This window comes from Enterobacter sp. KB-280D8 (genome assembly GCF_041399405.1).
GTDB classification, from domain to species: Bacteria; Pseudomonadota; Gammaproteobacteria; order Enterobacterales; family Enterobacteriaceae; genus Enterobacter; species Enterobacter cloacae_N.
In genome coordinates this window covers 1-56,612 of record NZ_JBGKEC010000011.1, presented here as the reverse complement: position 1 = coordinate 56,612, position 56,612 = coordinate 1, and the positions used below count along the sequence as shown (strand labels likewise).

55 protein-coding genes (1 of these 55 running past the window's edge) are annotated in these 56,612 nt (G+C 57.2%); 21 read left to right on the top strand and 34 right to left on the bottom strand.

Annotated features, from left to right (window positions below; genetic code table 11):
• The 4 genes from tyrB to AB8818_RS20350 all read left to right on the top strand — a co-directional run.
• Positions 1–958, top strand: the 3' portion of a protein-coding gene (gene tyrB, locus AB8818_RS20365) for an aromatic amino acid transaminase (protein ID WP_116343842.1). Its footprint begins 236 nt before the window's first position; 958 of the gene's 1,194 nt are visible here — the last part of the coding sequence; its start codon lies beyond the left edge, outside the window; the stop codon is at positions 956–958.
• A 213-nt stretch (positions 959–1,171) separates the two neighbouring features.
• Positions 1,172–1,885 (top strand): acid phosphatase AphA, encoded by a 714-nt coding sequence (aphA, locus tag AB8818_RS20360; protein WP_116343843.1) that lies wholly within the window; start codon positions 1,172–1,174, stop codon positions 1,883–1,885.
• Positions 1,886–1,997: 112 nt separating this feature from the next.
• The gene (locus AB8818_RS20355) at positions 1,998–2,414 is read left to right on the top strand and encodes a secondary thiamine-phosphate synthase enzyme YjbQ (RefSeq protein ID WP_116343844.1); all 417 of its coding nucleotides are present in this window, start codon (positions 1,998–2,000) and stop codon (positions 2,412–2,414) included.
• 2 nt (positions 2,415–2,416) lie between these two features.
• Entirely contained in the window at positions 2,417–2,770 is a 354-nt protein-coding gene (locus AB8818_RS20350) for an MmcQ/YjbR family DNA-binding protein (protein ID WP_116343845.1), read from the top strand.
• A gap of 2 nt (positions 2,771–2,772) precedes the next feature.
• Here the strand turns inward: AB8818_RS20350 and uvrA are convergent, their stop codons facing one another.
• Positions 2,773–5,595 carry an excinuclease ABC subunit UvrA gene (uvrA, locus tag AB8818_RS20345; protein WP_116343846.1) on the bottom strand — a complete coding sequence of 941 codons (2,823 nt, stop codon included), beginning with the start codon at positions 5,593–5,595 and terminating at the stop codon, positions 2,773–2,775.
• A gap of 250 nt (positions 5,596–5,845) precedes the next feature.
• Between uvrA and ssb1 the strand changes: the two genes are divergently transcribed.
• Entirely contained in the window at positions 5,846–6,370 is a 525-nt protein-coding gene (ssb1, locus tag AB8818_RS20340; RefSeq protein WP_008503384.1) for a single-stranded DNA-binding protein SSB1, read from the top strand.
• Between the two features lie 59 nt (positions 6,371–6,429).
• Here the strand turns inward: ssb1 and AB8818_RS20335 are convergent, their stop codons facing one another.
• Positions 6,430–6,711, bottom strand: a complete 282-nt coding sequence (locus AB8818_RS20335; protein ID WP_048957473.1) for a YjcB family protein — start codon at positions 6,709–6,711, stop codon at positions 6,430–6,432.
• Positions 6,712–6,774: 63 nt separating this feature from the next.
• Here AB8818_RS20335 and AB8818_RS20330 point away from each other — a divergent pair, with 63 nt between their 5' ends.
• Both AB8818_RS20330 and AB8818_RS20325 read left to right on the top strand, forming a co-directional pair.
• Positions 6,775–7,026 carry a hypothetical protein gene (locus tag AB8818_RS20330; protein ID WP_131728597.1) on the top strand — a complete coding sequence of 84 codons (252 nt, stop codon included), beginning with the start codon at positions 6,775–6,777 and terminating at the stop codon, positions 7,024–7,026.
• 339 nt (positions 7,027–7,365) lie between these two features.
• Positions 7,366–8,931 (top strand): EAL domain-containing protein, encoded by a 1,566-nt coding sequence (locus AB8818_RS20325; protein WP_166712659.1) that lies wholly within the window; start codon positions 7,366–7,368, stop codon positions 8,929–8,931.
• 5 nt (positions 8,932–8,936) lie between these two features.
• Here AB8818_RS20325 and soxS read toward each other — a convergent pair whose 3' ends face one another.
• Positions 8,937–9,263 (bottom strand): superoxide response transcriptional regulator SoxS, encoded by a 327-nt coding sequence (gene soxS, locus AB8818_RS20320; RefSeq protein WP_008503387.1) that lies wholly within the window; start codon positions 9,261–9,263, stop codon positions 8,937–8,939.
• A gap of 98 nt (positions 9,264–9,361) precedes the next feature.
• On the opposite strand from soxS, the gene soxR reads away from it, so the two are divergent.
• The 4 genes from soxR (at position 9,362) to AB8818_RS20300 (ending at position 14,302) form a co-directional block, all read left to right on the top strand.
• Positions 9,362–9,820, top strand: coding sequence for a redox-sensitive transcriptional activator SoxR (gene soxR / locus AB8818_RS20315; RefSeq protein WP_023331806.1), 459 nt, complete (start codon positions 9,362–9,364; stop codon positions 9,818–9,820).
• A 367-nt stretch (positions 9,821–10,187) separates the two neighbouring features.
• Entirely contained in the window at positions 10,188–10,859 is a 672-nt protein-coding gene (locus AB8818_RS20310; RefSeq protein ID WP_116343848.1) for a glutathione S-transferase family protein, read from the top strand.
• Between the two features lie 296 nt (positions 10,860–11,155).
• Positions 11,156–12,505: a guanine/hypoxanthine transporter GhxP gene (ghxP, locus tag AB8818_RS20305; RefSeq protein ID WP_028015179.1), complete on the top strand. Its 1,350-nt coding sequence runs from the start codon at positions 11,156–11,158 to the stop codon at positions 12,503–12,505.
• 150 nt (positions 12,506–12,655) lie between these two features.
• A complete protein-coding gene (locus tag AB8818_RS20300) occupies positions 12,656–14,302 on the top strand; it encodes a Na+/H+ antiporter (RefSeq protein WP_116343849.1) in 1,647 nt (548 codons plus the stop codon).
• Positions 14,303–14,368: 66 nt separating this feature from the next.
• Here AB8818_RS20300 and AB8818_RS20295 read toward each other — a convergent pair whose 3' ends face one another.
• Positions 14,369–15,271, bottom strand: a complete 903-nt coding sequence (locus AB8818_RS20295) for a LysR family transcriptional regulator (protein ID WP_166709802.1) — start codon at positions 15,269–15,271, stop codon at positions 14,369–14,371.
• A gap of 102 nt (positions 15,272–15,373) precedes the next feature.
• Between AB8818_RS20295 and AB8818_RS20290 the strand changes: the two genes are divergently transcribed.
• On the top strand, positions 15,374–15,784 hold the full coding sequence (locus AB8818_RS20290) for a CidA/LrgA family protein (RefSeq protein ID WP_116343851.1): 411 nt from the start codon (positions 15,374–15,376) through the stop codon (positions 15,782–15,784).
• On the top strand, positions 15,777–16,466 hold the full coding sequence (locus AB8818_RS20285) for an LrgB family protein (protein WP_192984308.1): 690 nt from the start codon (positions 15,777–15,779) through the stop codon (positions 16,464–16,466). Before AB8818_RS20290 ends, AB8818_RS20285 begins: the two co-directional genes overlap by 8 nt.
• 32 nt (positions 16,467–16,498) lie before the next feature.
• Here the strand turns inward: AB8818_RS20285 and actP are convergent, their stop codons facing one another.
• The 3 genes from actP to acs all read right to left on the bottom strand — a co-directional run bounded on the left by actP (position 16,499) and on the right by acs (position 20,547).
• Positions 16,499–18,148, bottom strand: coding sequence for a cation/acetate symporter ActP (actP, locus tag AB8818_RS20280; RefSeq protein ID WP_116343853.1), 1,650 nt, complete (start codon positions 18,146–18,148; stop codon positions 16,499–16,501).
• Complete coding sequence (locus AB8818_RS20275) at positions 18,145–18,459, bottom strand: DUF485 domain-containing protein (RefSeq protein WP_116343854.1); 315 nt, start codon at positions 18,457–18,459, stop codon at positions 18,145–18,147. The genes actP and AB8818_RS20275 overlap by 4 nt, the downstream gene beginning before the upstream one ends.
• Positions 18,460–18,588: 129 nt before the next feature.
• Entirely contained in the window at positions 18,589–20,547 is a 1,959-nt protein-coding gene (gene acs, locus AB8818_RS20270; RefSeq protein ID WP_166709804.1) for an acetate--CoA ligase, read from the bottom strand.
• A 423-nt stretch (positions 20,548–20,970) separates the two neighbouring features.
• Between acs and gltP the strand changes: the two genes are divergently transcribed.
• Positions 20,971–22,284: a glutamate/aspartate:proton symporter GltP gene (gltP, locus tag AB8818_RS20265; protein WP_116343856.1), complete on the top strand. Its 1,314-nt coding sequence runs from the start codon at positions 20,971–20,973 to the stop codon at positions 22,282–22,284.
• A 53-nt stretch (positions 22,285–22,337) separates the two neighbouring features.
• Here gltP and AB8818_RS20260 read toward each other — a convergent pair whose 3' ends face one another.
• From AB8818_RS20260 to fdhF, 3 genes are all read right to left on the bottom strand, one after another.
• A complete protein-coding gene (locus AB8818_RS20260) occupies positions 22,338–23,012 on the bottom strand; it encodes a tetratricopeptide repeat protein (protein ID WP_116343857.1) in 675 nt (224 codons plus the stop codon).
• A gap of 121 nt (positions 23,013–23,133) precedes the next feature.
• Positions 23,134–23,286: a Hok/Gef family protein gene (locus AB8818_RS20255; protein ID WP_116343858.1), complete on the bottom strand. Its 153-nt coding sequence runs from the start codon at positions 23,284–23,286 to the stop codon at positions 23,134–23,136.
• 322 nt (positions 23,287–23,608) lie between these two features.
• A complete protein-coding gene (gene fdhF, locus AB8818_RS20250; protein ID WP_116343859.1) occupies positions 23,609–25,756 on the bottom strand; it encodes a formate dehydrogenase subunit alpha in 2,148 nt (715 codons plus the stop codon).
• 258 nt (positions 25,757–26,014) lie between these two features.
• On the opposite strand from fdhF, the gene AB8818_RS20245 reads away from it, so the two are divergent.
• Positions 26,015–26,746: a response regulator gene (locus AB8818_RS20245; RefSeq protein WP_116343887.1), complete on the top strand. Its 732-nt coding sequence runs from the start codon at positions 26,015–26,017 to the stop codon at positions 26,744–26,746.
• On the opposite strand, the gene AB8818_RS20240 is transcribed toward AB8818_RS20245, so the two are convergent.
• From AB8818_RS20240 to AB8818_RS20215, 6 genes are all read right to left on the bottom strand, one after another.
• Entirely contained in the window at positions 26,743–27,750 is a 1,008-nt protein-coding gene (locus tag AB8818_RS20240) for a carbohydrate kinase family protein (RefSeq protein ID WP_116343860.1), read from the bottom strand. The two genes, AB8818_RS20245 and AB8818_RS20240, sit on opposite strands and share 4 nt — an antisense overlap.
• The gene (locus AB8818_RS20235; RefSeq protein ID WP_116343861.1) at positions 27,747–28,607 is read right to left on the bottom strand and encodes a ketose 1,6-bisphosphate aldolase; all 861 of its coding nucleotides are present in this window, start codon (positions 28,605–28,607) and stop codon (positions 27,747–27,749) included. The genes AB8818_RS20240 and AB8818_RS20235 overlap by 4 nt, the downstream gene beginning before the upstream one ends.
• Before the next feature lie 10 nt (positions 28,608–28,617).
• Complete coding sequence (locus AB8818_RS20230) at positions 28,618–29,304, bottom strand: D-lyxose/D-mannose family sugar isomerase (RefSeq protein WP_116343862.1); 687 nt, start codon at positions 29,302–29,304, stop codon at positions 28,618–28,620.
• 113 nt (positions 29,305–29,417) lie between these two features.
• The gene (locus AB8818_RS20225) at positions 29,418–30,359 is read right to left on the bottom strand and encodes an ABC transporter substrate-binding protein (protein WP_045261060.1); all 942 of its coding nucleotides are present in this window, start codon (positions 30,357–30,359) and stop codon (positions 29,418–29,420) included.
• Between the two features lie 30 nt (positions 30,360–30,389).
• A complete protein-coding gene (locus AB8818_RS20220; RefSeq protein WP_371200003.1) occupies positions 30,390–31,385 on the bottom strand; it encodes a ribose ABC transporter permease in 996 nt (331 codons plus the stop codon).
• A gap of 2 nt (positions 31,386–31,387) precedes the next feature.
• Positions 31,388–32,902: a sugar ABC transporter ATP-binding protein gene (locus AB8818_RS20215; protein ID WP_192984311.1), complete on the bottom strand. Its 1,515-nt coding sequence runs from the start codon at positions 32,900–32,902 to the stop codon at positions 31,388–31,390.
• 125 nt (positions 32,903–33,027) lie between these two features.
• Here AB8818_RS20215 and AB8818_RS20210 point away from each other — a divergent pair, with 125 nt between their 5' ends.
• The 3 genes from AB8818_RS20210 (at position 33,028) to yjdP (ending at position 36,451) form a co-directional block, all read left to right on the top strand.
• A complete protein-coding gene (locus AB8818_RS20210) occupies positions 33,028–35,304 on the top strand; it encodes a hybrid sensor histidine kinase/response regulator (protein ID WP_192984314.1) in 2,277 nt (758 codons plus the stop codon).
• 121 nt (positions 35,305–35,425) lie between these two features.
• Positions 35,426–36,052 carry a GNAT family N-acetyltransferase gene (locus AB8818_RS20205; protein ID WP_192984317.1) on the top strand — a complete coding sequence of 209 codons (627 nt, stop codon included), beginning with the start codon at positions 35,426–35,428 and terminating at the stop codon, positions 36,050–36,052.
• Positions 36,053–36,127: 75 nt separating this feature from the next.
• Entirely contained in the window at positions 36,128–36,451 is a 324-nt protein-coding gene (gene yjdP / locus AB8818_RS20200) for a DDRRRQL repeat protein YjdP (RefSeq protein ID WP_192984320.1), read from the top strand.
• A gap of 52 nt (positions 36,452–36,503) precedes the next feature.
• Here the strand turns inward: yjdP and phnP are convergent, their stop codons facing one another.
• From phnP to AB8818_RS20120, 16 genes are all read right to left on the bottom strand, one after another.
• Positions 36,504–37,262: a phosphonate metabolism protein PhnP gene (phnP, locus tag AB8818_RS20195; RefSeq protein ID WP_116343868.1), complete on the bottom strand. Its 759-nt coding sequence runs from the start codon at positions 37,260–37,262 to the stop codon at positions 36,504–36,506.
• A 9-nt stretch (positions 37,263–37,271) separates the two neighbouring features.
• Positions 37,272–37,706, bottom strand: a complete 435-nt coding sequence (gene phnO, locus AB8818_RS20190; protein ID WP_192984323.1) for an aminoalkylphosphonate N-acetyltransferase — start codon at positions 37,704–37,706, stop codon at positions 37,272–37,274.
• Complete coding sequence (gene phnN, locus AB8818_RS20185) at positions 37,699–38,250, bottom strand: ribose 1,5-bisphosphokinase (protein ID WP_192984339.1); 552 nt, start codon at positions 38,248–38,250, stop codon at positions 37,699–37,701. Before phnN ends, phnO begins: the two co-directional genes overlap by 8 nt.
• Entirely contained in the window at positions 38,247–39,383 is a 1,137-nt protein-coding gene (gene phnM / locus AB8818_RS20180) for an alpha-D-ribose 1-methylphosphonate 5-triphosphate diphosphatase (protein ID WP_163331068.1), read from the bottom strand. The genes phnN and phnM overlap by 4 nt, the downstream gene beginning before the upstream one ends.
• Complete coding sequence (gene phnL, locus AB8818_RS20175) at positions 39,380–40,060, bottom strand: phosphonate C-P lyase system protein PhnL (RefSeq protein ID WP_192984326.1); 681 nt, start codon at positions 40,058–40,060, stop codon at positions 39,380–39,382. Before phnL ends, phnM begins: the two co-directional genes overlap by 4 nt.
• A gap of 108 nt (positions 40,061–40,168) precedes the next feature.
• Positions 40,169–40,924, bottom strand: a complete 756-nt coding sequence (phnK, locus tag AB8818_RS20170; protein WP_116343872.1) for a phosphonate C-P lyase system protein PhnK — start codon at positions 40,922–40,924, stop codon at positions 40,169–40,171.
• Positions 40,921–41,766: an alpha-D-ribose 1-methylphosphonate 5-phosphate C-P-lyase PhnJ gene (gene phnJ / locus AB8818_RS20165; protein ID WP_166709817.1), complete on the bottom strand. Its 846-nt coding sequence runs from the start codon at positions 41,764–41,766 to the stop codon at positions 40,921–40,923. The genes phnK and phnJ overlap by 4 nt, the downstream gene beginning before the upstream one ends.
• Positions 41,759–42,823 (bottom strand): carbon-phosphorus lyase complex subunit PhnI, encoded by a 1,065-nt coding sequence (locus tag AB8818_RS20160; protein WP_166709819.1) that lies wholly within the window; start codon positions 42,821–42,823, stop codon positions 41,759–41,761. The genes phnJ and AB8818_RS20160 overlap by 8 nt, the downstream gene beginning before the upstream one ends.
• Complete coding sequence (gene phnH / locus AB8818_RS20155; RefSeq protein WP_192984329.1) at positions 42,823–43,407, bottom strand: phosphonate C-P lyase system protein PhnH; 585 nt, start codon at positions 43,405–43,407, stop codon at positions 42,823–42,825. Before phnH ends, AB8818_RS20160 begins: the two co-directional genes overlap by 1 nt.
• Positions 43,404–43,856 (bottom strand): phosphonate C-P lyase system protein PhnG, encoded by a 453-nt coding sequence (gene phnG, locus AB8818_RS20150; RefSeq protein ID WP_163331071.1) that lies wholly within the window; start codon positions 43,854–43,856, stop codon positions 43,404–43,406. Before phnG ends, phnH begins: the two co-directional genes overlap by 4 nt.
• Positions 43,857–44,582, bottom strand: a complete 726-nt coding sequence (gene phnF, locus AB8818_RS20145; RefSeq protein ID WP_163331072.1) for a phosphonate metabolism transcriptional regulator PhnF — start codon at positions 44,580–44,582, stop codon at positions 43,857–43,859.
• A 20-nt stretch (positions 44,583–44,602) separates the two neighbouring features.
• Positions 44,603–45,382, bottom strand: a complete 780-nt coding sequence (phnE, locus tag AB8818_RS20140; protein ID WP_116343878.1) for a phosphonate ABC transporter, permease protein PhnE — start codon at positions 45,380–45,382, stop codon at positions 44,603–44,605.
• Positions 45,383–45,434: 52 nt separating this feature from the next.
• Positions 45,435–46,451, bottom strand: a complete 1,017-nt coding sequence (gene phnD / locus AB8818_RS20135) for a phosphonate ABC transporter substrate-binding protein (protein ID WP_163331073.1) — start codon at positions 46,449–46,451, stop codon at positions 45,435–45,437.
• A 23-nt stretch (positions 46,452–46,474) separates the two neighbouring features.
• Positions 46,475–47,263, bottom strand: coding sequence for a phosphonate ABC transporter ATP-binding protein (gene phnC / locus AB8818_RS20130; RefSeq protein ID WP_192984332.1), 789 nt, complete (start codon positions 47,261–47,263; stop codon positions 46,475–46,477).
• Positions 47,264–47,399: 136 nt separating this feature from the next.
• Complete coding sequence (yjdN, locus tag AB8818_RS20125; RefSeq protein ID WP_116343881.1) at positions 47,400–47,837, bottom strand: VOC family metalloprotein YjdN; 438 nt, start codon at positions 47,835–47,837, stop codon at positions 47,400–47,402.
• An 80-nt stretch (positions 47,838–47,917) separates the two neighbouring features.
• On the bottom strand, positions 47,918–48,253 hold the full coding sequence (locus AB8818_RS20120; RefSeq protein ID WP_028015217.1) for a zinc ribbon domain-containing protein YjdM: 336 nt from the start codon (positions 48,251–48,253) through the stop codon (positions 47,918–47,920).
• Between the two features lie 593 nt (positions 48,254–48,846).
• Between AB8818_RS20120 and crfC the strand changes: the two genes are divergently transcribed.
• A complete protein-coding gene (crfC, locus tag AB8818_RS20115) occupies positions 48,847–51,201 on the top strand; it encodes a clamp-binding protein CrfC (protein ID WP_192984335.1) in 2,355 nt (784 codons plus the stop codon).
• Positions 51,198–52,073: a diguanylate cyclase regulator RdcB family protein gene (locus AB8818_RS20110; protein WP_116343883.1), complete on the top strand. Its 876-nt coding sequence runs from the start codon at positions 51,198–51,200 to the stop codon at positions 52,071–52,073. Before crfC ends, AB8818_RS20110 begins: the two co-directional genes overlap by 4 nt.
• Before the next feature lie 54 nt (positions 52,074–52,127).
• Here AB8818_RS20110 and kdgT read toward each other — a convergent pair whose 3' ends face one another.
• Positions 52,128–53,120, bottom strand: a complete 993-nt coding sequence (gene kdgT / locus AB8818_RS20105) for a 2-keto-3-deoxygluconate transporter (protein WP_163331076.1) — start codon at positions 53,118–53,120, stop codon at positions 52,128–52,130.
• Between the two features lie 652 nt (positions 53,121–53,772).
• Between kdgT and proP the strand changes: the two genes are divergently transcribed.
• On the top strand, positions 53,773–55,275 hold the full coding sequence (proP, locus tag AB8818_RS20100; RefSeq protein WP_041911505.1) for a glycine betaine/L-proline transporter ProP: 1,503 nt from the start codon (positions 53,773–53,775) through the stop codon (positions 55,273–55,275).
• Between the two features lie 34 nt (positions 55,276–55,309).
• Here the strand turns inward: proP and AB8818_RS20095 are convergent, their stop codons facing one another.
• On the bottom strand, positions 55,310–56,263 hold the full coding sequence (locus AB8818_RS20095) for a nickel/cobalt transporter (protein WP_192984337.1): 954 nt from the start codon (positions 56,261–56,263) through the stop codon (positions 55,310–55,312).
• Positions 56,264–56,612: the final 349 nt, after the last annotated feature.

The following is a 56,612-nucleotide window of genomic DNA, read 5'->3' as shown; positions in this document are numbered from 1 at the left end:
CGCGCCTCTGCTGTTTGGGGCCGATCACGCGGTACTCTCGCAGAAACGCGTGGCGACCATCCAGACGCTGGGCGGCTCAGGGGCGCTGAAAGTGGGTGCAGATTTCCTTAAAAAGTACTTCCCGGATTCCGGCGTGTGGGTCAGCGACCCGACGTGGGAAAACCACGTTGCGATCTTCGAGGGGGCAGGCTTTAAGGTCGAGACCTATCCGTGGTTCGACAGCGAAACCAACGGTGTGCGCGTCGAAGCGTTGCTGGAAAAACTGAACACGCTGCCGGAGCGCAGTATCGTATTGCTGCATCCATGCTGCCATAACCCGACCGGTGCGGACCTCACCAATGCTCAGTGGGATGCGGTGATAGAGGTGCTGAAGGCCCGTAATTTGATCCCGTTCCTCGATATCGCCTACCAGGGCTTTGGCGCGGGCATGGAAGAAGATGCTTACGCCATCCGCGCCGTTGCCAGCGCCGGGCTGCCAGCGCTGGTCAGCAACTCCTTCTCAAAAATCTTCTCACTTTACGGCGAGCGCGTTGGCGGTCTGTCCGTGGTGTGTGAAGACGCCGAAGCGGCGGGCCGCGTGCTGGGTCAACTGAAGGCGACGGTGCGCCGCATTTACTCCAGCCCGCCAAACTTTGGTGCGCAGGTGGTGGCGACGGTACTCGGTGACGAACAGCTGAAAGCGTCCTGGCTTGCCGAAGTGGAAGCGATGCGTAAGCGCATCCTGTCCATGCGTCAGGAGCTGGTTAACGTCCTGAAAGAGGCTGTACCGGGGCATAACTTTGATTATCTGCTCAAGCAGCGCGGGATGTTCAGCTACACCGGACTGAGCGCGGCTCAGGTCGATCGCCTGCGCGAAGAGTTCGGCGTCTACCTGATCGCCAGCGGCCGTATGTGCGTGGCGGGTTTGAATGCCAGCAACGTTCATCGCGTGGCGCAGGCGTTTGCTGCTGTAATGTAAGTACTTACCAACCCTCTCCCCGTGGGAGAGGGTTGGGGTGAGGGCATCAGGCCGCTCAAAAAGGTTGTCCGGCCTTTTGTGATCCTCTTCTTTTTATTCCGCTTCATAAGCAAAAACTCCTTTCCTTCACCTCCCGCTGGGGTTATGGTCGGATAGTTTTTTGACCATCCACTCAAAATAAAACGATAACAAACTGAATATTCAGGGGAAAACATGCGCAAGATCACACTGGCGCTCAGCGCCGCCTGCTTATTGTTCTCGCTTAATAGTGCTGTTGTGGCGCGAGCTTCTGCACCGACGCCGCTCTACACCGGCACCACCGCCGCCATGCTGGCCGAACAGGCCCCCATTCACTGGGTTTCCGTGGCACAAATCGAAAACAGCCTGGTGGGCCGTCCGCCAATGGCCGTGGGCTTCGACATTGACGATACCGTTCTCTTCTCCAGCCCGGGGTTCTGGCGTGGCAAGAAAATGTATTCGCCCGACAGCGAAGCGTATCTGAAGAACCCGGAGTTCTGGGAAAAAATGAATAACGGTTGGGACGAGTACAGCATCCCGAAAGAGGTCGCCCGGGCGGTAATTGCTATGCACGTTAAGCGCGGCGACAGCATTTACTTTGTCACCGGCCGTAGCCAGACCAAAACCGAGACAGTGTCCAAAACCCTGCAGGACGATTTTCAGATCCCGGCAGCCAGCATGAACCCGGTCATTTTTGCGGGTGATAAAGAGGGACAAAACACCAAAACCCAGTGGCTGGAGCAGAAAAACATCAAAGTGTTCTACGGTGATTCGGATAACGACATTACCGCGGCGCAGGATGTGGGGGCCAGAGCGATCCGGGTGCTGCGTGCCTCTAACTCGACCTATCGACCTCTGCCAATGGCAGGCAAGTTTGGCGAAGAGGTGATTGTGAACTCCGAGTATTAGCACGCGCGCGGCGAGTTTGATTCTTTTTTGAACAAATCCGCCGCTGCGGGTTTTACCTTTCGCCTTCTTGCTGCACACTTAGAAAGATTCATCTTTCTTAACGGAGCAGCACATGTGGTATCAACAGACCCTGACCTTAAGCGCTAAACCCCGCGGGTTTCACCTTGTGACGGAGGAAGTCATCGGGCAAATCCGCGATCTGTCGCGCGTCAAAACGGGTTTACTGCATCTGCTGCTTCAGCACACGTCAGCCTCTCTCACGCTTAATGAAAATTGCGATCCTACCGTCCGGTCAGATATGGAACACCATTTCCTGAAGACAGTTCCGGACAACGCCCCCTACGAGCACGATTATGAAGGCCAGGATGACATGCCTTCGCATATCAAATCTTCTCTGCTGGGCGTATCGCTGATGTTGCCGGTACACAACGGGCGGCTACTGCTGGGAACGTGGCAGGGGATCTGGCTGGGAGAACATCGCATTCATGGTGGTTCGCGTAAAATTATCGCAACGCTACAAGGGGAATAAAGATGACAATTTCGGAGCTACTTCAGTACTGCATGAGTAAACCTGGCGCAGAGCAGAGCGTTCATAGCGACTGGAAAGCCACGCAGATTAAAGTGGGAGACGTGCTGTTTGCGATGGTGAAAGAGGTAGAGGGGCGCCCGGCGGCGTCGCTGAAAACCAGCCCGGAACTGGCGGATCTGTTACGTCAGCAGCATGATGATGTGAGGCCGAGCCAGCACCTCAATAAAGCGCACTGGAGCACCGTCTATCTGGACGGTTCGCTGCCTGGCTCGCAAATTTACTATCTGGTGGATGCGTCTTATAAGCAGGCGGTTGAGCTGCTGCCGGAAACGACCCGACAGCAGCTCTCCGTCTGAGATTACAGCAACGGTTTAAGGAAGCGCGCGGTGTGCGAGGCTTCGCACTCTGCAACGGTCTCTGGCGTACCGGAGACGAGGATTTCACCGCCGCCGCTGCCGCCTTCCGGGCCAAGATCGACAATCCAGTCCGCGGTTTTAATCACGTCCAGGTTATGTTCGATAACCACAATCGTGTTGCCCTGATCGCGCAGCTGATGCAGAACCTCCAGCAGCTGCTGGATATCGGCAAAGTGCAGGCCAGTGGTCGGCTCGTCCAGAATGTACAGCGTCTGGCCTGTACCGCGTTTGGAGAGCTCGCGCGCCAGCTTCACGCGCTGGGCTTCACCGCCTGACAGCGTGGTGGCGGACTGCCCCAGACGAATATAGGTCAACCCTACGTCCATCAGCGTCTGCAGCTTACGCGCCAGCGCAGGGACGGCGTCAAAGAACTCGCGCGCCTCCTCGATGGTCATGTCCAGCACTTCGTGGATGGTCTTGCCTTTGTACTTAATCTCCAGCGTTTCGCGGTTATAGCGCTTGCCTTTGCACTGATCGCACGGCACGTAGATATCCGGCAGGAAGTGCATCTCAACCTTGATCACGCCGTCGCCCTGACACGCTTCACAGCGGCCGCCGCGCACGTTAAAGCTGAAACGTCCAGGGGTATAACCGCGCGAACGCGCTTCCGGTACGCCGGCGAAGAGTTCACGTACGGGCGTGAAGACGCCGGTATAGGTCGCCGGGTTGGAACGCGGCGTACGGCCAATCGGGCTCTGGTCGATGTCGATAACCTTGTCGAAATGTTCCAGTCCCTGAATGTCGCGATACGGCGCAGGTTCGGCGAGCGTCGCGCCGTTCAGCGCCGTCTGCGCAATCGGGAACAGCGTATCGTTGATCAGCGTCGATTTACCGGAACCGGACACGCCGGTAATGCAGGTAAACAGGCCAACTGGCAGCGTCAGGGTGACGTCCTTCAGGTTGTTGCCGCGCGCCCCGGTGAGCTTAAGCACTTTTTCCGGGTTCGCCGCGACGCGCTGTTTCGGCACTTCAATCTTGCGCTTGCCGCTCATGTACTGGCCGGTCAGCGACTCGGGCACCGCCATGATATCTTTCAGCGTCCCTTCTGCGACCACCTGGCCGCCGTGTACGCCCGCGCCAGGACCGATATCGATCACGTGGTCAGCCGCGCGGATCGCATCTTCGTCGTGCTCGACCACGATTACCGTGTTGCCGAGATTGCGCAGGTGGACCAGCGTCCCGAGCAGGCGTTCGTTGTCGCGCTGGTGCAGGCCGATGGACGGTTCATCCAGTACGTACATCACGCCCACTAAGCCCGCGCCAATCTGGCTCGCCAGACGGATACGCTGGGCTTCACCGCCGGAGAGCGTTTCTGCCGAGCGGGAAAGCGTCAGGTAGTTCAGGCCAACGTTCACCAGAAACTTCAGGCGATCGCCGATCTCTTTCAGCACTTTTTCGGCGATTTTTGCGCGCTGGCCGGAGAGCTTCAGGTTGTTGAAGAAGTCCATCGCGTGGCCGATGCTCATGTCTGAGATGGTCGGCAGCGCCGTATTTTCAACAAATACGTGGCGCGCTTCGCGACGCAGACGCGTGCCCTCGCAGGTGGCGCAGGAGCGGTTGCTGATGAACTTCGCCAGCTCTTCGCGCACCGCGCTGGATTCGGTCTCTTTGTAGCGGCGCTCCATATTGTGCAGCACCCCTTCGAACGGGTGACGACGCACGGAGGTGTCGCCACGGTCGTTCATATATTTGAACTCGATGTTCTCTTTGCCGGAACCGAACAGGATCACTTTGTGCACGTTCGGGCTCAGGCTTGCCCACGGGGCTTCAACGTCGAACTTGTAGTGCTCCGCCAGCGACTTCAGCATCTGGAAGTAGTAAAAGTTACGCTTGTCCCAGCCGCGAATAGCGCCGCCCGCCAGGGATAGCTCCGGGTTCTGGATCACGCGGTCCGGATCAAAATACTGCTGTACGCCCAGGCCGTCACAGGTCGGGCACGCGCCCGCCGGGTTGTTGAACGAGAACAGGCGCGGTTCCAGCTCGCGCATGCTGTAGCCGCAAATCGGGCAGGCGAAGTTGGCGGAGAAGAGCAGCTCTTCCGCTTTCGGGTCGTCCATGTCGGAGACCACGGCCGTGCCGCCAGAGAGTTCCAGCGCCGTTTCGAAAGATTCCGCCAGACGCGTGGCGAGATCGTCACGCACCTTAAAGCGGTCAATCACCACCTCAATGGTGTGCTTCTTCTGCAACTCCAGCTTTGGCGGATCCGACAGGTCACACACCTCGCCGTCGATGCGGGCGCGGATATAGCCCTGGCTTGCCAGGTTTTCCAGCGTTTTAGTGTGTTCACCTTTTCGCTCTTTAATGATAGGCGCCAGCAGCATCAGGCGTTTGCCTTCCGGCTGCGACAGCACGTTGTCGACCATCTGGCTCACGGTCTGTGCCGCCAGCGGGACGTCGTGGTCCGGGCAGCGCGGCTCACCCACGCGGGCATACAGCAGACGCAGGTAGTCGTGAATTTCAGTGATGGTACCGACCGTTGAACGCGGGTTATGCGAGGTCGACTTCTGCTCAATGGAGATAGCAGGCGATAACCCTTCAATATGATCGACATCCGGTTTTTCCATCAGCGACAGGAACTGACGCGCGTACGCAGAGAGTGATTCAACGTAACGACGCTGTCCTTCGGCATACAAAGTGTCGAAGGCCAGTGAGGATTTGCCAGACCCCGAAAGCCCGGTCACGACGATGAGTTTGTCGCGAGGGATTATGAGGTTGATATTCTTGAGATTGTGGGTGCGGGCGCCCCGAACTTCGATCTTATCCATTCACCTTTCCCGGTTGGAACACGGATTGCCTGGTTTGTTTGAAGGACAAACGGCTGTCAGAAACGGCTAATTATGACACAATTTAACCTGTTTGAATATACAGTATTGGAATGCATTTTCTGATTCGCTGTGTAACAATGTCGAGTGGCGAGAGAACTCTGGAACGTGCTACGCAACTATCAAAGTGCAGCATGGAAATGGTACACTCGCGCGTTTACACTATTAAGAAACGTATTCAGGAGACACGAACATGGCCAGCAGAGGCGTAAACAAGGTGATTCTCGTCGGTAATCTGGGCCAGGACCCGGAAGTACGCTACATGCCGAGTGGTGGCGCAGTTGCCAACATTACGCTGGCTACTTCCGAATCCTGGCGTGATAAAGCGACCGGTGAAATGAAAGAGCAGACCGAATGGCACCGCGTTGTGCTGTTTGGCAAACTGGCAGAAGTAGCCGGTGAGTATCTGCGTAAAGGTTCTCAGGTCTATATAGAAGGCCAGTTGCGTACCCGCAAATGGACCGATCAGTCCGGCGCTGAGAAGTACACCACGGAAGTGGTGGTGAACGTTGGTGGCACCATGCAGATGCTGGGTGGCCGTCAGGGCGGCGGCGCACCAGCCGGTGGCGGCCAGCAGCAGGGCGGTTGGGGTCAGCCTCAGCAGCCACAGGGCGGCAACCAGTTCAGCGGCGGCGCGCAGTCTCGTCCGCAGCAGCAGTCTGCTCCTGCCCCGTCTAACGAACCGCCAATGGACTTCGACGACGACATCCCGTTCTGAACAACGGATGCTAAAACAAAAAACCCAGACATCGTCTGGGTTTTTTATTGCTGAAGGGATCAGGTAATGACCATCGGCCAGTCTGGTGGCGTGTGGCTCATCGCCTCAACCATCACTACTTTAATATTTTCCCAGACGGCGGCCATATCCAGCAGGGTGATGCCCAGCAGGCCCGTTGCGAACCAGCAAGCCGCGCCAAGCCCTAGTAGGGTACTGATGACGGCAAGACCCGCGTAGTCGGATTTACGAAACTGAATGTTCAGCGTGCTGGCTAAAAACATCAAAAACGCACTCAACAAGGGCCAGCGCAGGAGAACCATGCTGGTAGTAATGGTTGCCATAAAACCCATCCTCTACAAAACAGACGAACTGAATGAAACAGTGTTTCTCGTTACACAATATGTGTGAACTATATCACATTTGTTGATTTATTCGCCAGTGTCTGCGTAGCCAAAAAGGGGATTTTATTAGCCGGAAAAAGAGTGTGCGGTACGGGTCTGCCTTCGTACAAAGGGATGCGGACCCACAACGTGCGGGGTAATGCCCGCCGGGCAAGCGGGGAAGAGCATCTGGAGGCAAAGAGACGTCCAGCCGTGCCGTTTTTAGGAGAAGCATTATTTTCTGATAATATTGTGATGATGTCTGATTATTTATAAATCAACGAACAAAATACACCCGCATAAATAGGATAAAACGTCACGTTGGCGTTGTGCTTTTTTCATGCCGCCAGAAGTTTGGCTTAATCAGCGATCCTCTGTGGTGTTCTCTCAAAACCACCCAGGCGTGGTGGATAATTATTTTCCTTAATTGAAACGGAACGAATACTTACAGTTTAGCTTACGGGAAAATATTATCGTCATAACGAAATTTAAGATTTTTAATACTAAAAGTCAGTTGCTAACTTCGCATGATTCATGCAACGTAATCACCTGTTTAACAAAGCATCCGGCCTTCATTACTACAGGCGTACAACATGCAGGGATATAGGGCGGGAAATGAATCGTAGCGCGCGGCGCAAAATACTCAGGGTGGTAGGAATCATCATGGTAGTTATGCTGCCGGTGATGCTTGCTCTATGGTTTGCCCAGCTGAGAGCCGAGTCGGAAACGAGCGCTCAGCTACGTACATTTGCTGAACTGGCTTTAGACAAAACTGAACTGGTAATTCAACAAGTTGACCTGGCCAGGGACGAGGCAGAAAAATATCAGGGTGAACATTGTACGCCGGAACATCGTCAATATATGTTGAACGTTGTTCGTGGCCGCCTGTTTGTCGCCGATTTAATTTATGCTGAAGGTCAGAATTTTCTTTGTTCGACCGTTTTTACACCGGATCAACCCTATGTCATTCCGGTTGCTAATTACACGCGTAAACCTGACGTTGCGATCTATTATTTTCGCGATACGCCATTTTATACTGGCTATAAAATGACATATATGCAGCGCGGAAATTATGTCGTGGTGGTCAATCCGCTTTCTTACAGTGAAGTGATGTCTACCGATCATTCCCTCGCATGGGGGGTATACGATACGGTAACCAATGCCTTCTTTTCCGTCAGTCAGAAAGCCAATGCGACTTTATTAAATTCGATGATTCAGGATAAGGAATCGGTATTTCAAAAAGATAACCGTTTCTATACCGTCGTGAAATCGCCAAAACGACCTATTGCCGCTATCGTGTCGACGTCAGATAAACGTTTTTATGAAACGCTCTATCACCAGGCGACGTTGACGCTGCCGCTGGGAATGATCTGCAGCATTATTATTTTGCTGGTGTGGTCCCGCACCCATCGTGAGCTTAATTCGCCGGGGCGGCTACTGCACCGGGCGCTGAACAAACGTCAGCTTTGTCTGCACTATCAGCCGATTATTGATATCAAGAATAACCAGTGCGTGGGGGCAGAGGCGCTGTTGCGCTGGCCTGGTTTCAACGGGCAGGTGATGAGCCCGGCTGAATTTATTCCGCTGGCTGAAAAAGAGGGAATGAGCGAGCGAATTACGGATTATGTTGTTGAGGAGGTGTTCAGCGATCTGGGCAATTTCCTGGCGGCGCATCCGCATCTCTATATTTCGATTAACCTGTCGGCCACGGACTTCCACTCTTCGCGGCTGATCGCCATGATTTCTGACAAGGCCCGGCACTACGCTGTACGCGCCCAGCAAATTAAAATTGAAGTGACGGAACGCGGTTTTATCGATGTCCCAAAAACCACGCCGGTGATTCAGGCCTTCCGTCAGGCGGGCTATGAAGTGGCGATCGATGATTTCGGAACCGGTTACTCCAACCTGCACAACCTCTACTCGCTGAACGTCGATATTTTGAAAATCGACAAATCGTTTATCGACACCTTAACCACCAACAGTACCAGCCACCTGATCGCCGAGCATATTATCGAGATGGCGCAAAGCCTGCGGCTTAAAACCATTGCCGAAGGGGTTGAGACGGCTGAGCAGGTGAGCTGGTTGTTGAAGCGCGGCGTTCAGTTCTGTCAGGGATGGCACTTCGCGAAAGCGATGCCGCCCCAGGAATTTATGACCTGGCAGCAGCAACCTTTGCAATGACGGGATTAATTCAACTGGTGGCGGTAATCGCTTGGCGTACGGTCAAACTCGCGGCGAAACACGCGGGAAAAGGTTTGTTGCGACACATAGCCAAGATCCATCGCGATATCAAAAATCGGCCGCTGCGTTGAGCGTAACGCCTGCGCCGCCAGCAGCAGCCTGCGCTGACGAATGTACTCACCCAGCGTCTGGTGCATGACCGTGCGGAACATCCTCTGTAAATACCATTTCGAATAGCCCGACTTTTTAGCGACCACATCAATGTTCAACGGTTGGTCGATATGATCGTCAATCCATTCAATAAGTGTCTGAATAATCTGCTGATGCGACATAAGGTTGCCCCTCTGTAGATACAACTTTCTCGGTTGATTCGTCGTTTTCTCTGCGGGGGAGTATAATTCCTCAAGTTAACTTGAGGTAAAGAGGTTTTATGGAAAAGAGATTGCCGCGTATTAAAGCGCTTTTAACCCCCGGCGAAGTGGCAAAGCGAAGCGGCGTTGCGGTATCGGCGCTCCACTTCTATGAAAGCAAAGGATTAATTAAAAGCATCCGTAACGGCGGAAATCAGCGCCGCTATACCCGCGACGTGCTCCGCTACGTGGCGATTATCAAAATTGCGCAACGCATCGGCATACCCCTGGCGACGATCGGTGAGGCATTTGGCGTGTTGCCGGAAGGGCATACGCTTAGCCCGAAAGAGTGGAAAGAACTTTCGTCCCAGTGGCGTGAAGAGCTGGACAGACGTATCCACACGCTGGTCGCGCTGCGTGACGAGCTGGACGGCTGCATCGGCTGCGGCTGCCTGTCCCGTAGCGACTGCCCGCTGCGTAACCCCGGCGACAGGCTGGGCGAGCAGGGGACGGGGGCACGGTTGCTGGAGGAGGATTGAGTCCGTGCGGCCTGTTTGCCGGGTGGCGGCTGCGCCTTACCCGGCCTACAAAACCGAGAACGTAGGCCGGGTAAGCGAAGCGCCACCCGGCAAAAAGCATCATAAAGAACTAAAGCGCCACAAAGGGCGCTTTAGTTTTTCCCGGTCTTTGTCTTTCTCTCTATCCCGCTGGTTCACGGGAGGGTTTCCCCCGACATCAGCACCCCTCGTGTCGAGCTGGTTGGGGAGGTTCCGGATTGTGCTGACACTTTAATTCTATGCAAGACCCGTTTTTTCGCCAGCCGCGCGAGCCGTTTTTTAGACGAAATTTTTTCGCGGTGTTGTTCGATTTTCTATAGTTAAAAAGTATGAATAACAGGAGAAAATCATGCTCACGGTACATCACCTGAACCAGTCGCGCTCGCACCGCGTGATCTGGGCGCTGGAAGAACTCGCCCTGCCTTATGAAATAGTTCACTACCAGCGCGAAAAGAACATGCTGGCACCCGAGTCGCTCAAAAAGGTGCATCCGTTGGGCAAATCCCCGGTTATTGAAGATAACGGGCTGATCCTTGCGGAGTCAGGCGCCATTCTGGAGTATCTGCAGGAAACCTATGATGCCGAATCGCGGCTGAAACCTTTGGACCCCGCGCACAAGGTGCAATATCGCTTCTGGCTGCATTACGCGGAAGGGTCGCTGATGCCGCTGCTGTTAATGAAGCTGGTCTTCAGCAGCCTCGGCAAGCCGCCCGTGCCGTTTGGCATCCGAACTCTGGGCAAGGCGCTGGGGCAGGGGGTGCAGAAAGCATATCTCAACCCCCAGCTGGAAACCCATGCGCGCTTTATAGATTCACATCTTGCTAAAAACAGCTGGTTTGCCGGAGAAGCGTTCAGTATGGCCGACATTCAGATGAGCTTTCCACTCTTTGCCCTGCTGGCGCGCGGCGGCATTGATAATCTGCCGCATATTCAGGCATGGAAGCAAAAGGTGGAAAGCAGCCCTGGCTGGCAAAGAACTCTGCAACAAGGTGGCCCGTTATCTATCCCGGGCGAGGATTGAGATGTAAATAAATTGCGCATAGACGATAACGTTTGCGCATCCTCTGTCTATTTCTTCATCGTCATAAGTGAATTTTAGCGAAAATCGACAAAGTTCAGTTGAAAAGGGCGTGGATTAGGCTGGATAATCGTTTGCCTTAATTTGACCACCCGTTTTATAAGCGCGGAGCTAAACGTTTGCTTTTTTTGTGACGCCCTTTCGTCGCAAACGCAAAACACGGATTTGACGTTTTAGCTGGCAGCGGTGTCTCCACCACGCTTATGGACGTTCTATAAAAACTCTCAGGGGATGTTTCTATGTCTACGCCATCTGCGCGTACCGGCGGTTCACTTGACGCCATGTTTAAAATTTCGGCTCGCGGCAGCACCGTGCGTCAGGAAGTTGTTGCCGGTCTGACAACGTTTCTGGCGATGGTTTACTCCGTTATCGTGGTACCGGGCATGCTGGGCAAAGCGGGCTTCCCGCCAGCGGCTGTCTTCGTCGCCACCTGCCTGGTGGCTGGCGTGGGTTCCATCGTCATGGGGTTGTGGGCGAACCTGCCGCTGGCGATTGGTTGCGCCATCTCTCTGACCGCCTTTACCGCATTCAGCCTGGTGCTGGGCCAGCAGATCAGCGTACCGGTTGCCCTCGGCGCCGTATTCCTGATGGGCGTACTGTTTACCGTCATTTCCGCCACCGGCATCCGTAGCTGGATTTTGCGCAACCTGCCGCAGGGCGTGGCGCACGGCACCGGAATCGGTATCGGCCTGTTCCTGCTGCTGATCGCCGCCAACGGTGTTGGCCTGGTGATCAAGAACCCGCTGGACGGCCTGCCGGTGGCGCTGGGTCATTTTGCGAGCTTCCCGGTCATTATGTCGCTTATCGGTCTGGCGGTGATTATCGGCCTGGAGAAACTGAAGGTACCGGGCGGCATCCTGCTGACCATTATCGGCATTTCCATCGTCGGCCTGATTTTCGATCCGACCGTCCACTTCTCCGGTATTTTCGCCATGCCGTCGCTGAGCGATGACAAAGGCAACTCCCTGATCGGCAGCCTGGATATCGTGGGCGCGCTGAACCCGGTGATCCTGCCAAGCGTGCTGGCGCTGGTGATGACCGCGGTATTTGACGCGACCGGTACCATTCGCGCGGTGGCCGGTCAGGCCAACCTGCTGGATAAAGACGGCCAGATTATCGATGGCGGCAAAGCGCTAACCACCGACTCCCTGAGCAGCGTCTTCTCTGGTCTGGTCGGCGCGGCACCTGCGGCGGTGTACATCGAATCTGCAGCGGGTACGGCAGCAGGCGGTAAAACCGGCCTGACGGCGATCACCGTCGGCGTGCTGTTCCTGCTGATCCTGTTCCTCTCTCCGCTCTCTTACCTGGTCCCGGCCTACGCGACCGCGCCAGCGCTGATGTACGTCGGCCTGCTGATGCTGAGCAACGTGGCGAAAATCGACTTTGCGGACTTCGTGGATGCGATGTCCGGCCTGATTACCGCAGTGTTTATCGTCCTGACCTGTAACATCGTGACCGGTATCATGATCGGTTTCGCCTCACTGGTGATTGGCCGTCTGGTTTCCGGTGAATGGCGTAAGTTGAACATCGGCACCGTGGTGATCGCCGTTGCGCTGGTGGCGTTCTACGCGGGCGGCTGGGCAATCTGAGTTATCCATTGATGCGAAAACGGGTGGCTCAGGCCGCCCGTTTTTATTTTCAGGACTCATCCCGTTGCCTTTTGCGTTACTCTGGGGAAGATAGAATAAAAGGCACGACGCCTTCCGTAGTACATAAGTAACACAGCAAACAGGGAACGCATGGAAATCTTCTTCACAATACTCATCATGACCCTTGTGGTCTCGTTATCCGGGGTGGTTACACGCGTACTGCCCTTCCAGGTCCCCCTGCCTTTAATGCAAATAGCTATCGGTGCGCTGCTGGCGTGGCCGACGTTCGGTCTGCACGTGGAGTTCGATCCGGAACTGTTCCTCGTGCTGTTTATCCCGCCGCTGCTGTTTGCCGATGGCTGGAAAACCCCCACGCGCGAATTTCTTGAGCATGGACGAGAGATCCTCGGCCTGGCGCTGGCGCTGGTGGTGGTCACCGTCGTCGGGATTGGTTTCCTGATCTACTGGACCGTACCGGGTATCCCGTTAATTCCCGCCTTTGCGCTGGCCGCCGTGCTGTCGCCAACCGATGCCGTAGCGCTTTCCGGCATTGTGGGCGAAGGCCGCATTCCGAAGAAAATCATGGGCATTTTACAGGGGGAGGCGCTGATGAACGACGCCTCCGGCCTGGTCGCCCTGAAGTTTGCCGTGGCAGTTGCCATGGGAACGATGGTCTTTACCGTGGGTGGTGCGACCCTGGAATTCTTCAAGGTGGCGATTGGCGGTATCCTCGCAGGCTTCGTGGTGAGCTGGTTGTATGGCCGCTCGCTACGCTTCCTCAGCCGCTGGGGCGGCGATGAACCGGCAACGCAGATCGTGCTGCTGTTCCTGCTGCCGTTTGCCTCTTATCTGATTGCCGAACATATCGGCGTATCGGGCATTCTGGCGGCGGTGGCGGCGGGGATGACCATCACCCGCTCCGGCGTAATGCGCCGCGCGCCGCTGGCGATGCGCCTGCGCGCCAACAGCACCTGGGCAATGCTGGAATTTGTGTTCAACGGCATGGTATTCCTGCTGTTGGGCCTGCAGCTGCCGGGCATTATGGAGTCCTCGCTCATCGCAGCAGAGGCCGATCCGAACGTTGAAGTCTGGATGCTGTTTACCGATATCGTGCTGATCTACATGGCGCTGATGCTGGTGCGTTTCGGCTGGCTCTGGACGATGAAAAGATTCAGCGTGCGCTTCCTGACGAAAAAGCCGATGGAGTTCGGCTCCTGGACCACACGCGAGCTGCTGATTGCCTCCTTCGCGGGCGTCCGCGGGGCGATTACCCTTGCCGGTGTACTCTCCATTCCGCTGCTGCTGCCAACGGGGGACGTCTTCCCGGCGCGCTACGAGCTGGTGTTCCTGGCGGCGGGCGTGATCCTCTTCTCGCTGTTTGTCGGCGTGATTATGCTGCCGATTTTACTCCAGCACATTGATGCCGGTGACTCGACCCAACAGCACAAAGAGGAGCGGATTGCCCGCGCGGCCACGGCGGAAGTGGCGATTGTGGCCATTGAGAAGATGGAGGAGCGTCTGGCCGCCGACGCCGAAGAGAACATTGATAACCAGCTGCTGAAGGAAGTCAGCTCGCGGGTGATAGGTAACCTGCGCCGCCGCGCCGACGGGCGTAACGACGTGGAAAGCTCGCTGCAGGAGGAGAACCTGGAGCGTCGGTTCCGCCTGGCGGCGCTGCGCTCCGAGCGCGCCGAGCTGTATCACCTGCGCGCCACGCGCCAGATCAGCAACGAGACGCTGCAAAAATTGCTGCACGATCTGGACCTGCTGGAAGCGCTGTTGATAGAGAATCAGTAGCGCGCTTTGCCCCTCACCCTAACCCTCTCCCCATAGGGGAGAGGGAACCGATCGAGCCCCTCGCCCCTATGGGGAGAGGGGTTGGGGTGAGGGGACCCAAAACCCCTCACAACATTGCAACCACGCCTGCGCGCTGTGCGACAAATACACCCCTTCACGCCAAATCATCCCTAACTGCCAGTGGAGATCGCTCTCCAGCGGGATCCAGCGCAGCGTGTTTTTATCCAGTCGCTCGCAGATCGGCTGCGGCAGAATGGCAATCCCCACGCCCGCCTGCACCATCGCCGCCAGGAAATCCCACTGGCCGCTGCGCACCGCAATGCGCGGTTTCACGTTATGGTGGTTAAACAGGGTCATCAGCTGGCGGCTTAAGGCGAAGTCTTCGTTGTAGATCAGCAGGGGATGCTCGCCAAGTAGCTCGGGCTTCACCGAGTCTATCGTCAGCCAGTCGCCGGAGCGGGGCACCAGCACGCACAGCGGGTGGCTAAAGAGCGGGAGCGTCGCCAGACCACTCTCCTCCTCCACGGGAAGTGCCGTCATCGCCACGTCCAGCTCGCCGTTGATCACCGCCTGCTGCACGGTCAGGCCGCCAAATTCAGAAATTTTAAGCTCAACGCCGGGGTAGCGCTGGCGGAACAGGCTAATCGGCCCGGCCATCATCATGCCGACCATTGGCGGAATGCCGAGACGTAACAGACCTTTAGTCAGGTGGTTGATGTCCGCAAGCTCGGCCTCAAGCTGGCGGAACTCCCCCAGGATCGCCAGCCCGCGCTCGAACACCACGCGTCCGGTATCGGTCAGCAGTAGCTTGCGCCCATCGCGGATCAGCAGGGTACAGTTCAGCTCATCTTCGAGGTTTTTCAGCATCTTGCTGATGGTCGGCTGGGTAACGAACAACTTCTCCGCTGCGCGGGTAAAACTTTGCTGGCGAACCACCTCGACAAAATAGCGCAGCGTTCTTATGTCCATGATTATTCCTCGAAACTATACCTTCGATGATTTTAATTCATTTCAGTCGATGACGTACGCTCACTATACTGGCGCCTCGTCTCATTTCTGAGGAAAACCCCCATGGCCGTGGCGTTAAGCCGTGTTACGCCTGCCGTTGTGCAACGACTCCAGGTACCGGTTCAGGTACTGCTCTACGCGGGACTGTTTGTTTTTGCGGAATATCTTGTTGACTGGCTGCACCTGCCTTTACCCGCCAACCTGGTGGGGATGGTGCTGATGCTGACGCTGATCCTCTCACGTGCGTTACCCCTTAGCTGGGTGCGGGCCGGCGCGCGCTGGCTGCTGGCGGAGATGCTGCTGTTCTTCGTTCCGGCCGTGGTAGCCGTGGTGAACTATGCGCAGCTGCTGATGGTCGACGGCTGGCGCATCTTCGCGGTTATCGCCCTGAGCACGCTGATGGTGTTGGGCGCTACCGCCTGGGTGGTGGATAACGTGTATCGGTTTGAAATCAGCAGGCAGAAGCATGACTAACTTTCAGATAAGCGTGCTGTGCCTGATTGCGACAGTCTTCATCTACTTTGCCAACAAGCGCCTGTACCGCCGCTTCCGCGCGCTGCCGCTGATGCCGCTGGTCTTCACGCCCATCCTGCTGGTGCTGATGCTGGTATTCGGCCATATCTCCTGGCAGAACTACATTGGTGAGTCCCACTGGCTGCTGTGGCTGCTCGGCCCGGCGACCATCGCCTTTGCCGTCCCTGTCTATGACAACCTGAAGATTATTAAACGCCACTGGATGTCGCTCAGCGCGGGCGTCATTACCGCGACGGTGGTGGCGGTGTGCAGCTCGGTCTGGCTGGCGCGGCTGTTTACCCTGCCTGATGAAATTCAGCGCAGCCTGGCCGTGCGATCGGTCACGACGCCGTTTGCGCTGGCAGCGGCTAAACCGCTCGGCGGGCAGCCGGATCTGGTGGCGCTGTTTGTGGTGGTCACGGGCGTCTTTGGTATGGCGGTGGGGGATGTGCTGTTCCTGCGGCTCTCTATCCGGGAAGGCATGGCGAAGGGGGCAGGATTTGGCGCGGCGTCGCACGGCGCGGGGACGGCGCGTTCGTATGAACTCGGTCAGCAGGAGGGGGTTGTCGCAAGCCTGGTGATGATGCTCTCGGGCGTGACGATGGTGCTGATTGCGCCGCTGGTGGCGTGGGTGATGTTTTGAACTCCCCGGCCAGAGCGGCCGGGGAGAAAGGCTTAGTGAGCGCGGCCCTGCTCAACGCCCAGGCCGGTCTGTGAACGGATAAACTGGGCGCGGAATTTCTCACGCTCCAGGTTACCCTCCGGCGAGTTGTCGGTAGCCGAGAAGACCCAGATACCGATAAACGCCACGGCAATGGAGAACAGCGCCGGGTACTCGTACGGGAAGATAGCGCTTTCGTGACCGAGGATCTGCACCCAGATTGTCGGGCCCAGAATCATCAGGATCACCGCCGTCAGCAGGCCCAGCCAGCCGCCAATCATCGCCCCACGGGTGGTCAGTTTTGACCAGTACATGGAGAGCAGGATGATCGGGAAGTTACAGCTTGCGGCAATCGAGAAGGCCAGCCCCACCATAAACGCGATATTCTGCTTCTCGAACAAAATCCCCAGCAGAATGGCGACCACGCCCAGCACCAGCACGGTGATCTTAGAGACCTTCAGCTCATCGCGCTCGCTCGCGCCTTTGCGGAAGACGTTGGCGTAGAGATCGTGCGATACCGCAGACGCGCCCGCCAGCGTCAGCCCTGCCACCACCGCAAGAATAGTGGCGAAGGCCACGGCGGAGATAAAGCCGAGGAACAGGTTGCCGCCCACCGCGTCGGCCAGATGCACCGCCGCCATGTTGTTACCGCCGATCAGCGCGCCCGCCGCGTCTTTAAACGCCGGGTTCGCCCCCACCAGCATGATTGCGCCGAAGCCGATGATAAAGGTCAGGATGTAGAAGTAACCCATAAAGCCGGTGGCGTAGAAGACGCTCTTGCGCGCTTCACGCGCATCGCTCACGGTAAAGAAGCGCATCAGGATATGCGGCAGGCCAGCGGTACCGAACATCAGCCCGAGACCGAGAGAGAGTGCGGAGATCGGGTCTTTCACCAGCCCGCCAGGGCTCATGATCGCTTCCCCTTTCGGGTGGACCGCCATCGCTTCGGTAAACAGATTATTGAAGCTAAAGCCGACGTGCTTCATCACCATAAAGGCCATAAAGCTGGCGCCGAACAGCAGCAGCACGGCTTTGATGATCTGCACCCAGGTGGTTGCCAGCATGCCGCCGAACAGGACGTACATCACCATCAGGACACCCACCAGCACCACTGCGACGTGGTAGTTCAGGCCGAACAGCAGCTCGATCAGCTTGCCTGCCCCCACCATCTGGGCAATCAGGTAAAGGGCCACGACCACCAGCGAGCCGCAGGCTGAGAGCATGCGGATAGGGCCCTGTTTCAGGCGGTATGAGGCCACGTCGGCAAAGGTATAGCGACCGAGGTTACGCAGGCGCTCGGCAATCAGGAACAGAATGATCGGCCAGCCGACGAGGAAGCCGAGGGAGTAGATCAACCCGTCATAGCCGGAGGTGTAGACCAGCGCGGAGATCCCAAGGAACGAGGCGGCAGACATAAAATCACCCGCAATCGCCAGCCCGTTCTGGAAGCCGGTAATGTTGCCGCCCGCGGTGTAGTAATCATTACGGGAGCGCACGCGTTTCGACGCCCAGTACGTAATGTACAGCGTCAGCACCACGAAAATCAAGAACATCACAATCGCCTGCCAGTTGGTTGGCTGGCGCTGTACCTCACCGGTAATGGCATCTGCCGCATCGGCAGCAAAGGGAAGTGTGGCGGCGAGCGCCGTCAGAACTCGCTTCATGATGCTTTTACCTCTTGCAGTACCGCTTTATTGAGACGATCGAATTCACCGTTGGCGCGCCAGACGTACACGCCCGTGAGCAAGAATGAAATCACAATCACGCCAATGCCAATCGGAATGCCGCGTGTGACGCTGGTACCCTCATGCAGCGGGGTGCCCAGCCAGTGCGGCGCAAAGGCGATCAGCATAATAAAGCCGACGTAGATAACCAGCATGATGATGGAAAGAATGAAGGCAAACCGTTGCCGCTTATCGACGAGCTCCCTGTAGTGCGCACTATTCTCTATCTGCTGACAAATATCGTTATTCATCACAGAGTTCTCCAAAGGTAAGGTTGGTTTGTTTTTATCCCCTCTCCCCTATGGGGAGAGGGTTAGGGTAGGAAGGTGCGGTCTGATGCCCTCACCCCGGCCCTCTCCCACGGGGAGAGGGAAAAAACACTAGGAAGGCATTGCGATGGCCTGCTTCTCTTCGAGCAGTTTTTCCACCACGCCAGGATCCGCGAGCGTTGAGGTATCTCCGAGGTTGCTGGTGTCCCCCGCCGCGATTTTACGCAAGATACGACGCATGATTTTGCCGGAACGGGTTTTCGGCAGCGAGTCGGTCCAGTGCAGCACGTCCGGCGTGGCCAGCGGGCCAATCTCTTTACGTACCCAGTTGCGCACCTCGGCGTACAGCTCCGGCGACGGCTCTTCACCGTGGTTCAGGGTGACATAGGCGTAAATCGCCTGGCCTTTGATGTTGTGAGGGATCCCGACAACCGCCGCTTCGGCAATCTTCGGATGCGATACCAGCGCCGATTCAATCTCCGCCGTGCCCAGACGGTGGCCGGAGACGTTCAGCACGTCGTCCACGCGTCCGGTGATCCAGTAATAGCCGTCTTCGTCGCGGCGCGCGCCGTCGCCGCTGAAGTACATGTTTTTAAAGGTCGAGAAGTAGGTCTGCTCGAAGCGCTCGTGGTCACCGAACAGGGTGCGCGCCTGGCCCGGCCAGGAATCGACGATCACCAGGTTGCCCTCGGTGGCCCCTTCCTGCGGATTACCTTCGTTATCCACCAGCGCAGGCTGTACGCCGAAGAACGGACGGGTTGCCGAGCCTGCCTTCAGCTGCGTCGCGCCCGGCATCGGGGTGATCATGAAGCCGCCGGTTTCGGTCTGCCACCAGGTGTCCATCACCGGGCACTTCTCGTTGCCGATCTTTTTCCAGTACCACTCCCAGGCTTCCGGGTTGATGGGCTCGCCCACGGAACCGAGGATGCGCAATGAAGAACGGTCGGTGCCCTCAATGGCTTTATCACCTTCCGCCATTAACGCGCGGATGGCCGTTGGCGCGGTGTAGAGAATGTTGACCTGGTGCTTATCGACCACCTGACACATGCGCGCCGGGGTCGGCCAGTTCGGTACGCCTTCAAACATCAGCGTGGTTGCGCCGCATGCCAGCGGGCCGTATAGCAGATAGCTGTGCCCGGTGACCCAACCCACGTCTGCAGTACACCAGTAGATGTCGCCCGGATGGTAGTCGAAGACGTATTTGAAGGTGGTAGCCGCATAAACCAGATAGCCGCCGGTGGTGTGCAGCACGCCTTTCGGCTTACCGGTGGAGCCAGAGGTATAAAGAATGAACAGCGGATCTTCCGCGTTCATCTCTTCCGGCTGATGCTGGTCGCTCGCGTTTTCAATCAGGTCGCTCCACCACAGGTCACGCCCCTCGTTCCAGTCGATTTTGCCGCCGGTACGCTTAAGGACGATGACGTTGCTGACCGTTTTGACGTTCGGGTTTTTCAGCGCCTCATCGACGTTTTTCTTCAGCGGGATACCGCGGCCCGCACGCACGCCTTCGTCGGCGGTGATCACCAGCTTCGAGTTTGAGTCGACAATACGCCCGGCAACCGCCTCAGGGGAGAAGCCGCCGAAGATAACGGAGTGGATCGCGCCGATGCGCGCGCAGGCCAGCATGGCCACCGCCGCTTCCGGCACCATCGGCATGTAGATGGCGACCACGTCTCCCTTTTTGATGCCTTTATCCAGCAGGACGTTGGCGAAGCGGCAGACGTCGCGGTGCAGTTCTTTATAGGTAATGTGTTTGCTCTGAGAGGCATCGTCGCCTTCCCAGATAATGGCGGTTTCATTCCCGCGTTCGGCAAGATGGCGGTCCAGGCAGTTCGCCGCCAGGTTCAGCGTGCCATCTTCATACCATTTAATGGAGACGTTGCCTGGCGCAAAGGAGGTGTTCTTCACCTTCTGGTAAGGTTTGATCCAGTCAAGGATGTGGCCCTGCTCGCCCCAGAAGGCGTCCGGGTTGGTAACAGATTGCTGATATTTCTCGTGGTACTGCTCCGGGCTGATCAGGCAACGGTCCGCAATGTTTGCGGGAATGTCGTGTTTGTGTATTTGGCTCATGGCTTTTTTTCTCCTTGTAAGATGTTAATAATATGTCGCAAAAACGTTAATAGTAGGGGCTTTACAAGCTTTGTTTATTATTTGGGCGGCAGATCACGCATTGTCTGAAGAGTATGAAAAACGAGCGAATGAAACTTTGAAGGGAAATAATTTACGATAACTATTATTCACATTTTCGTTTAAAAAAGCTTTTTTATAACAAAAGGTTATTTATAAGAATTAGAATAAACTCCCGTCATCGTCGCTTTTGTGAGTGAAACGCGTCGTTCTTTAAGGCTTGCGCAACAGGTCGCGCAAATGATACTCATACGCCGCGTTAAAAAATCCCATAAACCAACGCAACACAATTCATACCCTTTCAGTATGTCTCCATATTCATGCAGTTTACGTGAATAAGGCGCTTCATTGAGGAAGTCAGTTTCTATGAAAAACGTTAAAGTCAGCCTGGCCTGGCAGATCTTAATCGCCCTTGTGCTGGGCATTCTGCTGGGCAGTTACCTCCACTATCACAGCGACAGCCGCGAATGGCTGATTGCGAACCTGCTCTCTCCGGCAGGCGATATTTTTATTCATCTGATTAAGATGATAGTGGTGCCGATTGTGATCTCGACGCTGGTGGTCGGTATCGCGGGCGTCGGTGATGCGAAGCAGTTAGGCCGTATCGGCGCGAAAACTATTCTCTATTTCGAAGTGATCACTACGGTTGCGATTATCCTCGGCATTACGCTGGCGAACGTGTTCCAGCCAGGCTCCGGGATCGATATGTCGCAGCTGGCGACGGTGGATATTTCGAAATACCAAAGCACCACTGCTGACGTGCAGAGCCATTCCCACGGTCTGATGGGGACTATCCTGTCGCTGGTGCCGACCAACATCATTGCTTCCATGGCGAAAGGCGAGATGCTGCCGATCATCTTCTTCTCGGTGCTGTTTGGCCTGGGGCTCTCCTCTCTGCCCGCAACGCACCGTGAACCGCTGGTCACCGTGTTCCGATCTGTCTCCGAAACCATGTTCAAAGTGACCCACATGGTGATGCGCTACGCGCCGGTCGGGGTGTTCGCGCTTATCGCAGTGACCGTGGCGAACTTCGGTTTTGCCTCCCTGTGGCCGCTGGCGAAGCTGGTGATCCTGGTGCACTTCGCGATCCTGTTCTTCGCGCTGGTGGTGCTGGGGATTGTGGCGCGCCTGTGCGGGTTGAGCATCTGGATCCTGATTCGTATCCTGAAGGATGAGCTGATTCTGGCGTACTCGACGGCAAGCTCTGAGAGCGTGCTGCCGCGCATTATTGAGAAGATGGAAGCCTACGGTGCTCCAGCGTCTATCACCAGCTTCGTGGTGCCGACCGGCTACTCCTTTAACCTGGATGGCTCAACGCTGTACCAGAGTATCGCCGCTATCTTTATTGCGCAGCTGTACGGCATTGACCTGTCGCTGTGGCAGGAGATCGTGCTGGTGCTGACCCTGATGGTGACGTCTAAAGGTATCGCAGGCGTGCCGGGCGTCTCCTTCGTGGTGCTGCTGGCTACGCTTGGCAGCGTCGGTATTCCGCTGGAAGGTCTGGCGTTTATCGCCGGTGTGGACCGTATTCTCGACATGGCGCGTACGGCGCTGAACGTGGTGGGGAATGCCCTGGCGGTGCTGGTTATCGCCAAGTGGGAACACAAATTCGACCGTAAAAAAGCGCTGGCGTATGAACGCGAGGTGCTGGGACGTTTTGATAAGACGGCCGATCAGTGATGTAAGGTATTCTACCCTCTCCCCTTTGGGGAGAGGGTTAGGTGGAGGGGATTCTACTCCCCGCTCAACGCATCAAACTCTTCACACCCCGTATCAAACCCTTCCGTACAGCTCAGGTTTAACCAATAGAGTGCTTTCTGTTTATTGGGCGTAATAAAGCCTTTCTCACCTTGCTGGAACAGCATTCCTGCCCAGTATTCGGCGTAGCCCGTGCGTGACAGAGACGAGCTGCGCTTAAACCATGACGCCGCCTGGACGTCGTCCTGCGCCACTTCTACGCCGTTGGCATAAATCAGCCCCAGCAGCAGCTGCGCATCGACCGCCGAGTCGTTGTCGATATCTTCGGTCGCCGTTTGCAGGAGCTTGATAGCCTGAGGATAGTCGGTTTTACCCGCCTGCGTGTTGACCAGCACGCGCGCCAGCATGATCGCGCCGCGTTTGCTGCCCGCGATGTTGGCCTGCTGTGCCAGGGCTTTGGCCTGGGCGTAATCGCCCTGCGTGAAGAGGATTTGTGACAACAGCGCCATGGCATCAACATCGCCGCCTTTTGCGGCTTTCTCTGCCCACAGCGCTGCCTGCTTTCTGTCACCCGAGCTGAAGTAGGTATCGGCGAGATAATACTGGGCGCGGGCATCGCCGGCTTCCGCCTGCTTCTGATACTGGCTGCCTATCTCGTCCGCGCGGGCGAACGATGTTAGAAATAACAACAACAGAAAAATGGCTTTCATGGATTCTTATCATCTGGGTACACGCCGCGCAGTATAATCGCGGTAGCAAAAGAAAAAAATGGGTGCATTAAGACCTCAGCATCCTACAAGCCGGGCGGAACCGTGGTTCCGCCCGAAGAGGTTAGCCTGCGTTGCAGGCTAATTTCGCCGCCACCTCCTGATGTTCACCCTTTATTGAAAACTCGCAGAGCTTACCGCGAGTAATAAAGGTAAAAATCACTATCGTCAGGCAAACAATAAAGACAATGCCTAACGCAGCTTTTAATGGCGTCATGCCTTTTACTCCTTGTCAAAAAAAGAATAAGAGGCTACTCTCAACCTGTTGGTAGTTGAGGGAGTAGCCTCGGGTAAATGAAAATTTCCCGGGGCTTCCTACTTTCTGTCCCTCAACAATGCTCAAGACAGAAAGTCTTAAGCACCCGCCGCACATCTTATCCCTCTGAATTAAAATGCAAAGATGTAATTCTTTTCAGCGCGAATTACATTATTTTTGCGAGCCGCTTTCCAGAATAATAATTGATATTTTTAATGTGCTAAGCGGAAATAAAAAGGGAGTGAATATATCACTCCCTTTATTCAACGATTAAATAACGGCTTCAGCCCATTGCGCTTTCACGCAGCCGCGCTTTCAGCTTGTTATATTCGTCGATCACATACTGTTCCGCCGCGCGTTGATCCGCAATCGGCTCCACGTTGACGGCGCAGTATTTATACTCCGGCGTTTTGGTTATCGGGCTTAGGTTCTCCGTCACCAGCTCGTTACAGGCACCAATCCACCACTGGTAGGTCATATAGACCGCCCCCTTGTTTGGACGGTCGCTGACCTGCGCGCGGGTGATGATGCGGCCTTTGCGCGAGTTCACCCACACCAGCGCTTCATCCTCAATGCCGAGGCGCTCCGCGTCGGCGGTGTTGATCTGCGCGTAGCCCGGCTCATCCGCCAGCGCCGCCAGCGCGGCGCAGTTGCCGGTCATCGAGCGACAGGAGTAGTGACCCACTTCACGCACGGTGGAGAGCACCATCGGAAACTCCTCGGTAAGCTTATCGATCGGCGCGACCCAGTCGCAGGTGAAGAACTGCGCCAGCCCGTTCGGGGTGTCGAACTTCTCTTTAAAGAGGTACGACGTCCCCTGGTCAGCTTCGGACTCATCGCGGCACGGCCACTGGATATACCCCAGCTCACCCATTTTTTCATAGGTGGCGCCGTAGAAGTCCGGACACAGACTGCGCAACTCATCCCAGATTTCCTGAGTGTTGTTGTAGTGCATCGGGTAGCCCATGCGGGTGGCGATTTCGCTGATGATCTGCCAGTCGGTTTTCAGATCCCACTTCGGCTCGACCGCCTTAAAGAAGCGCTGGAAGCCGCGATCCGCCGCCGTGTAGACGCCTTCATGCTCGCCCCAGGAGGTCGACGGTAAAATGACATCCGCCGCCGCTGCAGTTTTGGTCATGAAGATATCCTGGACAATCACCAGCTCCAGATCCTCAAACCCTTTGCGCACCGCAGAGAGCTCGGCGTCGGTCTGGAGCGGATCTTCACCCATGATGTAGGCCGCACGCACTTCGCCGTGCGCCGCGCGGTGCGGCAGCTCGCTGATGCGATAGCCGGTGTGTTCCGGCAGGCTCTCGACGCCCCAGGCTTTTGCGAATTTCTCGCGGTTTTCCGGGAACTTAACGTACTGGTAGCCCGGATAGGTGTCCGGCAGCGCCCCCATGTCGCACGCGCCCTGGACGTTATTCTGGCCGCGCACCGGGTTCACGCCCACATGCGCCTTGCCCAGGTTTCCCGTCAGCATCGCGAGGCTTGTCAGGGAACGCACGGTTTCCACGCCCTGGTAGAACTGGGTCACGCCCATGCCCCAGAGAATGGCGGCGGTTTTCGCCCCGGCATACATCCGCGCCGCCTGGCGGATCTCCTGCGCGCTGACGCCGGTTATTGCCTCTACCGACTCCGGCGTGTAGCCTTCGACGATTTTCCGATACTCTTCAAAGCCTTCCGTACGGCTCGCGACAAACGCCTGGTCGTAAAGATTCTCCTCAATAATGACGTGCCCCATTGCGTTCAACAGCGCGATGTTCGAGCCGTTTTTCAACGCGATGTGCATATCCGCAATGCGCGCGGTTTCAATTTTGCGCGGATCGCAGACGATGATTTTCGCCCCATTCTGCTTGGCGCGAATAACGTGGTTCGCGACGATAGGGTGAGAATCCGCCGGGTTATAGCCGAAAATAAACACGAGATCGGTGTTATCTATCTCGTTGATAGCATTACTCATTGCGCCGTTACCGACCGACTGGTGCAGACCTGCAACCGATGGGCCGTGTCAGACGCGAGCGCAGCAGTCGACGTTATTGGTTCCAATAACGGCGCGCGCGAATTTTTGCATCACATAGTTGGTTTCATTCCCGGTCCCGCGTGAAGAGCCGGTCGTCTGAATGGCATCCGGGCCATATTTGGCCTTGATGGCGCTAAGGCGCGTAGCGACGTAATCCAGCGCCTCGCTCCAGGAGACGGCTTCCAGCTTGCCGCCGCGCTCGCGGCGGATCATAGGGGTTTTCAGGCGCGGGGTGAGGATTTGGGTATCGTTAATAAAATCCCAGCCGTAATACCCTTTCAGGCACAGCGTGCCCTGGTTGGTTTTCCCTTGCGCGGCCTCCGCCCGGACGATTTTGCCGTTATCGACCACCAGGTGGATCTTGCAACCTGAGGCACAATAAGGGCAAACCGTGACGACTTTTTTCATCAGTCTGCTCCAGTTAATCAAATCTTTCGCACCCACTAATGCAGCATCTATGCCATGTTTTTGATGTGGTTACTCCTGGGCTTTATGGGCGCTTTTCTGGTGAAAACCCTGACGAAAGGCCGACAATCGTCAAAATTGACGTGTCGAATGGGCAGCGGATGTGACATGGGTTGAATTTCCGTCATGGAAAAAACCATTTCACTGGAGCCGACGGCAGAATGGTTCAGACTTAACATAATCCCCTGACGGAAGCATATGATGAAACCGGCGATTCTGGTGGTTGATGACGATATGGCGGTCTGCGAACTGCTGCAGGACGTGCTGAGTGAGCACGTCTTTACGGTGCTTGTCTGTCATAACGGCCAGGACGCGCTGAGACGGGTGCAGCAGGAGCAGGATATCGCCCTTGTTCTGCTGGACATGATGCTGCCGGATATCAATGGCCTGCAGGTTTTGCAGCAGCTGCAAAAGCAGCACCCGGCGCTACCGGTAATCATGTTAACCGGGCTGGGCAGTGAATCAGACGTGGTGGTAGGGCTGGAGATGGGGGCCGACGATTATATTGGTAAGCCGTTTAATCCGCGGGTGGTGGTGGCCCGGGTTAAAGCCGTGCTGCGCCGTACCGGGGCGCTGGCGGCAGAAGCGCCGATACCACGCGCGGCGGGGATAACCTTTAACGACTGGACGCTGGATACCACCCGCTGTGAGCTGATTGATCCGCAGCGTAACGTCGTGCCCCTGACTCAGGGGGAATATGGCCTGCTGCTGGCGCTCACGCAGAATGCCCGTCGGGTACTTAGCCGCGAGCAACTCCTTGAGCTCACCCACAGCGAAAGTACCGAGGTGTTCGACCGCACAATTGACGTGTTGATCATGCGCCTGCGCCGGAAAATTGAAGCTAACCCGCATCAGCCTGCGCTGATTAAAACCATACGCGGGCTGGGCTACGTTTTTGCCGCCGATGTGTCGCATAGCGAGAAAGCGGCCTAAGTATTCTCTTTAATAAACAGTTGCAGTTCGGCCAGCGTTTTCGCGCCGTCAATCGCATTGGCCGCCAGCAGGCTGGCCCGCGCGCAGGCGTGCGCCAGATGAATACTCTCCGTTAGCGTCAGCGATTCATGACAGCCGTATAAAAAGCCCGCGCAAAACGCGTCGCCCGCGCCGACGCTGCCGATAATCTCGTTCTGCTCCAGCTTCCACGACGGAACCCATTGGCCCGCTTCTCCCGGTGTTTCACCCCATGCCCCTTCCGGGCAGTGGATTACCACCCGCTGACGAACGCCTGCCGCCAGCAGCTGCGCCGCGGCATCGGCGATATGGGCGATGTTCAGCGCATCGTCGGCGTCGCGCATCTCCAGCCCGCTAAATTCGCCGGCTTCCAGCTCGTTAATCACCAGGTAATCGAGATGGCGCAGGGCAGGGAGTACCAGCGGCTGATAGCGCGGGTCGCCCTTGCGGGAGACCAGATCGAGCGAGGTTTCATACCCTTGCTCGCGCATTTGCGCCAGCAGCCGCGCGCTGCGGGTGCCAAATTCGTCATCCGGCATATCCAGACTGTCGAGCAGCAGCAGGTAGCCGAGATGGAAGATCTTCATCGATCCGTCGAGACGATCGAAAGCGGGGAGATCCAGCAGACGGTTGGCACCCGGCGAGTGGAAAAAGGTGCGCTGCCCGCTGGGGTCGGTCATCACCTGCGACATGGAGGTCGGTGCGAAGGTGGTGCGCTGCACGCGCTGGCGGTTAACGTGATACTGATCGAGCATCGCCAGAATGTAATCCCCGTCACCATCTTCCCCAATCAGCCCCACAGCCTGCAGCGGCAGACTAACGTGCATTTTCGCCAGCGTCAGCAGAACGTTCAGCGGCGCGCCTCCGGTGGAACGTTCGCTGTGGGTAATTTCCGCCAGCCAGCCGCGCTCCGGCCACTGCACGATCTGGTGGACATGATCCACCAGCATATTGCCAGCGGCGATGATGCCTTTGCGTTCCATTATGCCTGCCTCGCGCTGCCGAAGATGCGCATCTGTTCGGCGACCGTATCGGTAATGGCCTCTTCTATCCCCAGCAGCAGCTCGGCAAACTCATCGTACAGCGGCTGGCGGTTTGCCATGCGCTGATCAACGGCATTCAACGCGGCCTGCGACATGCCGGTATAAAAATTAATTTTATGAATGCCCAGCTCGATGGCGCGGCGGAAGTCGGCATCGCTAATGCCGGAGCCGCCGTGTAAAACCAGCGGCAGACCCGTCTGCTGGCGAATGGCGTCCAGGCGGGGGAAATCGAGCTTCGGCTCGCCTTTGTATTTGCCGTGCGCGTTGCCGATGGCAACCGCCAGCGCGTCGATGCCGGTCTTATCGACAAATTCCCGCGCCAACTGAGGGTCGGTAAAGAACGCTTCATCCGCATGCCCGTAAAGCGCGCCGCCTTCATCACCGCCTACCGCGCCCAGCTCTGCCTCCACCGAGACGCCCACCGCGTGGCACATCTTCACCACCTCCCGCGTCTGGCGAATGTTTTCCTCGTAGCTCAGCGTCGAGCCGTCGAACATCACCGAGCTAAAGCCTAAGCGCAGGGCGCGCACCACCGCCTCAAAATGCAGACCGTGGTCGAGGTTGAGCACCACGGGAATATCGTGACGGGCGGCTTCGAACTTCACCGCTTCGACAAGCGAATCCAGCGACACGTACTTAAAATGCACTTCGGCGATGTTGATGATAAACGGCGAGCGTTCCTGCTTCGCGGCGGCAAACAGCGCGCGCAGGAAGTGGGAGTCAAGCACGTTAAACGCGCCCAGCGCATAGCGATGCGCTCTGGCGTGCTCCAGACCTTCGGCAAGAGAAATCAATGGCATCATTCACCCCTTATATCCGAAACAGGTTGTACTCGTTGCACAGCACCAGCAGAGCCGGTTCGTCTTCTTCGATGTTGTTATAGCGGGCAACGGGCTGCAAAAAGTGGTTGTCGTGCTCGTCGTCGTTTACCGATGACACCTCCCCGACCAGCACGTCGCCGAAGCCGCGTTCGCCCCAGAAACTGTGATACAGCCCTGGCGTAAGACAGATGCTTTCCCCAGGCGTGAGGCGCAGCTGGCTGCCGGGCGCGTGGGTCTGACGGCAGCCGTCGACGGTGACCGTCACGTCCGTGTTTTCGGTCTCTTCATGCGCTCCCGCATTCCACAATTCAACAATCAGATTCCCGCCGCCCCGGTTGATGATGTCTTCCCGCTTGCGCCAGTGGAAATGCATCGGCGTCACCTGGCCATCGCGCACGTGCATAATTTTTTCGGCATAGCTTTTTTCATAAGGCACGCCGTTGGGCGAGCCGTTGCGCAGGGTGAACAGCGTTAACCCCTGTGCGGCAAAATTGTTACCGCCGAACGCCGTCACGTCCCAGCCGAGCTTAAGGTCAAACACTTCCTGCCATGCTGCCTGCTCAAGCTGCTGCCATTTTGTGGGCGGAAAGCTGGCAAAAGGCGGGAGATGCACGTCGTGCATGGAAAAGAACTGTCGCGTGTGGCCGAGAATTTCATTGATGTCGGAGCGTTTCATGGGGACTCCCGGAGTTATGTGCAAAACCTTACCCCTCACCCTAGCCCTCTCCCCATAGGGGAGAGGGAACTTGAACACCCTCTCCCCTATGGGGAGAGGGCAGGGTGAGGGGGTTACTTAACCGTCCACCCCTTATAGGTCCCGACGTTCTTTTTATCGATCATCGTCACCGGGATCAGCACGGGCGCTTTCGGCGCAGGTTTGCCCTGAAGAATGTCATAGCCGATCTCCACCGCTTTTGCCGCCATCACCTGCGGATCTTGCGCCGGGGTCGCCACAAACAGGGAGTTTTCACGCTTCAGCGCCTCTTCACCGTCCGGCGAACCGTCCACACCGACGATAAAGAATTCGTTGCGCTGGGCCTGTTTCGCCGCCAGATCGGCACCGATCGCGGTCGGATCGTTAATCGCGAATACGCCGTCGATCTTCGGATTGGCCGCCAGCAGGGAGGTCATCACTTCCAGACCGCCTTCACGGCTGCCCTTGGCGTTTTGGTTATCTGAGAGTACCTTGATATCCGGATGTTTTTTGAATTCCGTCTGGCAGCCTTCCACGCGGTTTTGCACCGCAGAGACCGGTGGTCCGTTGATGATCACCACGTTGCCTTTGCCTTTCAGGCGGTCGGTAATGTACTTACAGGCCATTTCGCCCGCCTGGGTGTTATCGGAGGTGATGGTTGCATCGGCCCCTTCCGCCGCCACGTCCACCGCGACGACTACGATCCCCGCCTCTTTAGCGCGCTTCACCGCCGGGCCGATCCCTTTGGAATCCGCGGCGTTGAGGATGATCATGTCCACCTTCGCAGCGATGAAGTTATCGATCTGCGAAACCTGCTGGCCCAGGTCGTAACCGCTGGAGACCAGCGTCACCTTGACGTTATCCCCCGCCAGCTTGCGCGCTTCCAGCTCGGCACCTTTGGTGATCTGCACGAAGAACGGGTTAGCCAGGTCGCCCACCGTCACGCCGATGGACTTCAGATCTTTTGCCTGCGCAAACGGCGTTGCGGCAAGCAGCGCGCCAGCACAGAGCGCGGTCACTAAGGGTTTCAAACGCATCTTGTCTTCCTCGCTTGTAGGGTATTGTTGTTATGCACTTTGATGGTGTCGGGTACGGTATTTGTCGATCAGCACCGCTATGATGATCACCGCCCCTTTGATCACCAGCTGCCAGAAGTAGGAGACGCCCATCAGCGTCATGCCGTTGTTGAGGGTGGCGATGATCAGCGCACCCACCAGCGTGCCGGTGATCGTGCCGATCCCGCCGACGAAGCTTGTACCGCCGAGGATCACCGCCGCAATCGCATCCAGCTCGTACCCCGTGCCGAGGTTGCCGTTGGCGCTGTAGAGGCGCGAGGCGCTCATGACGCCGCCAAGCCCGGAGAGCAGGCCGCTCATGCCGTAGACAAACAGCAGAACCAGCCAGACCTTAATGCCCGTTAAGCGCGCCGCCTGCATGTTGCCGCCCACCGCGTAGATGTGAACGCCGAGCGTGGTGCGGCGCAGGATGAACCAGCACACCGCAATCACCGCCAGCGCGATCACCACCAGCCACGGAATGGGGCCGAGGTAGTTATTGCCGATCCACTCGAAGCTGATGTTTGAGTTGATCACCGTCGTGCCATCGGCCAGCAGGTACGCCGCACCGCGCAGCGCCGTGTAGGTGCCGAGCGTGACGATAAACGGCGGCAGCCCGGCAAAGGCTACCAGCGCGCCGTTGAATAATCCCAGCACCATGCCGAGCATCAGCGCCGCCGGAATAGAGAGCATCGCAAATTCAGGGATTAGCGAGACCACCATCGCCGCCACCGCCGTGGTGCCCAGAATCGAACCTACGGAGAGGTCGATCCCGCCGGTCAGGATGATGAAGGTCATCCCGGCCGCCAGCACGATGTTGATGGATGCCTGGCGGGTGATATTGAGCAGGTTACTCTCGGTGAAGAAGTTCGGGGCAATAAAGCCAAATACCGCCACAATCAGGATCAGAATCGGTAAAATCCCGATCGTTTGCATCAGATCGCTCATCAGCATTTTTTTTGCGGAGGCGGATTTCGCCACCTGCTGCAGATGGGTAGGAGTTGTCATAATTACACCGCCTGATGATGTGTGTCGTTCACGCCGGTTGCCAGCGTCATGATGTTTTCCTGAGAGATATCGTGCCCGTGAAGCTCACCCGTGATGCTGCCTTCCCGCATCACGTAGACCCGGTCGCTCATTCCCACCACTTCCGGCAGCTCGCTGGAGATCATCAGAATCGCCACCCCCTTGCGCGCCATCTGGTTCATGATGCGGTAGATCTCGCTTTTTGCGCCGACGTCCACGCCGCGCGTCGGCTCGTCCAGAATCAGAATGCGCGGGCCAATCGCCACCCAGCGGGAGATCAGCAGCTTTTGCTGGTTGCCGCCCGAAAGCCCGCCCGCGCGTACCTGAGAATGAGGCACGCGGATGTTGAGCAGGGCGATGGCGTCGTCGGAAATGGACTGGGCTTTTTTGCGGTTCAACATGCCAAAGGTGGCGTCGCGCTCCAGCGTCGCCATGGTGATATTCTCCTGCGCCGCCAGCTCCAGAAACAGCCCCTGCTCCTTGCGGTTTTCGGTGAGAAAACCGATGCCGTTTTCGATGGCCGCGCGCGGGGAGTGGATCACCACCGGTTCGCCGTCCACCTCTATCATCCCGCCGGTGGCCTTACGCACGCCGAAGATAAGCTGCGCCAGCTCGGAGCGTCCGGCCCCAACCAGCCCCGCCAGCCCGACGATTTCGCCGGAACGCACCTGCAGGCTGCACGGCTGTACTTTTTTACCGTCGGTGAGGTGGTGCACGTTCAGACGAGGGCTGCCGAGGGGAATATCACGCTCTTTGTTGAACAGGTCGCTTAGCGGGCGGCCCACCATCATGCGCACCAGCTCGGAGGCATTCAGCTTGTCGCGCGTCAGGCTGCCGACGTACTGTCCGTCGCGCAGCACGCTGACGCGGTCAGAGAGTTCATACACTTCCGCCATGCGGTGGCTGATATAGATAATCGCCATCCCTTCATCGCGCAGGCGCAAAATCAGTTCAAACAGGCGGTGGGTTTCGCGGGAGGAGAGGGCGGCGGTGGGTTCGTCCATCACCAGAATGCGGCTGTTGCGGTGCAGCGCGCGGGCGATTTCCACCTGCTGCTGCTCGGCGATGGTCAGCTTCATCACCAGGTCGGTGGCGCTGAACTGCGCGCCGAGACGGTCAATCACCGCCTGCGCCTGGGCGGCCATCTCCTTGCGCTGGACCAGCCCGCCGCGCGACAGCTCGCTGCCGAGGAAAATATTTTCGGCCACGGTAAGATTGGGCGCGAGCTGCATCTCCTGGTAAATCAGGGTGATGCCTGCGGCCAGCGCATCTTTCGGCCCTTTAATGTGAAACGGCTGGCCGTCGATCAGGATCTCGCCGCTGGTGGCGGTATAGGCTCCCGCGAGGATCTTCATCAGCGTGCTTTTTCCCGCGCCGTTTTCCCCCATCAGCGCGTGGATCTCACCGGGGAAGACCGTCAAATCCACACCCTTGAGCGCGTGGAAATTGCCAAAGGTTTTGGCAATGTGGCGCATCTCTAAAACCGGGGTTCTGCTCATGGCGGACCTCCTGTGAATGTCGATATCTGCACTTCATCACAGGCGCGTAAATGCAAAATGTCAGAAGCCGTTCATATTTGTCATAGTTATGAATAGCGAATGTGGATCACATTTACGGAGTCAACATGTCTTCACGCTCCCCGTTCTTCGCCAGCGCCCGAGGCCGCCTGCTGATTTTCAATCTGCTGGTGGTCGCCGTTACGCTGATGGTGAGCGGCGTAGCGGTGCTCGGTTTCCGTCACGCCAGCCAGATCCAGGAACAGGTGCAGCAGCAAACGCTGGACGACATGACCGGCAGCATGAATCTCGCCCGCGACACGGCCAACGTCGCAACGGCGGCGGTACGGCTTTCGCAGGTGGTGGGAGCACTGGAGTACAAAGGCGAAGCCGAGCGCCTGAAGCAGACGCAAATGGCGCTGCGCCGCTCGCTGGAGCAGCTTGCGGATGCGCCGCTGGCGCAGCAGGAGCCAGCGCTGGTGGCGCGCATTATTCAACGAAGCAATGAATTACAGCAGAGCGTGACGGAGATGTTGGAGCGTGGACAGCGACGCCATCTGGAGCGTAACGCGCTGCTGAGTTCGCTGTATCAAAGCCAGAGCTACCTGCGTCATCTGCAGGACATCAACCGCCGCTATGGCAGCAACGTACCGGATGCGCAGCAACTGATGGAGATGGACCGGCTGATCGCTGCCGCCATCGACACCCCTTCGCCGCGCGCGACCGTTCATCAACTGGACGCCGTGGCCGCAGCGCTGCCCCGGAGCGCCGCACAGCCGGTGGTGAAGGGGGTTCTGCCTGATTTTAATGCCGAGTTAGGTAAGCTCGCCCCGCTGTCGAAGCAGCTGGAAGAGAGCGATCTGGCGATAAGCTGGTATATGTTCCACATCAAGGCGCTGGTGGCGATCCTTAACGGCGACATCAATCAGTACGTAGAACAGGTGGCGAACGCCTCCACGCTTCGTACCGCTCAGAGCCATCAGGAGCTGCGCTCGATCAGCGTGTTTATCAGCATTTTCGCCGTGCTGGCGCTGATCATCACCGGGTGCGCCTGCTGGTATATCTACCGCAATCTGGGCTCTAACCTGACGGCTATCTCCAGAGCGATGTCGCGCCTTGCGCACGGCGAGCAGGATGTTTCGGTGCCCGCGCTGCAGCGGCGCGATGAGCTGGGCGAACTGGCGCGCGCGTTTAACGTTTTTGCCCGCAATACCGCTTCGCTTGAGCACACCACGCGCCTGCTGAAAGAGAAAACCACGCAGATGGAAATTGACCGCGTCGAGCGTCAGGGGCTGGAAGAGGCGCTGCTGCACAGCCAGAAAATGAAGGCCGTCGGACAGCTGACCGGCGGGCTGGCGCATGATTTTAACAACCTGCTGGCGGTGATCATCGGCAGCCTTGAGCTTACCGACCCTGAATCAAAAGACGCGCCGCGCATCTCCCGGGCGCTCAAGGCGGCCGAACGCGGCGCGCTGCTGACCCAGCGCCTGCTGGCATTTTCCCGCAAACAATCCCTGACGCCGCATGCGGTAGAAATGCTGCCCCTGCTGGAAAACCTCCGGGAGCTGATGCGCCACTCTTTGCCCGCCACGCTTACCCTGGAGATTGAAGCGCAAACCCCGGCATGGCCCGCGTGGATTGACGTCAGCCAGCTGGAAAATGCCATCATCAACCTGGTGATGAACGCCCGGGATGCGATGGAAGGGCAGAGCGGGGTGATAAAAATTCGTACCTGGAACCAGCGCGTGACCCGCAGCGACGGTCGCAGGCAGGATATGGTAGCGCTGGAGGTGATTGACCGCGGCAGCGGGATGTCGCAGGAGGTTAAATCCCGGGTTTTTGAACCGTTCTTCACCACCAAGCAGACCGGAAGCGGGAGCGGGCTGGGCCTGTCGATGGTCTACGGTTTTGTGCGCCAGTCCGGGGGCCGGGTTGAGATCGAAAGCGCGCCGGGGCAGGGCACCACCGTGCGGCTGCACCTCCCGCGCTCGACGCTGCCCGCCGTTTCGGAGGATGAAGCGCTGGCTGCCACAACGTCCGTGGATAACGAGCGGCTTGTACTGGTGCTGGAAGATGAGGCGGACGTTCGTCAGACCCTGTGCGAACAGCTGCATCAGCTTGGTTACCTGACGCTCGAAGCGGACAACGGCGAGCAGGCCCTGAGCATGCTGGCGGCGTCGCCGGATATTGGCATGTTTATCAGCGATCTGATGTTGCCCGGAGGCCTGAGCGGGGCTGAGGTGATTAACCATGTGCGCAGCCATTATCCGCAGCTTCCGGTGCTGCTGATCAGCGGGCAGGATTTGCGCCCGGCGCACAACCCGCAGCTGCCGGACGTGCAGTTATTGCGTAAGCCGTTTACGCGGGCGCAGCTGGCGCAGGCGCTGCGGAAAGTCTGTTTATAAGCATTGATATTTCGGAATTCATCAAGAGCGTGAGTAAACCGGGGGATGCTAACCTGCGCAAAATTTGGCAGATTGGGATATAAAGGGAACTATGCCGGTACTTACAAGAGGGGACTCACAAATGATTGTGATGCCTACAACTTACAGCCCAAAGACCGTAGCAAGGTCTTTCAAGCTCGTTGATGAATTCGAACTCTCCGGGCGAGTGTTACATGTCATTTTTGATAGCCAGACGCCAAGAGCTGCGATTATTGAAGCGGATGTCGAAACCTTCGATGGTGTACCTCGGCATCGGGTTGTTGCTGCCCTGGATTTACAACGTAAAACGCATTTGGGGGAAGGTATCATTGCTGTCGAGCGTTGTTGGGAAGATACCAATGTTATTCAGGTAGAAGGTATATGCGTTGATCCAGCCGAGCGTGACAAGGGACTGGCAACTCGTCTGTATGAAGCCTTGGTATTACAGTGTGGCGTGACGCTTATTAGCGACTTTGAACAATATGAGGGTGGGAAGATGCTCTGGCAGAAAATTGCCCGCGAGTCTGACCAAATCGCTGTATTTGTTCTCGATACCGAGCAGGGAGCATTTTGGCCGTATGATGGTAGCAAGGTTATCTATGACGGGGGGTGTATACCCGAAGATCGTATCTGGAGTCATTCGCCGGATCAAAAATGTTATGGCATTTTACTGGTTGCAGAAAATAAACAGCGTGCGAATCAGCTGATGGAAGGCCCTGGACACAACTGAATTTGAGATTCCTCCGCTACCCCGGAACAATGCCGTTGATTACCGTAAGGCCAGTTCCCCTGCGAGTCTGGCCTTATGAAACGTTACCCTACTGCTCTGTTATTTGGTCTGCTGTCACTCACCAGCCAACTGGCGCATGCCGATGTGATTGATGATGCCATTGGCAACATTCAGCAGGCGATCAACGATGCCTATAACCCCAGCAGCAGCCGTAATGACGATGACGACGATCGTTACGACCGCAACCGTCAAATCGACAGCCGACAGTACGACGACCGTCGTCGGCAGCTTGAAGACCGACGCCGCCGCTTAGACGAGCGTCAGCGCCAGCTGGATGACGACAGACGTCGGTTAGAAGAAGATGAGCGTCGGTTAGAAGACGATTACGATCGAGGCTAAGTGCGGCCTGTTGCCCTCACCCCAACCCTCTCCCACGGGAGAGGGAGAAAACCTAATCCAGCACCAGCACCATTCCGTCATATCCCGCTTCAATGCCGTCCGGCAGCGGATTATCCATCATCCACACGTCAAACTGATGGCTGATGTGGGTCAGGATCACCTGCGGGCAGCCAATCACCTCGTTCAGCGCAACCACGGTGTTTAAGTCGCAATGGTTGCGAGGGGTCTCGTCACGCGGTTCATGACTGCAGTCGATGATTATCGCCTGTGGCTGATTGTTGAGCAGAAACGTCACCGTTTTATCCGGCAGCCCGGCGGTATCAGAAAGCCACGCCACGCGGCTGTGGGCGGATTCCAGCAGATACCCGAAGGTCAGTTTTGAATGGTTGAGCGGCAGCGGCGTGACCCGCAGCCCCTGCAGCTCAAACATCACGAACGGCTCAACCGTGTGGCTGAAATCCAGAATTCCGGGATGTTTAAACAGGTCGTCGCACCCTGCGTCGTCCGGCGGGCCGTAGACCGGGATGGTTGCGCCTACGCCCCAGCGCAGGGGGAACAGCCCCTGGACGTGATCCATATGATAGTGCGTGAGCAAAAACTGCTGAAAGCTGCCCGCCGGCCAGTCGTCCATCAGGTGCGGAATACCCGCATCCAGCAGGGTGACCGCATCGTTGAATTTGACCACCGCGCTGCAGGGGCGACGGCGATAGTTGTCCTGCAGGCGCGCCCGTCGACACGCCGCGCAGTCGCAGCCAAAGACCGGCACGAGCTGTGCACTTCCGGTTCCCGTTAACGTGATGGTCAGACTCATAACGCACCTCTACAGCGGTTTGGTGAATCGAAAATGGCTCTGCGTATATCCTTCACGAACGTAAAAACGGTGCGCGTCAGTGCGCTTCACGCTGGTGGAGAGCTCGGTCAGCTCCGCGCCGGCCTGCCGTGCCACCTCTTCCGCCCAGGCCAGCAGCTGGCTGCCCACCTTTAGCCCGCGCGCCTGCGGCATTACCACCAGCTCCTGGATCTCGCCGATCCAGCGCGCGTGATGGAGGTGAAACTGCATGTGCAGGCCGATCATGCCGACGACATGTTCGTCCAGCTCGGCAAGCTGGTAGCGCATGTTGTGATCCTGAAGGTTGGCAAGAAATCCGGCGTGGAACGCCTGATGGTCGAACTCTGCCTGCTTCAGTTCGCAGATCAGGGCATAGACAATCTGCGCATCGTCGGCGGTGGCGGGGCGAAGCTGGCAGTCAGGCATGCTGTTTCTCCTTCTGGCGGATAAGCGATAAAAAGGTCTCGACTGACTGTAGCAAACTTCCGTCGTTATTGAGGATGTGACAGCCCGACGGAGTGTAGCGCGCCGCACGTTCCAGCCGCTGGTCGATCTCACGCGCATTTTCCCGTCCCCGGCTTTGCAGCCGGCTGCGCAGGATATCCGGGGAAACCTGCAGGCAGACCGGCAGCAGCGCCGCTTCGTACCGGGCTTTTGCCTGCGGCAGATGCGCGCGCGAGCCGTTAACCAGCACGTCGAATCCCGCGTGCAGCCAGAGGTCAATCTCAATGCCCACGCCGTAATAAAAGCCGTTGGCGTGCCAGCTCAGCGCCAGCAGATTTTGCCCGGCGCGGGTAAAAAACTCCTGCTCGCTCAGAGCGATATGGTTCTCGCTTCCGGCGTTGGCGGCGCGGGTAATGTAGCGGTGCGCCACCAGCAGCTGTGAATGTTCCCGTTGCCGCAGCGCCGAGAGCAGGCTGTCTTTCCCGGAGCCGGACGGCCCCATTAACCAGATGAGTCTTCCCATCAGAACACCCTTTTTCCCTGACGCCAGACGTGGTCGATATGAACGTGCTCACCCCTGCGGTGGGCGAGCACCAGATCTGCCCGTTTGCCTTCGGCAATCTCACCGCGATCCTGAAGATTGAGCGCGGTGGCCGGGTTTTTGGTCACCAGGCGAATTGCCTGCGGCAGTGTAAAGCGGTTGCCCTCGTCGTCCGCCACCCGGAATGCCGCATCCAGCAGGCTGGCGGGGTAGTAGTCAGACGAGAGAATGTCCAGCAGGCCGAGGGAGGCGAGTTTGCTTGCCGCCACGTTGCCGGAGTGCGATCCGCCGCGCACGATGTTCGGCGCGCCCATCAGCACGTTCATGCCGTGCTGGCGCGACGCCTCAGCTGCTTCGAACGTGGTGGGAAATTCGGCTATTACGCTGCCAAGCTGGTGGGATTCCCGCACGTGATCGCGCGTGGCGTCGTCATGGCTCGCCAGCGCGATATTCCGGTCCCGGCACATCGCGGCAATCTTAAGACGGTTGGGCTGCGACCACTGGGCCGCAAGCTGAAGCTGCTCTTCTTCGTAGCGCGCCATCTCCGCGTCGTTGAGCGAGTATTTGCCCTGATAGTATTCACGATACTTTTCAATGTTGGCGAACTGGCGCTGCCCCGGCGAGTGGTCCATCAGGGAGACCAGCGAGACCGGCTCGCGGCCCACCAGTTTTTCAAACAGCGGTAGCGTGGTGTGGTGCGGCAGCTCGCAGCGCAGATGCAGACGGTGCTCGGCGCGGTTGAGGCCGCGCTTTTGCGTCTCCTCCACGGCGTTGATCATCTTCTCCAGATTCTCCAGGCGATCGCCGCCGTCGCGCACGTCGCCGATTGCCACCGCGTCCAGCACCGTGGTGATGCCGCTGGCGACCATCAGCGCGTCGTGGCTGCTCATCGCCGAATGGGCGGGCCAGTCCACCTTCGGGCGCGGGGTGAAGAATTTATCCAGATTATCGGTATGTAGCTCAATCAGCCCCGGCAGCAGCCAGCCGCCGTCGCCGTCCATCGCTTCAGGGGAACGGCTTTGGGTTTCGGCAAACGTGCGGATGACGCCTTCGTGGATTTCAACCGAACCCTTCACGACCTCATTTTCCAGCACCAGCCTGACGTTATTGATAATCATGCGTTTGTCCCCATCGGGTGCAGTCTGTCTGCCACGCGGGTGCGTACGGCGTCGTCGTGGAAGATCCCGACGATCGCCGCGCCCCGCGCTTTGGCCTGTTCGATCAGCGCTATCACCGCTGCGCTGTTTTTAGCGTCGAGCGAGGCGGTGGGTTCATCCAGCAGTAAGATCGGATAATCGACGATAAACCCGCGCGCGATATTCACGCGCTGCTGCTCGCCGCCGGAAAAGGTCGACGGGGCGAGGTGCCACAGGCGCTCCGGCACGTTGAGGCGCGTCAGCAGGCTCGCGGCCCTGGCGGCACAGGTTTCACGCGGCACGCCGAGATCCAGCAGGGGCTGCATCACCACGTCCAGGGCGGAGATCCGCGGGATCACCCGCAGAAACTGGCTGACCCAGCCGATCGTTGTACGACGCACTTCCAGCACCTTGCGCGCCGGGGCCTGCACCAGATCGACCCATTCATCGTTGTGGCGAATGCGGATATGGCCTTCGTCCGGTAAATAGTTGGCGTACAGGGAGCGCAGCAGGGTGGATTTACCGCTGCCGGAGTGGCCGTGCAGCACCACGCATTCGCCGCTGCTGACCTCTAGCGAGGCATTTTGCAGCACCGGCAGGCGCACGCCGTTTTGCTGGTGGAGCACAAAGGTCTTACTTACGTTTTGTACGTGGATCATGTTGGCCTCGTGGCGTTTTCTTGCCGGGTGGCGCTTCGCTTACCCGGCCTACAAAGAGCGCAGTCCGTAGGCCGGGTAAGGCGAAGCCGCCACCCGGCAACAGCAACCTCAATTCTGCAACACGGACGACACCAGCAGCTGGGTGTACGGATGGTGCGGATCGTCGAGTACCCGGTCGGTGAGCCCACTTTCCACCACCTGGCCCTGCTTCATCACCAGCAGACGGTCCGCCAGCAGGCGCGCAACGCCTAAATCGTGGGTGACAATCACCACCGCAAGGTTCAGATCCACCACCAGACCGCGCAGCAGGTCGAGCAGGCGCGCCTGTACGGAGACGTCCAGCCCGCCGGTGGGTTCATCCATAAACACCAGCTTCGGATGGGTGACCAGGTTGCGGGCAATCTGCAGACGCTGCTGCATCCCACCGGAGAAGGTCGTCGGCAGGTCGTCGATGCGCGAGGCGGGGATTTCCACCTCCTCCAGCCAGTGCCGGGCGGTGGCGCGGATGTTGCCGTAGTGGCGCGCGCCGGTGGCCATCAGGCGTTCGCCGATATTGCCCCCGGCAGAGACCTGACGGCGCAGGCCGTCCATCGGATGCTGATGCACCACGCCCCACTCGGTGCGCAGCAGGCGGCGGCGCTCGGCCTCGCTTATGCCGTAGAGGGAACGTCCCTGATACAGGATCTCGCCGTGTTGCGGCGCCAGGCGCGCGGAGATGGACTTCAGCAGGGTCGTTTTGCCGGAGCCGGACTCGCCGACGATCCCCAGCACTTCGCCCGGCCACAGCTCAAACGACACGTCGCTGAAGCCTTTGCCCGGCGCATATAGATGGGTGAGGTTATTAACCGAAAGCAGCGGTTTCATTGGCCGTTCGCCTCGCTCTGTTGGCGGCAGTAATCGGTGTCGGAGCAGACAAACATTCGTTTGCCCGTGTCGTCCAGCACCACTTCGTCGAGATAGCTGTGTCTGGAGCCGCAGATGGCGCACGGCTCGTCCCACTCCTGCACCGTAAACGGGTGATCGTCGAAATCCAGGCTTTCGACACGTGTATACGGCGGTACGGCGTAGATGCGTTTTTCACGTCCGGCACCAAAGAGCTGCAGGGCGGGCATCATGTCCATCTTCGGGTTGTCGAATTTCGGGATCGGTGACGGGTCCATCACGTAGCGCCCGTTGACCTTCACCGGATAGGCGTAGGTGGTGGCGATATGGCCGAAGCGGGCGATATCCTCATACAGTTTGACCTGCATTACCCCGTACTCTTCCAGCGCGTGCATGGTGCGGGTCTCGGTTTCGCGCGGCTCGATAAAGCGCAGCGGTTCCGGGATCGGCACCTGGAAAATCAGAATCTGATCTTCCGTCAGCGGAGTTTCCGGGATGCGGTGACGGGTCTGGATCAGCGTCGCGTCTTCGGTTTTTTCGGTGGTGTTGACGCCCGTTACGCGCTTAAAGAAGTTGCGGATCGACACCGCGTTGGTGGTGTCGTCCGCGCCCTGGTCGATGACCTTCAGCACGTCCGCTTCACCGATCACGCTGGCGGTCAGCTGGATGCCGCCCGTGCCCCAGCCGTAGGGCATCGGCATTTCGCGGCCGCCGAACGGCACCTGATAGCCCGGAATAGCCACCGCTTTTAAAATAGCGCGGCGGATCATGCGTTTGGTTTGCTCGTCCAGATAGGCAAAGTTGTAGCCGCTTAAGTTAGCCATTGGCGCGCTCCCGTTGCAGGCGTTTCAGCAGTTCCAGTTCGGCCTGGAAATCGACGTAGTGCGGCAGCTTGAGGTGCGAGACAAAGCCAGCGGCCTCGACGTTATCCGCGTGGGCCAGCACGAACTCTTCGTCCTGCGCCGGGCCGGCGATGTGCTCGCCGTACTCCGGTGCCTGCAGGGCGCGGTCGACCAGCGCCATCGCCATCGCCTTGCGCTCGCCGAGGCCAAACACCAGCCCGTAGCCGCGGGTAAAGTGTGGATCTTCATTCTCTGGCGCGACGAAACCGTTCACCATTTCACACTCGGTCATTAGCAGTTCGCCGACGTTCACCGCAAAACCCAGCTCTTCCGGCACGATTTCAACGTCGATATAGCCGCTGCGGATCTCCGCCGCAAACGGATGGTTGCGCCCGTAGCCGCGCTGGGTGGAGTAGGCCAGCGCCAGCAGATAGCCTTCGTCGCCTCGCATCAGCTGCTGCAGGCGGGACGAGCGCGAGCACGGGTAAACCGGTGGCGTGCGGGTAATGTCATCCGGCGCGGCTCCCGTGTCCTCTTCCGCCTTCGCCAGCCCCTGATTTGCCAGCAGGCTAAAGACGTGCGGAGACGGTTCCTGTTCGGCGTCTGAAGTGCTAAGCGTTGGGGCTTCGCCGTTCGCCAGCAGGGTGAAGTCCAGCAGGCGATGGGTGTAATCGTAGGTAGGGCCAAGCAGCTGGCCGCCGGGGATGTCTTTATAAACGGCAGAAATGCGGCGCTCCAGGCGCATCTCCGCCGTGTCTACCGGCTCGCTCACCGCCAGTTTGGCAAGGGTAGTGCGGTAGGCGCGCAGCAGGAAGATGGCTTCCACGTTATCGCCGCTGGCCTGCTTAAGGGCCAGCGCCGCCAGCTCGCGGTCGGCAATGCCGCCCTCGGTCATCACCCGGTCAACCGCGAGGTTAAGCTGCTGTTCAATCTGGGCGACGCTCAGCTCGGGAAGCCGTTCATCGCCTCGTCGTCTGTGTTCTTGCAAGGCATGGGCGGCGGCGATGGCCTTTTCGCCCCCTTTGACGGCTACGTACATCAGCACACCTCCACGTGGGTGGTTCGCGGGATCGCCAGCAGGCGTTCGCCGCAGGTCAGGATCAGGTCAATGCCCAGCGGGAACGGGTGCGGGCGCTCGGTCAGCTCGTGAATGATGCACTCCGGCAGCTGCGGCGCGACCATGCGCTCGTCGGCGATGCCTGCGCCCGTCAGGCGCAGCATGCGGCCGCCGCTCAGGCTGGAGACCTGCAGGATCAGCGTGGCGCTGGTCTCCGGGGCGACGGCGCTGCCTTCGCTCAGGGCGTTGAGCTGTTCATGGCTGATTTGCTCATCGGCCACGGCAAAAACCGCCTGCTGGGGCTGATCGACCAGCGGGGCGCTGGTGTGAAAACGCAGGTTCTGGCTGGCGATATCGTTCGACAGGGCACCTGACAGCCATACCGGGGTATCGTTGTCCGCCATCGTCAGCAGCACGCTGGTGGAGGCGAGGTTCAGCGGCAGCCAGCCCTGGGAGAGCTGGTGCAGGGAGACAATCACGCCCGGCTCGCTCATGGCCTTCAGCAGGCGACGAAAACTTTGTTGGGCATCCTGGACGGCCAGGGTAAAAGCAGGTTGAAGCGTCATGCGTTATCTCCGCGAACGAGCGTAAAGAAGTCGACCCGGCTGGTGTTCACTTCGGCCTGACGGGCGGCAACCCGTGCGGCGCGGTCGGCTTCCAGCGGGGCAATAAGGGTTTCCATTAACGTCTGGAAATGCGGGGGTTCCTGCAAAAGGGCGTCGATTACCGCGCAGCGCTCGGCGTGCGCCTTATCGCGACCCAGCACATAGCTGTAGCCCAGCGTACCGCTGTTCAGGCGGATCGCCGCGCGGGTGAGGGTGGCGTCGCCTGCAAAAAAGCGCTGGCCGGTGCCGCCCATCCGCGCCTGGATTTGTACCAGGCCGATTTCCGGCGCGCGGATCGTGTCGTAGTCAGGCGCCAGGCCCAGCGCGTTCATGCGCTCGCGCAGGGCGGCAGGCTGGCAATGGGCCAGCACGCGCATCCAGCGCTGTCGGGTGGAGGTGTCGACGTGCATTCAGTGCTCCATGGTGAATTCAATCATGTCGGCGCGGGTCAGGCTGACGGAGTATTCCGTCGCGTTGATCTCGCCGTCACGGTGGTTGAGGGTGCGTACGCAGAGCAGCGGGGCCATGTTGGGAATTTCGAGCACCTTGCTCTCTTTTGCCTGCGCGCGGCGGGCGCTTATGCGCGTCTGGGTGCGCTTGAGGGCGATGCCCGTGGCATCCTGAAGAAAGTCGTGCAGGGAACCGCTGGTAAAGTTTTGCAGTACGGGCCAGAGGGCCAGGTCCGCGAAGTAGTGGTCAATCTGGCACACCGCCACGCCGTTGACCCGGCGCAGCGTGCGCAGGTGAATGACGTTATCACCTTCCTGAATCCCCAGCGCGTCCGCCACGTGGCTGGAGGCCGGGCGCAATACCGAGAGCAGCTTTTCGCTGGTCGGGTGGCTGCCCTGATCCAGCAGGTTCTGGCTAAAGCGCGCCTGGGCGTTAAGCGGGTAGTCGAACGGGCGCATCAGCACCAGCACGCCCACGCCCTGGCGGCGCTGCACCCAGCCGCGCTCGACCAGTTGGTCAATGGCGCGGCGCAGGGTATGGCGATTGACCTCGTAGCGGTCGGCAAGCTGCTGCTCGGCGGGCAGGTAGTCCCCGCAGCGGTAGTGCGTGCGCAGCTCCACTTCGAGCTTTGCCGCAATCTCCTGCCAGCGGGTGGGGTAACTGGTCGGATGTCTGGATAAGTGCATACAAATCAAAGCCTCGCTTCTCAGATGAAGTGCTTACGCAAACGTTGAGAGAGGAAATCCAGCAGGCTGACGGTGACGATGATGAGCACCATCAGGGCGCAGGTTTGCTGGAACTGGAAACCGCGAATCGCTTCCCACAGGGTGACGCCAACCCCGCCTGCGCCCACCATACCCACGACGGTGGCGGAGCGGACGTTGGACTCAAAGCGGTACAGAGAGTAAGAGATCAGCAGCGGCATCACCTGCGGCAGGACGCCGTAAAGGATCTCTTCGATTTTGTTGGCGCCGGTTGCGCGGATGCCTTCCACCGGGCCGGGCTCGATGGCTTCGACCGCTTCGGACAGTAGTTTGGAAAGTACGCCGGTGGTGTGGATGAACAGCGCCATGACGCCCGCGAACGGACCCAGGCCAACGGCCACCACGAACAGCATCGCAAAGACCATTTCATTGATGGCGCGGCAGGCGTCCATCAGGCGGCGCATCGGCTGGTAGACCCACCACGGCACGATGTTTTCAGCGCTCATCAGGCCAAACGGAATGGAGAGAATGACGGCAAGGGCGGTACCCCAGACGGCGATTTGCAGAGTGACCGCCATTTCGCTGAGGTAGTCCTGCCACTGGCTGAAGTCCGGCGGGAAGAAGTCGGCGGCGAAGGTGGCCATGTTGCCGGAATCTTTGAAGAGCAGCAGCGGATCCATTTCTGCGCCCTTCCAGGAGATAACCAGCACCGCCAGCAGAATGGCCCAGCTGATGAGCGAGAACCAGCTGCGCTTTGGCGGCGGGAGGGTGATGGTTTGCATGTTGACTCCTTTGGGTTATGTCCCCTCTCCCACAGGGAGAGGGAGAAAAGCACTACTGCACCGCTTTATTCACGCTGGTCATCGCGCCGAGCGCGGCGGTCAGGCGGTCGAGGTCTTCCAGTTGAGCCTGGATTTCAGACACTTTGCTGGTCTTCTCCTCGTCCTTGAGCCCTTTGTTGTCCTTCACGGCCTGCATCTGCTTAAACAGAGCCAGCTGGCGAATCGGGACCAGCTGCAGATCGCTGGACGCACGGAACGGCGCCCAGCCCAGACGTTCCAGAACCGCTTTCTCTTCCGGCGTTTTGCCGTAGTTCATAAAGAAGTCGTAGACCTTGTCCTTGGTGCTTTCGGAGAGATTTTTGCGCCAGACGATCGGGTCGCCAGGGATCAGCGGCGATTTCCAGATGACCTTCAGCTCTTTCAGCTTGTCCGGCGCGGAGGTCTTCAGCTTGTCGAGGTTTTCTGTGTTGTTGGTGGCAACGTCCACCTGCTTGTTCGCCACGGCCAGCGCGTTGGTTTCGTGCCCGGCGTTCACCGTGCGTTTGAAGTCGCTGGTGGAGATGTTGTTTTTCGCGAAGACGTAGTAGCCGGGAACGAGGAAGCCGGAGGTGGAGTTCGGATCGCCGTTACCAAAAGTCAGCTCTTTGCGTTTGGCGATCATGTCGTTGAGGGTGTTGATCGGGCTGTCTTTGTTGACGATCAGTACGCTCCAGTAGCCAGGGGAGCCATCTGCCGCAACGGTCTGGGCAAAGACCTGGCCGTTGGCGCGGTCCACCGCTTCCATCGCCGAGAGGTTACCGTACCAGGCAATGTCCACTTTGTTGAAGCGCATTCCCTGGATGATGCCCGCGTAGTCCGGGGCGAAAAAGGCGTTTACTTTGATCCCCAGCCTGGTTTCCATATCTTTCAGGAACGGTTCCCACTGAGGCTTCAGGTTCTGCTGTGATTCCGTCGAAATAATGCCGAAATTCAGCGCTTTTTCCTGCTCTTCCGCATACGCCGGGCTTAACAGGGTGCTGATGCTGAACATGCTGGTAAAGGCCAGCGCGGCAACGGCTTTATAGTTCATTTCCATTCCTCGTTATGGGGACGTTATGCAGCCTGCGCGCGCTCTTCGACGCGGTTTACGCTGCGGTAGAGATGATCAAAACGTTCGTTATCAAACTGATGGCTCGCGCCATCAAAGAAGACATGCCCCTGCCGCAGGGCGACAATGCGCTCGCAGTAGCGCAGGGCGTAATCCACCTGATGCAGCGTGACCACCACGGTAATGCCGTCGTTCTGGTTGATGTCGCGCAGGGTTTCCATCACGATGCGCGCCGATTCCGGGTCCAGCGAGGCGATAGGCTCGTCGGCCAGAATGATTTGCGCTTTCTGCATCAGCGCGCGGGCGATGGCGACGCGCTGCTGTTGTCCACCGGAGAGGGTGGAGACGCGCTGGTGGGCGAAGTGCGCCATGCCGACGCGGGTCAGCGCCTGTAAGGCTTCCTGCTTCTGGGATGGGGAGAACCAGCGCAGGCAGGTGCGCCAGAACGGAGTGATGCCGAGGGCGCCAATCAGCACGTTCTCCAGCACCGTAAGACGGTTCACCAGGTTGAACTGTTGGAAGATGTAGCCCGTCCGGGCGCGGCTTTTTCGGATATCGCTCGCCAGACGCCCTGCGCGCTGCACGGTGTTGCCCAGCAGCTCGACGTGGCTTTCCGGCGTTTTATCGCAGGTAATGAGGCCGCTTAAGTGGCGTAAAAGGGTGGATTTTCCCGAGCCAGACGGCCCGAGAAGCGCCACCATGTCGCCCTGCTGGACGGTCAGATCAACGGCATGCAGCGCCTTGTTGTGATTGAAGGTTTTGCTCAGTTTCTCGACGCGGATAACAGTTTGCATGTGCTGGGCCTCACGATAAATGTGGCCTCATGCTGGCGCATCAATATGACATTTGGGTTAAGTGCAGGTTGCGGGAGTTTGAAGAGTTGAGGGGAGTTTGATGACAGGCGGAGGCAGACCGCCCACCGCCCGAAAATTAGTGCTGTTGCTTAACGACGTTAATCATCCACGGCACGCCGTATTTGTCGGTGACCTTACCGAAGCCGTGCGCCCAGAAGGTTTCCTGCCAGGCCATTTCGATATTGCCGCCATCGGCGAGGTTGTCGAACCAGCGCTTGCCTTCCGACACATCCTGCGTGTCGAGCACCAGCGTGAAGCCCGCGTACTGTGCGCTGCTGCCCGGCGGCAGCCCGTCGCTCATCATGATATCGCTGCCCGCAATGCGGACATTGGAGTGGGCGATAGCCGAATCCGGAAACTGCATGCCGGACGGACAGCCTTCTTCGCTGTTATCGCTTTTTGGCATTTCGCCGAAGGTTATTTTATAGAGGAGTTCTGCGCCGACGGCCTGCTGATAGAAGGCGGTAGCCTCTGCACAGTTGCCGGCGAAAGAGATGTAGGGACTTAACGGCATAATCTTTACCTCACGTAAGAAAAGCCCGTTAAGTGTAGTTCCCGAAAGCCCGGTAAGCGAAGCGCTACCGGGCGGGTAAATCAGTTCTTTTTCACGAACTCAGATTTCAGTTTCATTGGACCGAAGCCGTCAATTTTGCAGTCGATATTATGATCGCCTTCAACCAGACGGATATTCTTCACTTTGGTACCAATCTTCAGCATGGAAGAGCTGCCTTTCACCTTCAGATCTTTCACCACGGTTACGCTGTCGCCATCCGCCAGCAGATTGCCGTTCGCATCTTTGACGACCAGCGCATCAGCATCCTGCGCTGGCTCGGCATCATTCCATTCGTGTGCGCATTCCGGGCAGATGAACATGCCATTATCTTCATAGGTGTATTCAGAATTGCATTTTGGACAGTGTGGGAGTTGCATATCGGTATCCTCAAAAGTGTTAACGCGCTGGAAAGTGCCAGCTTAATGACGGCAGATTGCCGAAAAAGGCGGCAAGTATAGCGCAAATCCACACGTTTGTCGGTGATATTGTGAATTTAAAAAACGCAGAAAATGTATTGTGAGTGACACTTACTGTCAGTCAGCTAAGCGATGCTAACGTCATTAACACGGTGGAAAGAGAAGTCGCTAAATATATCGAATATTTTATTACGGCAAATTGCTACGCACCTTCATTTCAGATAAGGTGAAGCAACACATTGTTATTTATCTTCGAACTTTGCTGCCATACATTTCTTATGGCGGCGGCCTATCCCTCTCTTTTTAGGTGGGTAAATAATGATGATATATCCTGGAGCTTCTTAAAATGGGTCAGGCTTTTTATCTTTTGGCTTCCGGGCCTTGAGGAGAGCTTTACACGCCATGCAGGGATAGCCATTTATTTCTGATTATCTTCAATCAGTTATATTCCGGTGAACATGTTTTCCACACGTGATCATATAAGCCTGAACATTATAATTAAAACAAGTGGCTTAATAAAAGTAATAAATTTGCGTTAAGGAAAGGCTTTTATCATGCACACACAGACCATTTTTGAATTAAGCCAGGAAGCTGAACGTTTGTTACAGCTCGCCCTGCAAAATCTCGATACCCTGAGGTCAATGCCGACAGCGATGCTGGAGAACACGACGGCGGCTATTACGGGAGAAAAGAACAACGTTCTGCCTTTGCATTTTAGTGCGCGGGGCGTCGAAGCGCAGCAGGCAACGCTGAATAATGAATTACGCAAAATAACACGTCTGGAAATGGTTCTGGCTATCGTTGGCACGATGAAAGCGGGGAAATCGACCACCATTAATGCCATTGTAGGTACCGAAGTGTTGCCGAACCGCAACCGCCCAATGACGGCGCTTCCTACGCTGATCCGTCATACGCCAGGCCAGAAGGAGCCGGTGCTCCACTTCTCACATGCTTCTCCTATTGATGATTTGATCCACCTGCTGCAGAAAAAGCTCTGCGATTACGATCGCGGCAAGCTGGCTCTGCACCTGGAAATTGATAAGGACATGAATACGCTGCTTGAACGCATTGAGAGAGGCGAGGCCTTTGAAAAGCATCATCTGGGCGCGCAGCCAATATTTCATTGCCTGAAAAGTCTCAATGACCTGGTGAGACTCTCCCAGGCGCTGGGCGTGGCGTTTCCGTTTTCCGAATACGCGGCCATCGAACATATTCCGGTGATTGAAGTGGAGTTCGTGCATCTTGCGGGTCTGGATGCCCACCTCGGGCAGTTGACGCTGCTCGATACCCCCGGCCCCAATGAGGCTGGACAACCGCATCTGCAAAAAATGCTTAGCGAACAGCTCGCCCGCGCGTCGGCGGTGCTGGCGGTGATGGATTATACCCAGCTTAAATCTATTTCTGATGAAGAGGTCCGTCAGGCTATTTCGGTGGCGGGGAAATCAGTGCCTCTTTATGCGCTGGTGAATAAATTCGACCAGAAGGATCGCAATAGCGACGATGAAGAGCAGGTCAGGGCTATGATCTCTGGCACCTTAATGAAAGGCAATATTTCGCCTGGCCAGATCTACCCTGTTTCATCTATGTGGGCGTATCTGGCAAACCGCGCGCGCTATGAAATGAATAGCCACGGACGCCTGCCGGATCATCAGGAGCAGCCCTGGGTGCAGGATTTTGCCGAAGCTGCCCTCGGACGCCGCTGGCGTACGGCGGACCTGGACGATATTGACCATATCCGTCACGCAGCCGATTTGCTGTGGGAAGATTCGCTGTTTGAACAACCGATACGCAAACTGATTTACGCCGCCTATGCCAATGCCTCGTTATTCGCGCTGCGTTCGGCGTCGCATAAGTTGCTCAACTACGCGCAGAATGCCCGGGAGTATCTCGACTTCCGCTATCAGGGGCTGACGGTGGCCTTTGAGGCGCTGGAAATGAACATCTCGCGTCTTGAAGAAGATATGGCGCTGCTGCAAACGCGTCAGCGCGCGGTGAGCGATGAGGTGAAACATGAAGTTGAGCAGGCGCTGAACGCTACCGCGGACTTTATGGGGGCCCAGAAAACGGCGCTTCATCAGTCGATTGATCAGGTTTTCAGCACTCACAATATTCTTGATTTGGCAGGCATTGACCGGCTCAATCACCGCAGTGACGAACCTCAAGAGCTGAAACAGCTGGTTCTGGATGATGAAGGGCAGGCGCAGATCGCGCTGAGTAAAATTCGCTCCTCCTGTGAACTGATCATGCTGGATGCGCAGACGAAAATCTGCAGGGAGCTGGCGTTACGCTTCGATCAGCTGGAATCTACGCTGGCGCGTTCGCTGAATGAAGCTATGCGCCCCATTGAAACGCGTATTAAAGAGCATCTGAGCCATGCCGGCTTCCGGGCGCGGATCAGCTTCCCGGCTTTTCAGGCTAACCAGCTTAATTTCAATACGCGGTCCCTGTTTAACGATGCTATTGCGGAGGATAACCGCCCAGCAGGTCAGCCTTCCGCCGGGAGCAGTATGCGTGAAACCGTTTCGCGGTGGCTGAATAATCCTGGCTGGGGCTGGGATGATTATGTGGTCACGCGCACGCGCTATGTTATCGACATTGCGCAGCTGCATGACAAATTTAAGCAACATATTGATCAGTTTTGTGAACAAATACGTAAAGCTTTGTCCGCTCAGGTCGATGTCTCTGTTACGGCCGGAATGGCGACATTCTTTGCAGAATTTTCGTTATGCCTGACCGGCTTACAGGAAAGCTTGCGTGATAGCCTCGCAGTGCGTCAACAAAATGAGCATTCGACCCGAGCGCTCAGCCAGCTGTTGAAGCAAAGCATTACGACTGCGGCGTGGATTCAGGAAGATACCCGACTGTTACGCGATGATATTCAAACACTATTCGCGGCAGAGCAACCATGACAACACAGCTACTGGACGGTCCCGGGCGGACGCTGGAGTGTATTCATCCCAAGTTTATGGTCGATCTTGTGCAGGGCGTGGACGCGGCGCGATATCCCCATCTGGGGCCGCAGCAGCTGCAGTTTCGTGAGCGTTTGACTCAGGAAATCATGACGCACACTCGGCTACGGCCCTGGGCGATGGCGGGAATGCTTAATGAGAACGCGGCCCTGCGCCTGGGGCTGGCGGAAAAACTTGCCGGCATGCTGGATCCGGGCCATCTCGCGCTGACGCTGATGGCCGATAAACTGATTGCGCTGCGCCAGCAGGCCCACTTGCGCGCTCAGCCATCCCCCGGCCTGCTTGAGCAGTACGCGCAGCTCTCCTCTCATTTTACCCAACGTGCTGCCTATAAAGAAAAGGCGCTGACCCAGCGTGGACTGACGGTACAGGCGGGCGAGCACAGTGAACAAATTTTCACCCGCTGGCGAGCCGGCCACTATGATGGCTGGTCTTTGGCCGGGCGCTGCTTCATCGTCCTCGAAGAGCTGCGCTGGGGAGCATTTGGCGATGCATGCCGTCTGGCGAACGACGATGTGTCGGCAATGCTCAAGGATAATTTACGCAGCATGGCTGCCAACTACCTGGCTCAGGGCATCAATGCGTCTCCCACGACGCGCCATTTTTATCATCAGTGGCTGACTACGCCCGCTTCGGCGGGTTTAATCGATCATAAAGACATGCTGGGCTGGCTCGGCGACTGGTGTCAGGCGGATGCACACCCGGTGAGCTGGTCAGTAACGCAAAGCTGGCAGACCGTCGCGCTGGGTATGCCGAGGCTGTGTTCGGCAAAACGGCTGGTGGATGCGATGGTGGAGGAGATTTTTGGTTGAATCCCCCGCACCCTGACCCTCTCCCCACAGGGGAGAGGGTCAGGGTGCGGTGTGTTAATGATGAAGTTCTACAGTTTCCCGTTCTAATTCCTGCTTGGGTGCATTTCCGTAGCGTTTTGCGTATAGCGCTGTGATGATGGGCACCAGGATCGCGGTGACAATCACGCTGGCGGCAACCAGTGCCGTCGCGGAAGCGGCTACCGGTTCAAAGGCCGGGTTTATCTGGGCAATAATTACCGGGTTTGCGACGGCAGCGCCTGCTGCTGAAGAGGCGGCAACGCCCGCCGTGCCGTTTCCTCCCCCGATCACGCGGTCGGCAATAATCAGCGGAATACCGGTGATGATGATAACTGCGACACCCAGCACAATCCCCAGCAGTCCCGTATCAAGGATCACGTTCAGGTTGATGGTGTTGCCCAGCGCAAAGCCAAAGAACGGGATCAGCACTGGCGTAGCTTTGCTGAAGAAATCACGCAGATCGTGATCCAGATTACCCAGGGCAAAACCGATCAGAAACGGCAGGATCGCGCCGACAAAGTGGTGCGGCTCAAAAGAAGCCAGGCCAGCAGACCCCAGGATCAGCATCGTCATGAGCGGGCCGGATTCCAGAGACATCAAAACAAATGCGCCGGACTCCTCTTTCGTTCCGTACTGGTTCATCAGGCTGGCATACAGCCCGCCGTTGGTCATATCCATCGCCGAGACAATCGCCAGGACGGATAGCCCGGCGAAGAAACCGGTCTGAATTCCATTTTCCGGAATGAACATCGCGCATATCATTGCGACAACCCAGGCGACCGCTATTTTGGTTATCACCAGCGTTCCGGATTTGCGTAATACGGTACCCGTAGCGCGTAAATTAATGGATGCGCCGATACAAAAGAACCAGACGGCCAGGATGGGAACGGTACCCGTAATCATCCCTTTTGTGAAACCACCAAAATAAGCCCCGGTATCAGGTGCTAATGTATTCAGAATGGCGCCGAGTACCAGCGGCACCAGCATCATACCACCCGGTATACGTTCTATCGTGGCTTTAATCTTCATATACAACCCTCATAATTTTCACCACTCGTGGCGAGCGGTAGGTGTAAATAAAAAATCAATAAATTCAACTTGATGAGGGGTTTTTTGATGGTTTGTATTTGATAACCCCGCAACCAAAATGCAGTAAGTGCTCTTCTTTTCTCTTGCCAGAAAGCACCTGGTGCTATGTTTCGGGAATTATCATGCGATCACTGGAATAATGATTCAATGAAAATAAAACGTTGTTTTAGTTATCTGTATCACATATTGAATGTAAACTTTACGACGCGTTCTGTCAGGTGAGGTTTTATGTAAATCTCTTGTAAAAATGTGCCTTTATATTCCGGGATAAAAAGAAAACGGATCATGCTGAAAATCATTATCATGGGAAGGGTTGAGGAAGGTCTTATTTTCGGAAGTTGACAAATGCTGTCTTCACTTTACGCAGCATAAATATATGTGTGAAGTTGATCACAAATATAAACGCTGGTAGGGTAAAAAGGTCATTAACTGCCCAGACAGGCGTCAACAGGTTCGGTTGTATCGACGGAAAACGTCAATGTAAGTAAACCTGCTACGCTTGAATAAGGCGATTCGCATGGAGCGGATCCCATGGTTCGCAGCACGCTAACTGGACTGTGAAACAGACAGGGCCGAGTCAACGAGGATAGCTATGCTAAGAAGGAAAAAGGTTAAACCCATCACACTGCGCGACGTCACCATTATTGATGACGCAAAACTGCGTAAAGCCATTACCGCAGCCTCGCTTGGTAATGCGATGGAATGGTTCGATTTTGGTGTCTATGGCTTTGTCGCCTACGCGTTAGGTAAAGTGTTCTTCCCCGGGGCTGACCCCAGCCTGCAGATGATTGCCGCACTGGGTACGTTCTCTGTTCCCTTCCTCATTCGCCCGCTGGGCGGTCTGTTCTTCGGTATGCTCGGTGACAAATACGGTCGCCAGAAAATACTTGCTATCACCATTGTCATTATGTCGATCAGTACGTTCTGTATCGGCCTGATTCCGTCCTACGCCACGATCGGCATCTGGGCACCTATTCTGCTGTTGCTTTGTAAGATGGCGCAGGGCTTCTCCGTCGGGGGCGAGTATACCGGTGCGTCGATCTTCGTCGCGGAGTATTCCCCTGACCGTAAGCGCGGCTTCATGGGCAGCTGGCTGGACTTTGGTTCGATTGCCGGATTTGTGATGGGCGCGGGTGTCGTGGTTCTGATTTCAACCGTGGTCGGTGAGGAGAACTTCCTCGACTGGGGCTGGCGTATCCCGTTCTTTATCGCGCTTCCGCTGGGTATTATCGGTCTTTACCTGCGTCACGCGCTGGAAGAGACGCCTGCCTTCCAGCAGCACGTTGAGAAACTGGAGCAAGGTGACCGCGAAGGCCTGCAGGATGGTCCGAAAGTCTCCTTTAAAGAGATTGCGACGAAGCACTGGCGCAGCCTGCTGACCTGTATTGGTCTGGTGATTTCCACCAACGTCACTTATTACATGCTGCTGACCTACATGCCGAGCTATTTGTCGCATAACCTGCACTACTCGGAAGATCACGGCGTGCTGATCATTATCGCCATCATGGTGGGTATGCTGTTCGTGCAGCCAATTATGGGTCTGCTGAGCGACCGCTTTGGCCGTCGACCGTTTATCATCCTGGGGAGTGTGGCGTTGTTTGCGCTGGCGATCCCGGCCTTTATTCTGATCAACAGTAACGTGCTGGGTTTGATTTTCGCGGGTCTGCTGATGCTGGCGGTGATACTGAACTGCTTTATCGGGGTGATGGCATCTACGTTACCTGCGATGTTCCCGACGCACATTCGTTATAGCGCGCTGGCGGCAGCGTTCAACATCTCTGTTCTGATTGCTGGCCTGACGCCTACGCTTGCTGCCTCTCTGGTGGAAAGCACGCAGAATCTGATGATGCCAGCCTATTACCTGATGGTTATCGCGGTAGTCGGTCTGGCGACCGGCCTGACCATGAAGGAGACGGCAAACCGTCCTCTGAAAGGGGCGACGCCTGCGGCATCCGATATTCAGGAAGCGAAAGAGATCCTGCGCGAGCATTACGACAACGTTGAGCAAAAGATTGAGGATATCGACGCAGAGATTGAAGAGCTGCAGAAGAAACGCTCCCGTCTTGTTGATCAACATCCTCGGATTAACGAGTAATAAAGAAAACCCGCCAACGGCGGGTTTTCTTTTATTAGCATCCGGCGGCGATGTAGTCGCCGTTGGCGCTGATGGGGATGACCGTCAGGAAAAGAATGGCCGCGAACAGGATCAGGACGACCCCTCCGGCAATTTTAACTGCCGGCACCAGCCATCTTAACGAGCTATTTCCTCCGAACCATGCCACCGTGCGTTCACGGGCATAACGAACCGCCAGTGATAGCCCCATAATAGAGAGTGCCGTTCCTAAAGACATGGTCATAACGGCCGACATCCCCCAGGTGACAATGCCCAGCGCGTTCGAAAACATCAGAATCATGATCGCACCGCTGCAAGGGCGTGCGCCAATCGCCAGAATGACGCCCAGACGCGTTTTCCAGTCACCTTGTGTCAGATCTGCGCCCACGCCATGATGGCCACAGCCACAGCGTTCATTATGCTGATGGAGCGGATTAATGGCGGAGACCGTCATTCTGCGCGAACGCAGGCTCTTCAGCGTCTGGTAAATGATGAAAGCACCAAACGCGCCAATCAGCACGGCGCTTATCTTCTCAACGTACCAGCGGCTGGTACTGATATCGCCTGACGCGAGGTTAAACCCCACCGCCAGAATAAAGACGAACAGAATCGCGCTAACGCCCTGCATCAGGCTGCCAATGAAGGGGACCACGCGGGCGGCCAGCTCGCTCTCCTTATTGGTGGTCAGATAGGTCGTCATTATGAATTTTCCATGCCCCGGCCCGATGGCGTGAAGGACGCCATAGAGGAAAGCGCCCGTTAAGAGCCATAATCCGCCGCTGTACTGGTGGTTGTTAAGCTGCAGCAGATACATCACCAGATAACGGTGCAGGGTAATTTGCGTGGCAAGACACCACTGGATAAAGGCGTTCCAGTGCGTATGCAGGGTAAATCCCGCGAAGAGGATTGCCAGCAATATTAACCCGGCTCCAGGAAGGTGCCAGTCGCGGCGCAGGCGTTGTGTATTCATGAAGGGGGCTCTGCGGAGAAGAATATTTGCCGCTAGTATAGATGATCTTCCCTTTCAGTTCGCAGGATCGCACCGGGATCCTGATGTAATTGTGGATAAGTCTGTGTGTAAAAAGGTATAAGGCGGGGTTTTGCTGTGGAATGCAGCAGTCAGTCATTTTTCTGTTATTTAACGGTTGCGGCCTGCGGAGAACTCCCTATAATGCGCCTCCATCGACACGGCGGATGTGAATCACTTCACACAACAAGCGGTTCGGTTGAAGAGAAAAAATCCTGAAATAACGGGTTGACTCTGAAAGAGGAAAGCGTAATATACGCCACCTCGCAACGGTGAGCGAAAGCCGCGTTGC

Bases quoted from the DNA above. Each gene is read 5' to 3' on its own strand.
- aphA (WP_116343843.1), top strand. From the start codon at position 1,172: ATGCGCAAGATCACACTGGCGCTCAGCGCCGCCTGCTTATTGTTCTCG.
- AB8818_RS20355 (WP_116343844.1), top strand. From the start codon at position 1,998: ATGTGGTATCAACAGACCCTGACCTTAAGCGCTAAACCCCGCGGGTTT.
- AB8818_RS20350 (WP_116343845.1), top strand. From the start codon at position 2,417: ATGACAATTTCGGAGCTACTTCAGTACTGCATGAGTAAACCTGGCGCA.
- uvrA (WP_116343846.1), bottom strand. From the start codon at position 5,595: ATGGATAAGATCGAAGTTCGGGGCGCCCGCACCCACAATCTCAAGAAT.
- ssb1 (WP_008503384.1), top strand. From the start codon at position 5,846: ATGGCCAGCAGAGGCGTAAACAAGGTGATTCTCGTCGGTAATCTGGGC.
- AB8818_RS20335 (WP_048957473.1), bottom strand. From the start codon at position 6,711: ATGGCAACCATTACTACCAGCATGGTTCTCCTGCGCTGGCCCTTGTTG.
- AB8818_RS20325 (WP_166712659.1), top strand. From the start codon at position 7,366: ATGAATCGTAGCGCGCGGCGCAAAATACTCAGGGTGGTAGGAATCATC.
- soxS (WP_008503387.1), bottom strand. From the start codon at position 9,263: ATGTCGCATCAGCAGATTATTCAGACACTTATTGAATGGATTGACGAT.
- soxR (WP_023331806.1), top strand. From the start codon at position 9,362: ATGGAAAAGAGATTGCCGCGTATTAAAGCGCTTTTAACCCCCGGCGAA.
- AB8818_RS20310 (WP_116343848.1), top strand. From the start codon at position 10,188: ATGCTCACGGTACATCACCTGAACCAGTCGCGCTCGCACCGCGTGATC.
- ghxP (WP_028015179.1), top strand. From the start codon at position 11,156: ATGTCTACGCCATCTGCGCGTACCGGCGGTTCACTTGACGCCATGTTT.
- AB8818_RS20300 (WP_116343849.1), top strand. From the start codon at position 12,656: ATGGAAATCTTCTTCACAATACTCATCATGACCCTTGTGGTCTCGTTA.
- AB8818_RS20295 (WP_166709802.1), bottom strand. From the start codon at position 15,271: ATGGACATAAGAACGCTGCGCTATTTTGTCGAGGTGGTTCGCCAGCAA.
- AB8818_RS20290 (WP_116343851.1), top strand. From the start codon at position 15,374: ATGGCCGTGGCGTTAAGCCGTGTTACGCCTGCCGTTGTGCAACGACTC.
- AB8818_RS20285 (WP_192984308.1), top strand. From the start codon at position 15,777: ATGACTAACTTTCAGATAAGCGTGCTGTGCCTGATTGCGACAGTCTTC.
- actP (WP_116343853.1), bottom strand. From the start codon at position 18,148: ATGAAGCGAGTTCTGACGGCGCTCGCCGCCACACTTCCCTTTGCTGCC.
- AB8818_RS20275 (WP_116343854.1), bottom strand. From the start codon at position 18,459: ATGAATAACGATATTTGTCAGCAGATAGAGAATAGTGCGCACTACAGG.
- acs (WP_166709804.1), bottom strand. From the start codon at position 20,547: ATGAGCCAAATACACAAACACGACATTCCCGCAAACATTGCGGACCGT.
- gltP (WP_116343856.1), top strand. From the start codon at position 20,971: ATGAAAAACGTTAAAGTCAGCCTGGCCTGGCAGATCTTAATCGCCCTT.
- AB8818_RS20260 (WP_116343857.1), bottom strand. From the start codon at position 23,012: ATGAAAGCCATTTTTCTGTTGTTGTTATTTCTAACATCGTTCGCCCGC.
- AB8818_RS20255 (WP_116343858.1), bottom strand. From the start codon at position 23,286: ATGACGCCATTAAAAGCTGCGTTAGGCATTGTCTTTATTGTTTGCCTG.
- AB8818_RS20245 (WP_116343887.1), top strand. From the start codon at position 26,015: ATGAAACCGGCGATTCTGGTGGTTGATGACGATATGGCGGTCTGCGAA.
- AB8818_RS20235 (WP_116343861.1), bottom strand. From the start codon at position 28,607: ATGCCATTGATTTCTCTTGCCGAAGGTCTGGAGCACGCCAGAGCGCAT.
- AB8818_RS20230 (WP_116343862.1), bottom strand. From the start codon at position 29,304: ATGAAACGCTCCGACATCAATGAAATTCTCGGCCACACGCGACAGTTC.
- AB8818_RS20225 (WP_045261060.1), bottom strand. From the start codon at position 30,359: ATGCGTTTGAAACCCTTAGTGACCGCGCTCTGTGCTGGCGCGCTGCTT.
- AB8818_RS20220 (WP_371200003.1), bottom strand. From the start codon at position 31,385: ATGACAACTCCTACCCATCTGCAGCAGGTGGCGAAATCCGCCTCCGCA.
- AB8818_RS20215 (WP_192984311.1), bottom strand. From the start codon at position 32,902: ATGAGCAGAACCCCGGTTTTAGAGATGCGCCACATTGCCAAAACCTTT.
- AB8818_RS20210 (WP_192984314.1), top strand. From the start codon at position 33,028: ATGTCTTCACGCTCCCCGTTCTTCGCCAGCGCCCGAGGCCGCCTGCTG.
- AB8818_RS20205 (WP_192984317.1), top strand. From the start codon at position 35,426: ATGATTGTGATGCCTACAACTTACAGCCCAAAGACCGTAGCAAGGTCT.
- yjdP (WP_192984320.1), top strand. From the start codon at position 36,128: ATGAAACGTTACCCTACTGCTCTGTTATTTGGTCTGCTGTCACTCACC.
- phnP (WP_116343868.1), bottom strand. From the start codon at position 37,262: ATGAGTCTGACCATCACGTTAACGGGAACCGGAAGTGCACAGCTCGTG.
- phnO (WP_192984323.1), bottom strand. From the start codon at position 37,706: ATGCCTGACTGCCAGCTTCGCCCCGCCACCGCCGACGATGCGCAGATT.
- phnM (WP_163331068.1), bottom strand. From the start codon at position 39,383: ATGATTATCAATAACGTCAGGCTGGTGCTGGAAAATGAGGTCGTGAAG.
- phnL (WP_192984326.1), bottom strand. From the start codon at position 40,060: ATGATCCACGTACAAAACGTAAGTAAGACCTTTGTGCTCCACCAGCAA.
- phnK (WP_116343872.1), bottom strand. From the start codon at position 40,924: ATGAAACCGCTGCTTTCGGTTAATAACCTCACCCATCTATATGCGCCG.
- phnJ (WP_166709817.1), bottom strand. From the start codon at position 41,766: ATGGCTAACTTAAGCGGCTACAACTTTGCCTATCTGGACGAGCAAACC.
- AB8818_RS20160 (WP_166709819.1), bottom strand. From the start codon at position 42,823: ATGTACGTAGCCGTCAAAGGGGGCGAAAAGGCCATCGCCGCCGCCCAT.
- phnH (WP_192984329.1), bottom strand. From the start codon at position 43,407: ATGACGCTTCAACCTGCTTTTACCCTGGCCGTCCAGGATGCCCAACAA.
- phnG (WP_163331071.1), bottom strand. From the start codon at position 43,856: ATGCACGTCGACACCTCCACCCGACAGCGCTGGATGCGCGTGCTGGCC.
- phnF (WP_163331072.1), bottom strand. From the start codon at position 44,582: ATGCACTTATCCAGACATCCGACCAGTTACCCCACCCGCTGGCAGGAG.
- phnE (WP_116343878.1), bottom strand. From the start codon at position 45,382: ATGCAAACCATCACCCTCCCGCCGCCAAAGCGCAGCTGGTTCTCGCTC.
- phnD (WP_163331073.1), bottom strand. From the start codon at position 46,451: ATGAACTATAAAGCCGTTGCCGCGCTGGCCTTTACCAGCATGTTCAGC.
- phnC (WP_192984332.1), bottom strand. From the start codon at position 47,263: ATGCAAACTGTTATCCGCGTCGAGAAACTGAGCAAAACCTTCAATCAC.
- yjdN (WP_116343881.1), bottom strand. From the start codon at position 47,837: ATGCCGTTAAGTCCCTACATCTCTTTCGCCGGCAACTGTGCAGAGGCT.
- AB8818_RS20120 (WP_028015217.1), bottom strand. From the start codon at position 48,253: ATGCAACTCCCACACTGTCCAAAATGCAATTCTGAATACACCTATGAA.
- crfC (WP_192984335.1), top strand. From the start codon at position 48,847: ATGCACACACAGACCATTTTTGAATTAAGCCAGGAAGCTGAACGTTTG.
- AB8818_RS20110 (WP_116343883.1), top strand. From the start codon at position 51,198: ATGACAACACAGCTACTGGACGGTCCCGGGCGGACGCTGGAGTGTATT.
- kdgT (WP_163331076.1), bottom strand. From the start codon at position 53,120: ATGAAGATTAAAGCCACGATAGAACGTATACCGGGTGGTATGATGCTG.
- proP (WP_041911505.1), top strand. From the start codon at position 53,773: ATGCTAAGAAGGAAAAAGGTTAAACCCATCACACTGCGCGACGTCACC.
- AB8818_RS20095 (WP_192984337.1), bottom strand. From the start codon at position 56,263: ATGAATACACAACGCCTGCGCCGCGACTGGCACCTTCCTGGAGCCGGG.